Source organism: Pseudomonas sp. 05L36 (assembly GCF_056398125.1).
Window position 1 is genome coordinate 1 of sequence record NZ_JBFTOU010000033.1, and the last position, 56,790, is coordinate 56,790.

Genomic DNA, 56,790 nt, shown 5'->3' on the forward strand with positions numbered 1-56,790 from the left:
TGTTCACCTTGAATGAAGCGTTTCATGGGCAGCCCTTGCGATGAAATCCGGGGCAATCATAGCAAGGGTTGGCTTTGGCGTTTTGACACACTCTGGGCCGTGCGCGGCTAACCCGGCATCCATGCCGGGTTGCCCACTGCGCAGAACCTCCACTCGGCCTCACGAGGGGGCGTGTACCGCAACAGCGTCCGAGGCGGCCTACCGGCCGGCCTGGTTCTGATGCGTGCGTGTTTCCCTGTAGGAGCTGTCGAGTGCAACGAGGCTGCGATCTTTTGATTTTTGACAATGTCGAAGGGTGCGGAAGATCAAGATCAAAAGATCGCAGCCTGCGGCAGCTCCTACAGGGGGAATGCATTTAGCCGAAAGAGATTGGTCGGCCATAAGGCCGCCTTCGCGAGCAAGCTCGCTCCCACAATGGGTCGGCCTACACCAACTGCTCTTCACCACTCAACAGGCCGAGCGTTAGCTCGCCTGCAGCTCTTGATCTTGATCCAACCGCCCCCTCGGAAGGCTGAGCGGAGGTGTTCATCCGGGGATTGGCGCGCAGCGCCGTTCGACGCAGTCGAACTCATTGCATGTAGGTCGAAGCGAAGCCGACCGGAGGGCAATGCCCCCGGATGAATACCGGAGCGAAGGAACCCCGAGCCTAGGCGAGGGGCCGTACGTTCGGGGCGAGCGTTTTTTGCTTACTTTTTTAGGCGCTTGTAAAAAAGTGAGTCGCCGTAAGGGCGAAACCGCCAGCCGTCGTTACCGCAGAAACGGATATGTACTCAATCAACCCATGACCCTGGTCGGCCCAAAGGCCGCCAAGGTCAACAACAGACTCAAGCCAAACTCTTGCTGACCACTTCAAACACATCACTGGACAACTGCCCCGAAGCCCGAATCCGCTCCAGCTCCCCCTTCATCAAAACCTGACGAGCACTGTCGTACTTGCGCCAGCGAGTCAAAGGCGCCAACTGGCGAGAAGCAATCTGCGGATTGAAGCCATTCAACTCGATCACCAGATCCGCCAGGAAGCGATACCCGGAACCGTCAGCGGCGTGGAAGTTGATCAGGTTCTGCCCGGCAAACGCACCGACCAGCGCCCGCACCTTGTTCGGGTTCTTGATGTTGAACGCCGGGTGCTGCATCAATGCCTTGGTCCGTGCCAGGCCACCAGGCAACACGCTGCCAGCCTGGACGCTGAACCACTGATCCATGACCAGCGGGTTGTCCTTGAAGTGTTCGGCGAAGCTGGCCAGTGCCTTGGCCTTCTCGGCTTCGAACGGTGAATTGACCAGCACAGCGAGTGCGGTCAGGCGCTCGGTCATGTTGTCGCACGCATCGAACTGCTCCAGCGTCGCCGCCAGAACTTCCGGCTTGCCGCTGAGCATCAGGTACGACAGCACGATGTTCTGCAAGGCACGACGGGCGAAATGCTCGGCTTCGGCCACATACGGAGTCTGCTTCGACAATTCGCGATTGGCCTGATAACGCTGCCACAGGCCTTCGAACAACGCACCGGCCAATTGCTTGCGAGCGAACTCACGGGCGGTGTGAATGGCTTCGACGTCCGCCACTTCGCTGATCTCGGTCAGGTACGCCTCGCTTGGCAGCGACAACATTTCGGCGACCATCGCCTGATCCAGCGACTCATCCGAGAGCACCGTGCGCAGCGCCGACACCATTCGCTGATCGAGCACAAGCGCTTCGCCCTTCTGCTGCTGGGCGATCAGCTCTTGCAACACCTGCACCGACAGTTGCTGGCCGGCATCCCAGCGGTTGAAGCCGTCGCTGTCGTGCTGCATCAGGAACATCAACTGGTCGCGGTTGTACGGGAAGCTCAGTTTCACCGGTGCCGAGAAGCCACGCAGCAACGACGGCAGCGTTTGTTCGGCGATGTCGACGAAGGTGAAGGTCTGTTCGGCTTCGGTCACGGAAATGACCCGCGAGGTGCCTTGCGCGGAGGCTTCCCCGGACAGACGCAGGGCAATCGCTGCCCCTTTGGAATCCAGCAGGCCCAGCTCGACCGGGATCACGAACGGCAGTTTTTCAACTTTGTCCGGGGTTTGCGGGCAGCTCTGGCGGAAGGTCAGGCTGTAGGTTTTCGCCGCCGCATCAAAGGACTCGCTCACCGCCAGACGTGGTGTACCGGCCTGGCTGTACCAACGCTTGAACTGGGTCAGGTCAACGCCATTGGCATCCTCCATGGCCTTGATGAAGTCATCGCAGGTCACGGCCTGGCCGTCGTGGCGTTCGAAGTACAGGTCGCTGCCTTTGCGGAAACCTTCGGCACCGAGCAAGGTGTGGATCATGCCGACCACTTCCGAGCCCTTCTCGTACACGGTCAGGGTGTAGAAGTTGGAAATCTCGATGAAGCTGTCCGGGCGCACGGCGTGGGCCATGGGGCCGGCGTCTTCGGCGAATTGGTGGGTGCGCAGGTAGGCCACGTCCTGGATGCGCTTGACCGTGGCCGAGTTCATGTCCGAGGAGAAACCGGCATCGCGGAACACGGTGAAGCCTTCCTTCAGCGAGAGCTGAAACCAGTCGCGGCAGGTCACGCGGTTGCCCGACCAGTTGTGGAAGTATTCGTGGGCGACAATCGCCTCGACCCGCTGGTGCGCGGCGTCGGTGGCGGTTTCGGCCTTGGCCAGCACGGCGCTGGAGTTGAAGATGTTGAGGCCCTTGTTTTCCATGGCGCCCATGTTGAAGTCATTCACGGCGACGATCATGAAGATGTCCAGGTCGTACTCGCGACCGTAGACCTCTTCGTCCCAGCGCATGGATTTCTTCAGGCTGTTCATGGCGTGCTGGCACTTGTCGATGTTTTCCGGCTCGACGTAAATGCGCAGCGCCACGTTGCGCTCGCTCAGGGTAGTGAAGCTGTCTTCGACGCACCACAGGTCACCGGCCACCAGCGCAAACAGGTACGCCGGTTTCTTGAACGGGTCTTCCCAGGTCGCCCAGTGCCGGCCGTCTTCACCGGGACCGGAGGCAATCGGGTTGCCGTTGGACAGCAGCACCGGATAGCTGTGTTGTTCGGCGACGACCGTGGTGGTGAAGGTGCTCATCACGTCCGGGCGGTCGAGGTAATAGGTGATCTTGCGAAAGCCTTCGGCCTCGCACTGGGTGCAGAACATCGTGCCGGACTTGTACAGGCCCTCCAGCGCGGTGTTGGTTTCCGGGTGGATCCTGACGCTGGTGTCGACCGTGAAGGTGGTGCTGGTCGGGTGCAGGGTCAGGTGATTCTCGGTCAGCTGATACTGCGCGGCAGAAAGCTCCTGGTCGGCCAGGGTGACCGCCAACAGCTCAAGCTGCTGGCCGTCGAGCACCAGCGGCGGCAGGCCCGGGCCACGCTCGGGGTTGCGGCGCATCACCAGTTGCGCATGGACCAGGCTGTGGTCCTCGTACAACTCGAAGGTCAGGTGCGTTTCGTCGATCAGGTACTCGGGCGCCTGATAGTCCTTGAGGTAGATCATCTTCGGTTGTTCGGTGCGCATGCTGGAGTCCTTACTGATGCACGGCGAGCTGGTAAGCCGTGTATTTACGAATATTGATCACGCCGGTGTCGAAGATCAGGTATTGACCCTTGACCCCCATCAGCGTGCCTTCGGCAATCGGGTTCTTGTCCAGGTTGAAGCTGACGATCTTCGCCGGGTACTGCTCGACCGGATAGCGAATTTCCAGCGGTTCGACATCGGTCACCGGCTGGATCGCCTGCAAGCCAAATCGCTGCTGCAACCCCAGCAAGCCTTCAGCGCAGCTGTCGAACAGCTGATCGCGGACTTCGGCCAGGTTCACCGCCGCCGCATCGCCCTTGAGCAAAGCACGCCAGTTGGTCTTGTCGGCCACCTGGCTGCGGAACAGATCCTCGACGAAACCGGACTGCTGACGGGTCGATACGCGCATGATCGGCAAGGCCTGGCTCGCACCCTGGTCGAGCCAGCGGGTCGGCAACTGGGTGGCACGGGTAATCCCGACTTTCACCCCCGACGAGTTGGCCAGATACACCACGTGATCAGTCATGCAAAACTTCTCGCCCCATTCCGGCTCGCGGCAGGTGCCGGCGTCGAAGTGGCAGCGTTCCGGGCTCATGATGCAGACGTCGCACTGGGCCAGTTTGGTCATGCACGGGTAGCAGTAGCCCTGGCTGAAACTGGTCTTGGTCTTGCGTCCGCAATGGATGCAGTGGATCGCACCCAGGTATTCCAGGCGAACCGTGGTGCCGATCAACGGATTGACCGGAACCTCGGTTTCGCCCAGACGAAATGCGTATTGCACGTTCGGCCCGTCCAGGCGCGCCGACATTTTGCTGATTGCACCGCGGCCAATCTCGATCAATGGATGGCATCCGACTTGAACAGGATGTTCGGCACTTCGATCGACTTCGAAGCGCATTCCTGCGGCCCCATGTAGCCGGTACGCTGGTCCTCTGGCAGGTTCTGGATTTCCCAGGCGATCATCGCCTGCAACGACAGCTCGCGTTGTTCGGCGGTGAGCTTGCCACCGTCGGACCATTTGCCGATTTCCACGGCCAGTTTCAGGCTCTCGTAGATATCGGAGGTGATGTTGTTGATCATTTCGTTAAAAGAGGACATTGAGTCTCCGTCTCTTCATTGCAGGTTCTGAATTAGGCGGCCAGTTTACGGCGGTTATACAAACCGCCCAACAAACCGCTGAAGCATCCGATGAGTAACCCGCTGACGTGGGCCGCGTTGGCGATTTCGCCGAAGCCGATCATCGACACCAGCCCGGACAGGCACAACAGCAACCACACCAGCATCATCACCAGCACACCTCGCGGCAGGCGATAAGCCCGGTTCGGCGCCAGCAACTGGAAGATCCAGCAATGCCCGAGCAGGCCGTACAGTACGCCGGACAAACCGCCGAACAAGGTCGGGCCGCTGAAGTGATACTGGGCGTAGTTGGACACCAGGCTGAACAGCAAGGTCAGGCCGATCAGGTTGATACTGCCCTGGCGCGACTCGATGCGCCGCCCCAGTTCCCAGTACCACATGCCGTTCATCGCCAGATGCAGGATGCCGAAGTGAATCAGCATCGGCGTGAACAGGCGCCACCACTGCCCCGCCGCCAGGCTGTCGGCCAGTGGCGTGAAGTGGAGGTACTCGCCGACCACGCGGAATTCGAGGAAGGTCAGCCAGCGCATCGTTTCAAGGTTGTCGCCGAGCAGGGTCACTGCACCGACAATCACGCTCAGCAACAGCACCAGCGCGGTGGCCCTGGCGTATTTCAATTGCTCGACGAACCCCGGGCGCTTGATGGTCTGCGCCAGCGGAATGTCCAATTGCTGATCGGGATCGCCCGCCGGAAACCGTTCGTACAACGCGCGCACGTCTTCACTGATGTTGTCTGGCACCCACAGCACTTGCTCGCCTGCCTCTTCACTGACCCGATGGGGCACTTGCATGCGCTTGAGCAAGGTGACGAACCCGCTCAAATCCACCGCCAAAGGCAGACGCAATACCGCTACAGCACTCATTGCAGCACCTCCGGCCGCTCGACATCGACCCAGACGAATTTATGCGGATCCAGGCGGGTTTCCTGATCCAGGCGATAGGCAACCAGCTTGCCGTACAGCACCGCGCTGTAATCCAGACAGGCCAGGTTCGGCCGAATCGGTGCCGGCTTGCCGCTGCGCCAGTAATGTCCGACGAACAACAACGGCTCATCGATGCCATAGCGCAGCAAACTGTTCTTTTCGGTGGACGTCAGCGGCGTCCGGGCCACGGGTTCCGGCAGTGCATCGGGCTGGAATACGATGTCGCCGTAGGTTTTCGGATCGTCTTCCCAGAACTTGGTGCGGAAGAACGAACGCACCAGCCCATCGCCGCTGGTCATGGTCAGGCCATGGGGCAAGCGCATGTCCGTGCCGCGCAGCAGCCGGTCGAACACGGTGCAGGCAAAAGATCCCGCCTGCGCCGAAGCCTGGAGAAAAGGCTCGTCGACGCAACCGTTGGGGAACAACGCCCGCAGCGGCTCGATCAGCCCGGCGTCCCAGCAGGCGTGGACCACGCGAAAACGCCCGGCATCGACGAACAATGGCAGCTTATAGAACCATTGCTGGAAGTCGTGCCAGTCACCCGGATGGTGTTCGAACTGGGTCAGGGTTTCATGCAGCAGGCGGGCATGGCGCGGCGTGTGCTCGCGCACGAATTGCTTGCCGCTGCCGGGTAGCGCCGGCGTGCTCCAGCCCAGCGCATTGAACTCGTGGTTGCCCATGATGCACAGCGCCTGACCGGCCTCGACCATGTCGTGGACGATATGCAGCGCCTCGCGAATCCGCGGGCCGCGATCGATGATATCGCCGACGAACACCGCCATGCGCGACGCGTGCCGCCAAACGCCACCTTGCTTGTGATAACCGAGTCGGTCGAGCAAGTGCTCCAGGGTCAGAGCGCAACCGTGCACGTCACCGATCAGGTCGTAGCTACGCGCGGGATCGAGCATCAGTCGCCTCCACCCCCCAACTTGCTGCCCCAGCCGAGCTTGGTCCGGCAAACTTCATAGTAGTTGTGGTCGAGCGGGTGAATCAGCCGCAGTTTCTGGGCTTTCTTGCTGACGGTAATGGTGTCGCCGGGCGCGCAGGTAAAGTGGTTCTGCCCGTCACACGAGACTTGCGGGTAAATCTGCATATCCTTGGACACGACGATTTTCAGCTCACTGTTGCCATCGACCACAATCGGTCTACCCGACAAGGTATGGGGGTACATCGGCACAATCACAATAGCGTCGAGCTTGGGATGCATGATCGGCCCGCCGGCAGACAATGCATACGCGGTGGAACCGGTCGGCGTGGCGACGATCAGGCCGTCGGCCTTCTGGCTGCAGACGAACTGGCCGTCGATGTACAGCTCGAATTCGATCATTCGCGTGGATTTGCCAGGGTGCAGCACCACATCGTTCAGTGCATCGCCCTGGCCGATGGCCTCGCCGTGGCGACGGACTTCGGCCTGCAACAGGAAGCGGTTTTCCACCAGATAGTGGCCATCCAGCACTTCGGCGACCTTGGTTTCCAGTTCATCGGGGCGAATGTCGGTCAGGAAACCCAGGCTGCCCCGGTTGATGCCGAGCACCGGAATATTGTGCCTGGCCAGCGCCCGGGCGGCACCGAGCAGACTGCCGTCACCACCGACCACAATGACCATGTCGCAGACTTCGCCGAGCATCTTGCGCGACGAGGTTTGCAAGCCGTGCCCTGGCAGCACTTCGGCGATGGTGTCTTCGAGGATCACGTGCAGGTGACGATCGAGCAGAAACCGTTTCAGTCGGCGGACGGTATCCAGCACCTGGGAACTGCCCAGGCGACCGATGATGCCGATATTGCGAAATTGCTCCATGGGGCTCCTGCGGGGATCTGCGTGGCGGCGAAAACCACGATTATGGGCGAAAGCCGCCCGTAGACAAAATCCTTTCAGCTTCAAGGGTGTGCCCCGGTTTCAGGCTATGCTCGCAAGATGATGCTATTTCCGGATTTGCTCCACCTGCCCCATCAGTTACGCCATCCCGAAGTGCGTGACCTGGCGTGGGTCATCCTCGCGCCGCCCATGCTGGACGATACCCCGTGGCCGCAACGCCACCCGCTGGCCGGCAGCGACTGGGTGCAGGCACCGCAACGGCTGGAGCATTGGCTGCTGCAACTGGACCGGGACAGTTATAGCTTGCTGCACTGGCTGGCCCAGGCCCGGACACGGCGTCTGGGCCTGTATTACGAACGCCTCTGGCAATTCGCCGTGCAGCATGCGCCCGGCATTGAACTGATTGCTGCCAATATGCCGATTCGCCGCGAGGGGCACACCCTGGGTGAACTGGACATGCTGCTGCGCGACCGAGACGGCGTGCATCACCTGGAACTGGCGATCAAGCTCTACCTCGGCCCGCAATCCGGCGACGGACACGACACCGCCCAGTGGCTGGGCCCGGGCTGCCACGACCGGCTCGACCGCAAACTGGCGCACCTGAGCCAGCATCAATTGCCGATTTCCGCGCGCCCCGAGAGCCGTGAGGTGCTGGCGGCGCTGGATATCCAGGCCTTCAGCGCGCATTTGTGGCTGGGGGGTTACCTGCTGTACCCGTGGCCCGGACAGGCCACCCCGCCGTCTGGCGCCCATCCGCAGCATTTGCGGGGTCGCTGGCTGCATCAAAAGGATTGGCCTGCATTGTTGGCCCAGAGCCCGCCCGGTCGCTGGCAACCCCTGCCCCGCCATGCCTGGCTGGCGCCGGCGCATTATTCGGCGGAGCACACCTGGAACCCCGGACAGATGCAGGCCTGGCTGGATGAACTGGACGCGTTGGCGCCGGCACAACTGCTGGTGCGTCTGACGGAAAATGCCAGCGGCGACTGGGAAGAGGCCGAACGGCTGTTTCTGGTGGCGGACCTTTGGCCGAACGTGCCGGGTAATGTCTGAGTATTATTGTGTCCGGGCTGGCCCCATCGCGAGCAAGCTCGCTCCCACATTGGATCTGAGCCGTATACACGTTGTGTAGCCAATGAAGATCCCTGTGGGAGCGAGCTTGCTCGCGATAGGGCCAGTCTGGTCTAAACGGACAACCTCGCCGAATCACATCACAAGCGAATCACATGCCCCTCCACAGGCGGGACCTGGCCATGGACCAAGCGGGAAATGACCCTTTGCGCCGCCTCGTAACCCTGACTTTCAATGACTTCCAGCAAAGGCTTTTCGCTCCCGGTCACTCGCTGGAAAAACCGCACCAACCCTTCGCCGATATGCTGGCTGACCCCTTCCGGCCCCCATTCGGCATTGCGCTTGCGGATCTGCACCGGGGCAAAGAAGAACACCGGTTGCGGCCCCTCGATGGCCGTCATCTGCGCTTCATCGGTACTGTGCGCAGAGCCAGCGAAGCAACTGTAGACCAGTTGCCCGGCAAAGTGCTGGTGGACCTGATCGCGTAGTCCCAGGTCGCCGGAAAAATCCACGTACAGCGTAGGACGGTCACCGGCGAGGTTGGCCAACTCGGCATAAGACACCACGTATTCGTAACAGCCGAGGTTTTCGACAAATGCTTTGTTGCCGGCGGACGTCAGCGCCACACGCTCCAGTTGCGGATGATTTTGCAGACACACGGCCGTGCCGTAGGCGGTTTTGCTGGACGCGCTGGAGAACACCAGGCGGGTCGCATCGAAAAACCGGTTGTCTTGCAGGAAGTCCGCCAGCATCGATGAAGTCAGAAATAGCGGCTTGAGCAGAATCTGCAGGTTTTCGGCTTCAGGGCTGTAGTACGCATCCCAACTGCAGCGCGTGTATTGGTTGTACGCCGAGGTCAGCCACGACCGGTGTTCGGCCCCATCGTAAAAGCCGCGCTCGGTGACCCGTTCCGGGCGCACCCACAGGTGGCTGGCCAGCGGAAAGTATCCGTAGAAACGTTCGCCCACCTCGATGCCATCCACCGTTGATGCAATGACGTCGGCAAACCCCCAAGCCGGAACGTGGCCCCAATCCACCAGGCCTGTAGGAAAGAAACCCCAGTAGTTCATTGAATCGCCATAAGCCGCGTACGTAATGTTGTTGGTGGTCAATGCGCAACGATCAATCTTCAAGATCACCTCGCCGGCTGCCGGGGTCAGGCTACGTTGCACCCGCTCTATCCGGCTCTGGTCCAGGGCATTTTTACGGGTAATCAGCCGTGTTACCGTGGTGGAATCTTGCATGTTCGATCTCCTGCTACGGCACAGTGGCGGGTCACTCAAGAGTAATCAAAGCCGATGAAGAGTGGGTTCGGAAATACCAAGGGCAGCTCGTCCACCCTCAATTCCCGCGCCAAGCCGCTGAAACGGCCGAGTCAGGCCCGGGCGATTTTCACCGTTGAGGCCATTTACGAGGCTTTTGTTCGGATTTGGCAGCGTGACGGCTGGTCAGGGCTGACCACCCGTGAAGTGGCATTGGAAGCCGGCGTGGCGATTGGCACGCTGTATGACTATTTCCCGAGCAAGAAAGCCCTGCTGTCGGGTTACATCCGGCGTCGCCTGGATGTATTGCTGGCGCAAATGGATCAAAACGTCATCCAGCCAACCGACCTGGACTGGCAAACTCGCATCAAGCGTCTTGTGTGCCTGACCTGCGACCCTGACGATGCCCGACAACCCCTGTTCAACCATGCCGTGTCGCTCATCGAGCATCAGATCGCCGAACCCAAGCATCATCGAAGGGTGTACGAGGAACTGTCGCAAAAATGGCGTGAAGCCTTTGCTGCTTGCTGCGATTTGCCGATGCAGCCATCAGCGCCGACTATTGAAGCCTGGGTGATCATGGCCTGGGGCGGTCGCCGCTATTGCGTCACGGCGCAACCGGCGGCGGAGCAAACTGCCGCCTGGCTGTCGGAAATTGAAACAATGATTTGTAGCCGGTTATCCAGCGCTTCGTAGGACAAAGCGCTGGCCAATGAATATCAAACCTTCTTGTGCTGCTCGACCCATTGCCCATAGGCATTGATGAAATTTTGCAGGAACGGCTTGACCGACTCGGACAACTTGCCCGCCTCGTCGAATGCCGAACCGGCGTTCCCCAGATAGGCCTCCGGCTGCTGCATCATCGGCACATTCAGAAACACCATGGATTGACGCAGGTTGTGATTGGCACCAAACCCGCCGACGGCCCCCGGCGAAGCACTGATAACGGCGCCGGGCTTGCCACTCCACGAACTCTTGCCATAAGGGCGAGAACCCACGTCAATCGCATTTTTCAGCGGCGCCGGCACCGATCGATTGTATTCCGGAGTCACGAACAGCACCGCGTCGGAAGAACTCACCTGTTGCCGGAAAGTGCTGTAGGCTGCCGGCGGTGAAGCGCCATCGATGTCTTCGTTATAGAGCGGCAGATCGCCAATTTCGACGATGTTGAGCTTGAGATTGGCCGGCGCCAGCTCTATCAGGGCCCGTGCGACCTTGCGGTTGATCGATTCCTTTCTCAAGCTGCCGACCAAGACGGCGATCGTATAGACGTTGCTCATGGGAGATTCTCGACTGTCCGATAGGAAGAGCTTGTAGTTATAGATGACGATTCAAGCAGTGGGCGACTGAAAACGCCGTCCCTGACTATTTTTTTCCTGTAGGAAAACTTACCTCGCTCAAGCACGGTCTACAGTGCCGCAAATTGAGTGATTTATCTCCAGAGGTTCTAAGCAGATGGCAGCAGTACTCGTCGGTCAGTTCCATGCAAGAGACGCGGAAGGCCGTATATATTCGGTGCACGAGTTCCAGGACTCCACCCCGGCGGTAGACGGTTCAGGCCCCGTCACCACCTACAAGCTGGCCATTGGCGACCGTGTCAACAAGGTCGACGACAATGATTTCATGCTGGTGCAAACCGGCGTAACCATTACCCGCGAACCGCAAACCGCCAGCGCTTCATAACCCGTCGTTATGAGCAGAAGTCATATGCGCGGACTTGGGGTAGGATTCAGCCACTGACTCCTCCACCTGCTGAACATGGACTTCACGCATGCGCTTACGCCATATCGAAGTGATCCAGGCGCTCTTGCAGACCGGTCACCTGGGCACCGCCGCCGAATGGCTGCAGTTGCCGGTGACCGAAGTCGAGCGCTTGCTGCGCGACGCCGAGGATCAGTTGGGTTTCATGCTGTTCGCCAGCGTTCGCGGACGATTGCAGGCCACCCGCGAAGCGCGGGAATTGCAGGCGGAAATTGCCCGGGTCTACGACGCGCTCGAACCGGTGCAGCGCCTGGCCAACAGCCTCAGGCAATACCTGGCGCCGCCGCTGCGCATCGTCTGCACCCCGCCTCTGGCTAACCAATTGTTACCACACAGCATCGCCGCCCTGCGCCGACGCCTGCCCGACGCACCTTGCACACTGCTGAGCCAGCCCACCCGCGACATCGTCAGAAGCCTGCTGCTGCGTGAAAGCGATCTGGGGCTGAGCCTGCACGACCCTGATCACGCCGACCTCGATTGCCAGGCGATTGCCCAGGGCAAACTTCAGTTGCTCGCACCCCATGGCTGGCTGCAACCGAAACAGAAATACATTTCACTGCAGGATCTGGCCGGTCAATCGATGATCGGACTGGAGGGGCACGACCCGCTGAGCCCGGCACTGGAAAACAAACTGCACGGTTTGCGCCCTGCCCCGGTGATTCAAACCCGGGTCCAGACGCATCAGATGATGCGCAGCATGGTCGAGGCCGGCGAGGGTCTGGCCATCGTCGACCCCTTCACCGCCCTCGGCGCCAAAGCCTCGGGGCTGGACGCCTGCCCGCTCGCGCCAGCCGTGCCGATCAGTCTCTACGCCTTGTCGCTGAAAAACGTCGAACCGTCTCCGGCGGTTCAGGCATTGTTGGCCATCGTCACGGAACAAGCCGCGGCGATGCTGACGAACTGAGCAGATTTTCCAACGGATTTTCGAACATTCGATACCAGAACAGCGCCACTTCGGCGGTGTTCGGATCGATGCCGCGATAGCGCAGATGGTCGATCCCGCCCATCACGTAACCGCAACGCTCATAGAGCCTGCAGGCCCCCAGGTTGTTGTTCTGGGTTTCGAGCATGATGCCCGGGAGCTTTTTCTTGCGGCTCCAGAATTGCGCCACATCCAGCAAGGCCTTGGCCACACCGTGCCGTCGGGCCGGTGCATGCACCGCCAGTTCGTCGATATGGGCAAAGCCGTTCCAGTTGGTGCTGACCACCAGATGCCCCACGGGCTGGTCATCCAGATAGGCCATGAAAATCGCGCTGTCGGCGGCATCGCGAAAGCTGCTGAATTCCTCGGGGTCGATGCCGTAGCACTTGCGATAAGGCGTGATCGGGGTGACCGGCCACTGTGCCACCGGCTTGCCTATTTCGGCCGCACCGTAGGCCGCGACTTCAAAACTGAAATCACTGCCCCAGATATAGGCGGCAAAACCCTCGTCGGCAACCCGTACCGACAACCCTGGGAAATTCGGATTTATAACCGGCTGCATACTGGGAAAGGTCCTCATTCCTTGATGCAATCGACGGTGTAGCACCGTCCACTGCCCTGATCTTCGTGTTGCAATCCGTGCACATCAGCAACGAACCCCGGAAAACTGCTATCGAACGTGCGGGCAAACGCCAGGTAATCGATGATCGAGCGGGTCGACTCGGTAAAGCGCTCGCCCGGCATGATCAGCGGAATGCCAGGTGGATACGGCACCAGCATCACCGCCGCGATCCGCCCGGCCAGCGCATCGATCGACACGGCTTCGACTTCACCCCGCACCAATTGATCATAGGCGTCCGCCGGCTTCATCGCGACTTCCGGCAGTACGGTGTACATGCGCTTGAGGTGCCTGGCGGTGGCATTGCTGCGATAACAGGCATGCAACTGATCGCACAGATCACGCAAGCCCATGCCCTGATAGCGCGCGACATTCTCTTGCGCCACGCAAGGCAGGCAACTGGCCAGACTGACGTTGGCGTCATAGCTGCGCTTGAACTCCAGCAATTCGGTGAGCAGCGTGCTCCACTTGCCTTTGGTGATACCCATGGAAAACAACACCAGGAACGAATACAGCCCGGTCTTCTCGACAACCAGGCCGCGCTCCCAAAGGAACTTGCTGACCACCGCCGCCGGAATCCCGTGCTCGCTGAGGGCGCCACCGGCCGTCAGCCCCGGCATCACCAGCGTGACCTTGATCGGGTCGAGCAGCACATAATCTTCGGTCACGCCGCCAAAGCCATGCCAGTCGGCATCGGGTTGCAGCAACCAGTCCTCGGTGACGACCCGCTCGATGCCTTCCGCCGACGGCGGTTGCCAGATCGAAAACCACCAGTCATCCGCGGCAATGTGCTGTCGCAAGTTAGCCAGCGCCCGGCGAAAACTCAGGGCTTCGTCGAACATTTCCTGCAACAGCGAACGCCCGGCCGGCCCTTCCATCATCGCCGAAGCCACATCCAGCGAGGCGATGATGCCGTACTGCGGCGAGGTCGAGATGTGCATCATGAACGCTTCGTTGAAGCGATCCCGGTCCAGTTGCCGAGCGCCGCCATCGCGCACGTGAATCATCGACGCCTGACTGAAAGCCGCCAGCAACTTGTGGGTGGAATGGGTGGTAAACACCAACGGGCTGTCTTCATCACGGGACGTGCCCATGCCGTAGCGCCCGGCAAAAAACTCATGAAACGCCGCATAGGCGTACCAGGCCTCGTCGAAGTGCAGCACCTCGACGCTATTGCCCAGTTGCTGCCTGATCAGCTCGGCGTTGTAGCAGAGGCCGTCATAGGTCGAATTGGTCACCACCGCGAGCTTGACCTTCGGTGCACGGCCCTTGGTCAGCGGACTGGCGTCGATCTTGGCCTGGATCGATTCGCGGCTGAACTCGCTCAGGGGAATCGGACCGATGATCCCCAGCTCATTACGCTCCGGACACAAGTACAGCGGGATCGCGCCGGTCATGATGATCGAGTGCAGCACCGACTTGTGGCAATTGCGATCCACCAGCACCAGGTCATCGCGGGCGACCACCGAGTGCCAGACAATCTTGTTGGCCGTGGAGGTGCCATTGATCACGAAAAAGGTGTGATCGGCGCCGAAATTTCGTGCTGCACGGGCCTCGGCTTCAGCCAGGGGACCGGTGTGGTCGAGTAAAGAACCGAGCTCCGGCACCGACACCGAAAGGTCCGAGCGCAGGGTGTTTTCCCCAAAAAACTGGTGAAACGCCTGCCCGACCGGACTCTTGTGATACGCCACGCCACCGCCGTGACCGGGGGTGTGCCAGGAATAGTTGGAATCCGCGGTGTGTTGCACCAAAGCCTTGAAAAATGGCGGCAACAGTCCATCGAGGTATTTGCGCGCGGCGCGGGCCACCTGTCGGGCGAGAAAGGGCACGGTGTCTTCAAACAGGTAAAGAATGCCGCGCAACTGATTGAGCTCGGCCATGGCATCGGCAGGCGCGTTTTCCAGGGTCACTGTTTCGCCCAGGGCGAAGATCGGCAGATCCGGTGCACGCACCCGCGCCAGACCAATCAGTTCGGCCATGTTTTGCAACAAATGGGAATGCGCGCTGGCGTCCTCAGAGGCAATCAACATGCAGGACAGGCCATGGTAAGTCGACGCCACCAGTCGTCCTTCGGTGTAGTCCACCGCCGAAACGACACTGAACCCTTCCTGCTCCAGCTCCCGGGCAATCCCCCGCACGCGGTCGCCGGCAACGCTGTCAGACTTGATGTCGCGATGGACAATCAGGACCGGGAATTTCAAATCTTTATACATGAGGCTCAGTGTCCTGAGGCGGCAGACCAGAGCCTGCCAATTACCTCAGGGTAGAGTGTTGCAGCGGATGTGGCGAGCGTCGCGCCCTGAAATGGGTCATCGGATGCATGCCAGCGGCGCGGCTATTCGAAGATCAAAAGATCGCAGCCTCGTTTCACTCGACAGCTCCTACAAGGGAATGTGTAACCCTGTAGGAGCTGTCGAGTGAAACGAGGCTGCGATCCTTTCGAAACATCTACGCCTGCGCCTCAGCCTCAGCCAACTGCACCCACAACGCCGGAGCGCCAGCGGATTTGCCGATGATTTCCAGGCGCGCCGCGTGGCGGGCCAGGTCGTCTTCGCTGGCGCGGATGATGCGCGTCGGCTGGCGATCTGCTGGTAAACGGCGGATCTCGGTGGCCGAATTGTCCACCCCTTCACCGGAGCCATTGCCATCGGAGGCGTTACCGGCCAGGGAGAGACTGGTCTGCCCGCCGGTCATGGTCAGGTAGACGTCGGCGAGAATCTCGGAGTCGAGCAAGGCGCCGTGCAGTTCACGGCCGGAGTTGTCGACGCCATAGCGCTTGCACAATGCGTCGAGGCTGTTGCGCTGCCCCGGGTGACGCTCCCGGGCCATCATCAGGGTGTCGAGGATCGAGCAGTGCTGCGTGATGTCCGCGCGGTCCTGCTGCCCCATCAGGGCGAATTCGTTGTTGATGAAGCCAACGTCGAACGCCGCGTTATGGATGATCAGCTGCGCGCCCTTGATGAACTCGAAGAACTCTTCGGCCACTTCGGCAAAACGCGGCTTGCCCACGAGGAATTCGTTGGTGATGCCGTGGACGCCGATGGCGCCCTCGTCACTCTCGCGGTCCGGTTGCAGGTACACGTGAAAGTGCCGGCCCGTCAGGCGTCGGCCGATCAACTCGACACAACCGATTTCGATAATCCGGTGGCCGTCGGTCACCGGCATGCCGGTGGTTTCGGTGTCGAGTACAACGGATCTGGTGGCCATCAGTGCTCAGCTCTCAATCGGTATTCGGGCAAAAGCCGCGATATTAACACGGTCCCCGTAGGAGCTGCCGCAGGCTGCGATCTTTTGATCTGGCTTTTGATTTTCTGCGGCCTAAAAAAGATCAAGATCAAAAGATCGCAGCCTGCGGCAGCTCCTACACGGATCGTCATCAGGCTTGCTTGTACCCACGCACTTCATCGACGCCACGGTTGGCCAACTGGTCGGCCCGTTCGTTGCCGTGATGGCCAATGTGCCCGCGCACCCATTTCCAGGTGACCTTGTGGCGGTTGACCTGCTCGTCGAGCAACTTCCACAGGTCAGCGTTTTTCACCGGTTCCTTCGCCGCGGTTTTCCAGCCGCGCTTCTTCCAGTTGTCCATCCACTCGTTGATGCCTTTCATCACGTACTGGGAGTCGGTCACCAGCAGCACCTCGCAGGGACGCTTGAGTTCTTCCAGGCCACGGATTGCACCCATCAGTTCCATGCGGTTGTTGGTGGTATTGGCTTCGCCGCCCCAGAGTTCCTTTTCGACGCCCTTGCACACCAGCAGTGCGCCCCAGCCGCCAGGGCCAGGGTTGCCCTTGCAGGCGCCGTCGGTGAACAGTTCTACGCTATCGCTCATGCCAATCTATCCAGAAAATGCACTGGCCCGCCGATCGCTGATCGACGACGCCAGAAGCCGGGACAGGCCCGGCCGCAAATGAAAAGTGTGTATTACGGTTCGATGTTGCGACGGTTGACCTTGGCCATCGGCAAAGGAATCAACTTGCCCTTCGGCTCGCGCCGCTCCTGACGGACCGGTCGCAGGCCCACCACGATCTTGCGCGCCACCAATAAATAGAAGCCGCCGCCCGACAATTGCCAGTCACCGGCCTTGCGCTCCCAACCGGCCAGTCGGGTCTGCCACGCCGGTGACGCAAGCGGCGGACGATAGCACCCGAAGCGGCGTTTCTCCAGCGCGAAGCCCAGCAGGTTCAGCCAGTCCGCGACCCGTGACGGCGAAATGCAGCGTGCCTTGCGCAACGCATCCTGGGCAAACACATGCCGCAGACCCCAAGTGCTCCAGGGATTGATGCCGATGATCAGCAAATGCCCGCCGGGCCGTACGCTGCTGGCCGCCTCGCGAAGCAAACCATGGGGCGACAGGCAGAAATCCAGACCATGCTGCAGCACCACCACATCGGCAGCATGTTCGCTCAACGGCCAGGCCTGTTCCTCGCAGACGATCTCGACCCCCGGCAACGGCGCGCCAAGGCGCACATTGCGCTGCACCTGCGGCGCTGACGGCGGGGTCTGGGCCGAGGGGCCGTAATGCACCAGATAGCCACCAAAGAACCGCCCGAGCTCGTCTTCGAGCATGCGCCGCTCTTCGTCCAGCAGAAATTGCCCGATCGGACCTGCCAGCCACTCGCGGGCCGCGCTGATCAACGCGAGCCAGTCAGGATCAGCCTGTGCGAACGCTTTATCAGTCATTGCATTCTCCAACACGCCAGGAAGTTCTAAGATGCGCTATTGTTTTCCGCTTGGCGAATCCGACGATGATACAGATCACTGCCCTGCCCGCCTTTACCGACAACTACATCTGGTTGTTACAAGACCGCGACACCAAGCGCTGCGCGGTCGTCGATCCGGGTGATGCCGCCCCGGTACAAGCCTGGCTCGCGGCCAATCCAGGTTGGGTACTGAGTGATATTTTGATCACTCACCACCATCATGACCACGTCGGCGGCGTCGAATTGCTGAAGAAAGCGACAAGCGCGAAGGTCTCTGGCCCGGCCAGCGAAAAGATCCCGGCGCGGGACGTTGCGCTCAAAGACAACGACAAGGTCAGCGTGCTCGGCCTGGACTTCGATATCTTCGCGGTCCCCGGCCACACCCTGGGGCATATCGCCTATTACCATCACGGCTTGCTGTTCTGCGGCGACACACTGTTTGCCGCCGGCTGCGGACGCTTGTTCGAAGGCACTCCACAGCAAATGTACAGCTCGCTGACACGCCTCGCCGGGTTGCCGGACGATACGCTGGTCTACTGCACCCACGAATACACCCTCAGCAACCTGAAGTTTGCCGCGGCCGTCGAACCGAACAACCCGGACACCGCCGAACGCCTGGCCAAAGTCACCCGCCAACGGGAATCCGGGATCATGACGCTGCCGTCGACACTGGCACTGGAAAAGCTCACAAACCCGTTTTTGCGCTCCGGTGAAACATCCGTTAAAGAAAAAGCGGACGAACGGACCGGCACCGATAACTCGGTGCCCGATATGGTTTTTGCTGCTCTTCGAGCGTGGAAAGACACGTTCTAAAGGGATCTCACAAGGTTGCAACAATTCTGAAAGGTTGACCGCGCAGGGTGCGCTTTCTAGAATCGCCCGACATTTTTGCCCGGAACTTACTTCCAGCCAATGTCGTCACCTATTCGCAAAGCCATCAGTTCAGACGCATTGACCCGCTTGGCTCAAGCCATCGCGGTGGCTGTGTCCGCCACCCTGGCGGGCTGTTCCAGCCATGCGCCGCAGACCGATGCGGCGTACGCGCAGAACATCGCCGCGCGCGCCAAGCAGAAGCCGGTCTGGCTCAGCGAAAAACCCAGCCCGCAAATTCCCCAGGACGTCTGGGAGCGTATGCGCCAGGGCTTCCAGTTGCAGGACGGGCTGGGCGTCAACCCGCGCATCGAGCAACAACGCCTTTGGTTCGCCAGCAATCCATCTTTCCTCGAAAACGCCGGCGAACGTGGCAGCTTATACATTCATTACATCGTCGAACGCCTTGAAGAGCGCAACATGCCGCTGGAACTGGCACTGCTGCCAGTGATTGAAAGCGCCTACAACCCGATGGCCTATTCCCGGGCCGACGCGGTGGGTCTTTGGCAGTTCATCCCCTCCACCGGGCGTTACTTCAACCTGCGTCAAACCCGTTTCTATGATGGCCGTCGCGATATCACCGCGTCGACCACCGCCGCGCTGGATTACCTGACCCGCCTGCACGACATGTTCAACGGCGACTGGATGCTGGCCCTGGCGGCCTACAACGCCGGCGAAGGCACCGTCAGCCGGGCCATCGAGCGCAACGAACGCCTCGGCCTGCCGACCGACTACTGGAACCTGCCGCTGCCTTCCGAAACCCAGGCCTACGTGCCGAAGTTGCTGGCACTGTCGCAGGTGGTGATGGCGCCGGAAGCCTACGGCGTGAACCTCAACCCGATCGCCAACGAACCTTACTTCAAGGTCGTCGAAATCAACCAGCGCATGGACCTGTCCAAGGTTGCTGAAGTCGCCAACATCGACGAAGACGAACTGTTCCAGCTCAACCCGGCCTTCAAGCAGCGCACCACCATCGACGGTCCGCAGCACCTGTTGGTGCCGACTTCCAAGGCGCAACTGCTGACCAGCAGCCTGCAAACCATGCGCCCTGAAGAGTTGATCAGCAAGAAATCGCTCAAGCCGGTCTTCGAAGGTGCCGACGATACCCAGGTCGCCAGCGTCAAGCGTTCCTACCGGGTCAAACGGGGTGACAACCTCGGCTCCATCGCCAAGGCCAACAACGTTGACGTGCAGGACCTGCAACGCTGGAACAAACTGACCGGCAAGAACCTCAAGCCCGGCCAGACCCTCGTCATGCAGGACAACAGCAAACGCAGTTCCGGGCGCGTCAACACCGTGATTGCGGCGAATACCAGGAAGCAGCAGACCACGTACAAGGTCCAGCAAGGCGATTCGCTGTACATCGTGGCCAAGCGCTTCAACGTGGAGATGCAGCACCTCAAGCGCTGGAACCCGCGTGTCGGCCAGGCGCTGAAGCCTGGTCAGATGTTGACGGTGGCCAATCCGCACTAAAACTGTAGGAGCAGCCGGTCGACGCTCGATTGCTCGCGAAAGTCTCCAACGATAACGCGGGCATTCTGGATAAATGCCGCGCCCTCAGGTTCTTCGCGAGCAAGCTCGCTCCTACAGGATTGCAACCGCTCAAATCTCCCGTCTTTTTCCTGTCCATACAAGCTGTTACTGTACGGTCCACAAAGCCCAAGCCGCCTGGATCGGATCCCCTATTTGAAGCGTCCCCTGCCCCTGCTCCTGATCTGCCTGGCCTTGAGCTCCACCGCAAGCGCGACGATCAGCGAAAGCCATGGTTATGCGCAGTTCGGCACGCTCAAGTACCCGGCCCGATTTACCCACTTCGACTGGGTCAACCCGCAAGCGCCCAAGGGCGGTACGTTGCGGGTCATGGCGTTTGGCACGTTCGACACGCTCAACCCGTACACCTTCAAGGGCACCAGCCCGGTCACCACGCCGAATTTCCTGCAATACGGCATCAACGAGCTCAACGAGCCGCTGATGGTCGGTACCGGGCAGTACGCGCCTTCGGGTGACGAGCCCGCGTCCAGCTATGGCCTGATCGCCCAGTCGGTGGAGTACAGCGAGGACCGCAGCTGGGTGGTGTTCAACCTGCGTCCCGAAGCACGCTTCCATGACGGCACGCCGATCACCGCCTATGACGTCGCGTTCTCCTACCGCACGCTGCTCAAGGAAGGCCATCCGCTGTACCGCACCAGCCTTCAGGAAGTGTTGCGGGTCGACATCCTCAACCCGCAACGCATCCGCTTCGTGTTCAAGCGTGCCGGCAATCCGCTGCTGATCCTGCGCCTGGGCGAAATGCCGGTGCTGGCGCAGCACTACTGGAAAGGCCGCGACTTCAAGGCCACCACATTCGAGCCGCCGCTGGGCAGCGGACCGTATCGCATCACCTCGGTCACGCCGGGACGGCAGATCATCTTCGAACGGGTCAAGGATTACTGGGGCAAGGACCTGCCGGTCAATCGCGGCAAGTACAACTTCGACCGCATGGAGGTCGAGTTCTACCGCGACAGCGACGTGGCGTTCGAGGCGTTCAAGGCCGGTGAATTCGATATCTATATCGAGCATCAGGCGAAGAACTGGGACACTGGCTACAACTTCCCCGCCGTACGCCGCGGTGACGTGATCAAGACACAGATTCCCCACCAGATCCCGACCCAGACCCAGGGTCTGTTCATGAACAGCCGTCGCCCGGCATTCTCGGACGCCAAGGTCCGTGAAGCGCTGGGGCTGATGTTCAACTTTGAATGGACCAACCGCACGCTGTTCAGCGGCGCCTACCAACGCGCCATGAGCTACTACCCCAATAGTGAGTTCTCGGCCAGCGGTTTGCCGGTCGGGCACGAATGGCTGTTGCTCAAGTCCTATCGTGAACAGCTGCCGGCCAGGCTCTTTACCGAACCGTTCAGCCTGCCGCAGACCGACGGGCACGGCATCCCCCGGGAGACCTTGCGCAAAGCCCTTGGCCTGCTCGCCGATGCCGGCTGGAAGTTCAATGGCCAGCGCCTGCAAAACGCCGCCGGGCAGCCGTTGCGCCTGGAGTTACTGCTGGTCAACCCGAACCTGGAGCGCATCCTCCAGCCTTACCTCGAGAACCTGACCAGCATCGGCATCGACGCACGGCTGCGCACGGTCGATCGCGCACAATACAAGCAGCGCCTCGACCAGTTCGATTTCGACATGATTCTGATGACCCTCAACCAGACGCTCAGCCCGGGCCTGGAACAATGGCAGTACTTTCACTCCAGCCAGGCCGGGGTCAAGGGCAGCAAAAACTACGCCGGCATTGCCGACCCGGTAGTCGATCACTTGCTCGAGCAGTTACTGGCGGCCCAGACCCGCGATGAGCAAGTCGCCGCCGGCAAGGCCCTCGACCGCGTGCTGCTGTGGCAGCACTACATCGTGCCCAACTGGTACCTCAATTATCACCGTCTGGCGTACCGCAACCGGCTCGCCTTCGTCACCACGCCGCCCTACACCCTGGGCCTGAACGCGTGGTGGCTGAAATCTTCGGAGAAAGATCAATGAAACCCATCCGCACCCTGCTCCTGCAGGCCAGCGGCCTGTTGTTCGCCGGGCTGGCCTGCGCCGCCCCGCAACATGCCGTGACCCTGTATAACGAGCCGCCGAAATACCCGGCCGATTTCAAACACTTCGATTACGTCAATCCCGACGCGCCCAAGGGCGGAATCTTCCGTCAGGCCGGTTTCGGCGGTTTCGACAGCCTCAACCCGTTTATCAGCAAGGGTGTGCCGGCGGACGATATCGGCATGATCTACGACACCCTGGCCAAGCAAGGGCTGGACGAGCCGTTCACCGAGTACGGCTTGATCGCCCGGCTTATCGAGAAAGCCCCGGACAACGTTTGGGTGCGCTTCTACCTGCGCCCCGAAGCACGCTTCCATGATGGCCATCCGATTCGCGCCGAGGACGTGGTGTTCAGCTTCCAGATGCTGACCAAGGATGGCGCGCCGATGTACCGCGGCTACTACAACGACGTGGCCGAAGTGGTCGCCGAAGACCCGCTCACCGTATTGTTCAAGTTCAAGCACACCAACAACCGCGAACTGCCGCTGATCCTCGGCCAGTTGCCGGTGCTGCCCAAGCACTGGTGGGCCGACCGCGACTTCAACAAGGGCAACCTGGAAATCCCGCTGGGCAGCGGCCCGTACAAGGTCAGCGAAGTGAAGGCCGGACGCTCGGTGCGTTACGAGCGGGTCAAGGACTACTGGGGCAAGGACCTGCCGGTCAATCGCGGTTTCTACAACTTCGACGTGATGACCACCGATTACTACCGCGACAACACAGTGGCCCTGGAAGCGCTCAAGGCCGGGCAGTTCGACTACTGGCTGGAAATGACCGCGAAAAACTGGGCCAATGCCTACAACACTCCGGCAGTCACCGAAGGTCGACTGGTCAAGGAACAGATTCCCAACGGCAATCCGACCGGCATGCAAGGGTTCGTGTTCAACCTGCGCCGCCCGGTGTTCCAGGATGTGCGCGTGCGTCAGGCCTTGTCGCTGCTGCTGGACTTCGAATGGACCAACAAGCAACTGTTCAACGGTGCCTATGCGCGTACCCGCAGTTACTTCGAGAACTCGGAAATGGCCGCCATCGGCCTGCCTGATGCCGAACAGGTGGCAATCCTCGAACCGTTCCGCGGCAAGCTTTCACCGCAAGTGTTCAGCGAAGCGTTCCAGAACCCGACCACCGACGGCAGCGGCATGATCCGCACCCAGCAACGCCAAGCCTATCAACTGCTGCAAGAGGCCGGCTGGCGCATCGTCGATGACAAAATGGTCGACGCCACCGGCAAGCCGGTGGTCATCGAGTTCCTGTTGGCCCAGACCGAATTCGAACGGGTGCTGCTGCCGTTCAAGCGCAACCTGAGTGACCTGGGCATCGATCTGGTGATCCGCCGGGTCGACGTCTCGCAATACATCAACCGCGTGCGTTCCCGGGACTTCGACATGATTGTCGGCAGCTTCCCGCAATCCAATTCGCCGGGTAACGAACAACGGGAATTCTGGATGTCGGCCGCTGCCGACAAACCCGGCAGCCGCAACTCCATGGGCCTGAAAGATCCGGTGGTCGACCAACTGGTCGAGCAACTGATCAACGCCGATTCGCGCAACAGCCTGGTGGCCCACGCCCGGGCGCTGGACCGGGTGCTGCAATGGGGCTATTACGTAATACCCAACTGGCACATCAAGACCTGGCGCGTGGCCTACTGGAACCACATCGGCCATCCCAAGGTCTCGCCCAAGTACGACATCGGCACGGCCACCTGGTGGGTCAAGCCCGACATCAAGCCGGCGATAGAAGTCGAAACCACACTGCAGGCCGCTCCTGCGGGCACGGAGTAATCAGATGCTGGCGTACATTTTTCGGCGACTGTTGCTGATCATTCCGACCCTGTTCGGCATCCTGCTGATCAACTTCGTGATCATCCAGGCTGCCCCGGGCGGGCCGGTGGAACAGATGATCGCCAAGCTCGAAGGCTTCGAAGGCGCCACCAGCCGCATCGCCGGCGGCGGTGCCGAAGTCTCGGTGGCAGGCTCGGCCTATCGCGGCGCCCAGGGCCTGGACCCGGCACTGATCAAGGAAATCGAGCACATGTACGGCTTCGACAAATCGGCGCCGGAACGCTTGTGGATCATGGTCAAGAACTATGCGTCCCTGGATTTCGGCGACAGCTTCTTCCGCGACGCCAAGGTCATCGACCTGATCAAGGAAAAGATGCCGGTGTCGATCTCCCTCGGGCTGTGGAGCACCCTGATCATGTACCTGGTGTCGATCCCGCTGGGGATCGCCAAGGCCAAGCGGCACGGCAGCCACTTCGACGTCTGGACCAGTTCGGCGATCATTGTCGGCTACGCGATCCCGGCGTTCCTGTTCGCCATCCTGTTGATCGTGGTGTTCGCCGGCGGCAGTTACCTGGACTGGTTCCCGTTGCGTGGGCTGACCTCGAACAACTTCGATGAACTGAGCATGGGCGGCAAGATCCTCGACTACTTCTGGCACCTGGCGCTGCCGGTGACTGCACTGGTGATCGGCAACTTCGCGACCATGACCCTGCTGACCAAAAACAGCTTCCTCGACGAAATCAACAAGCAGTACGTGATCACCGCCAGGGCCAAGGGCCTGACCAACCACCGCGTGCTGTACGGCCACGTGTTCCGCAACGCCATGCTGCTGGTGATCGCCGGTTTCCCCTCGGCCCTCATCGGCATCTTCTTCACCGGCTCGTTGCTGGTGGAGGTGATCTTCTCCCTCGACGGCCTCGGCCTGATGAGCTTCGAAGCGGCGATCAACCGTGATTACCCGGTGGTGTTCGGCACGCTGTTCATCTTCACTTTGCTGGGGCTGGTGGTGAAACTGATCGGCGACCTCACCTACACCCTTGTCGATCCGCGCATCGACTTCGAAAGCCGGGAGCATTGAGATGAACCTGTCCCCTCTCAATCGCCGACGCTTCGAACTGTTCAAGGCCAACAAGCGTGGCTGGTGGTCGCTGTGGCTGTTCCTGATCCTGTTCGGCGCAAGCCTGGGCGCCGAGCTGATCGCCAACGACAAGCCGCTGGCGGTGCATTACGACAACAACTGGTACTTCCCGGCGCTCAAGCGTTACCCGGAAACCGCCTTCGGCGGCGAATTTCCACTGGAAGCCAATTACAAGAGTCCGTACATCCGCGAACTGCTCAAGGCCAAGGACGCCTGGGTGCTGTGGGCACCGATTCCCTACAGCTACCAGAGCATCAACTACGACCTGAAAGTCCCGGCCCCGGCCCCGCCCTCGACGGACAACCTGCTGGGCACCGACGATCAGGGCCGCGATGTGCTGGCCCGGGTGATCTACGGTTTCCGCATTTCGGTGCTGTTCGCCCTGACCCTGACCGTGCTCAGTTCGATCATCGGCGTGATCGCCGGGGCCTTGCAGGGTTTCTACGGTGGCTGGGTGGACCTGGCCGGGCAGCGCTTCCTGGAGATCTGGTCCGGGCTGCCGGTGTTGTACCTGCTGATCATCCTCGCCAGTTTCGTGCAACCCAATTTCTGGTGGCTGCTGGGGATCATGCTGCTGTTCTCGTGGATGAGCCTGGTGGACGTGGTGCGCGCCGAATTCCTGCGCGGGCGTAACCTGGAATACGTACGCGCCGCCCGCGCCCTGGGCATGCAGAACGGTGCGATCATGTTCCGCCACATTTTGCCCAACGCGATGGTCTCGACCATGACCTTCATGCCGTTCATCCTCACTGGCGCCATCGGCACATTGACCGCCTTGGACTTCCTCGGTTTCGGCCTGCCGGCGGGCAGTCCTTCGCTGGGTGAACTGGTGGCCCAGGGCAAATCCAACCTCCAGGCGCCGTGGCTGGGTATCAGCGCCTTTGCGGTGCTGGCCTTGATGTTGAGTTTGCTGGTGTTCATCGGCGAGTCCGCTCGCGATGCCTTCGACCCGAGGAAGTGAAATGAATCAGCACAATCTGATCGAAGTGCGCGACCTGTCCGTCGAGTTTGTCGTTGGCAATCGCTGTCAGTTGGCAGTCGAAGGCGTCAGCTTCGACATCAAGCGCGGCGAAACCCTGGCTTTGGTCGGCGAGAGCGGTTCCGGTAAATCGGTCACAGCACATTCGATCCTGCGCCTGCTGCCCTACCCGCTCGCCCGGCATCCGTCCGGCACCATCGAATACTCCGGGCAGAACCTGCTGAACCTGAAAGAAAAAACCATCCGCCACATTCGCGGCAACCGGATTGCGATGATCTTCCAGGAGCCGATGACCTCGCTCAATCCCCTGCACTCGATCGAGAAACAAATCAATGAGGTGCTGAATATCCACAAGGGGCTGACCGGCAAGGTCGCGACCAAACGCACGCTGGAGCTGCTGGAGATGGTCGGCATCCCCGAGCCGCACAAGCGCCTCAAGGCCCTGCCCCACGAATTGTCCGGCGGCCAGCGGCAGCGGGTGATGATCGCCATGGCCCTGGCCAACGAGCCGGAACTGCTGATCGCCGACGAGCCGACCACCGCGCTGGACGTGACCGTTCAGCTGAAAATCCTCGAATTGCTCAAGGAACTGCAGGCCCGATTGGGCATGGCGCTGCTGCTGATCAGCCATGATTTGAACCTTGTGCGAAGAATTGCGCATCGCGTATGTGTCATGCAGCAAGGATGCATCGTCGAACAGGCATCGTGCGAAGAACTGTTCCGCGCGCCGCAGCATCCGTACACTCGGGAACTGCTGGCAGCGGAGCCCGGCGGCAAGCCTGCAAGCAACGTGATCGGCCCGCCCTTGCTGGCGGTCGAGGACCTGAAAGTCTGGTTTCCGATCAAGAAAGGCTTGCTCAAGCGCACGGTGGATTACGTCAAGGCGGTCGACGGCATCAATTTCAACCTGCCCCAGGGCCAGACCCTGGGGATCGTGGGCGAAAGCGGTTCCGGCAAATCGACACTGGGTCTGGCGATTTTGCGCTTGATCGCCAGCAAAGGCGCGATTCGTTTTGAAGGCCAGCAGCTAGACTGCCTGACGCAGCAACAGGTCCGGCCGCTGCGGCGGGAGATGCAAGTGGTGTTTCAGGACCCGTTCGGCAGCCTGAGCCCACGGATGTGCGTGAATGACATCGTTGGCGAAGGCCTGCGGATCCACAAGATGGGCACCGCGGCGGAACAGGAACAAGCGATCATTGCAGCACTCAAGGAGGTAGGCCTGGATCCGGAAACCCGGCACCGCTACCCCCACGAATTTTCCGGAGGGCAACGGCAGAGAATCGCCATTGCCCGGGCATTGGTGTTAAAACCGGCGTTGATTTTGCTGGACGAGCCGACTTCGGCCCTCGACCGCACAGTACAACGCCAGGTAGTGGAGCTTTTGCGTTCACTGCAAACCAAGTACAACCTGACGTATCTGTTTATCAGCCATGACCTGGCTGTGGTGAAAGCGCTGAGCCACCAGTTGATGGTGGTCAAGCATGGCCAAGTGGTCGAACAGGGAGACGCGCAAAGCATTTTTGCCGCCCCCCAACATCCGTATACACAGCAGTTGCTGGAAGCCGCTTTTTTGGCTCCGGCCATTGCGCAATAACCTGAAAGAGGAGCAACACATGGGTTTTCTCGCCGGTAAGCGCGTACTGATCGTCGGTGTCGCCAGCAAGCTGTCCATCGCATCCGGCATCGCTGCCGCCATGCATCGCGAGGGCGCTGAGCTTGCCTTCACTTATCAGAACGACAAACTCAAGGGTCGTGTCGAAGAGTTCGCACAAGGCTGGGGCTCGAGCCCTGAGCTGTGCTTCCCGTGCGACGTGGCCAGCGATGAAGAAATCGCCAAGGTCTTCGAAGAACTGAGCAAGAAGTGGGACGGCCTGGACTGCATCGTGCACTCCGTAGGCTTCGCACCGGGCGACCAACTGGACGGCGACTTCACCGAAGCCACCACCCGTGAAGGTTTCCGCATCTCCCACGACATCAGCGCCTACAGCTTCGTGGCCCTGGCCAAGGCCGGCCGCGAAATGATGAAAGGCCGCAACGGCAGCCTGCTGACCCTGTCGTACCTGGGCGCCGAGCGCACCATGCCGAACTACAACGTCATGGGCATGGCCAAGGCTTCCCTGGAAGCTGGCGTGCGTTACCTGGCCGGCTCCCTGGGCCCGGACGGTACTCGCGTCAACTGTGTATCGGCTGGCCCGATCCGCACCCTCGCCGCTTCCGGCATCAAGAACTTCCGCAAGATGCTGGCCGCCAACGAAGCGCAAACCCCGCTGCGCCGCAACGTCACCATCGACGAAGTCGGCAACGCCGGCGCCTTCCTGTGCTCGGACCTGGCGTCCGGCATCAGCGGTGAAATCATGTACGTGGACGGTGGCTTCAACACCACGGCCATGGGCAGCATCGAAGAGTAATCTTCGGTCAGCCATTAAAAAACCCGCCTCTTCTGGCGGGTTTTTTATGCCTGCGATTTCCCCGGGCGATGCCGTCCTCCTGTAGGAGCGAGCTTGCTCCGGGCGGCGTTCCGACGAAAAACCCGGGCACGCCGCGTTCATCCAGACTGCGCACGTTATCGTTGACGACCTTCGCGAGCAAGCTCGCTCCTACAGTGGATCTCTGGCGTTCACAAAACCTGTGGGAGCGGGCCTGCCCGCGAAGAGGCCCGCCAATTCACCACTGTTCTAACGGCTCATCACACGCTCGGCCTCACCCAACAGTTCCTCGATCGAGTCATGAACAGTGGGGTCATATTCGACCTGGGTAACACTGAACCGAATGTCATAACTGCGATGCGCCGTGGCGTTGCGCTCATCGAGAATCTCATTGAGCCGGGCCTTGATCGCCTCAATCTCCACGACGCTGGAACCGGTCAGCAACGCCACGAACCGGTCGCCTTCGAGCCGGCCGACCACATCGCTTTCACGAAAACCGATACGCAGGACATCGGCGAATGTCTTCAGCGCATCGTCACCTTTGGCCCGGCCATACAGATAGCTCATGCGCTTGAATTCATCGAGGGTGAAGTACAGCAGCGTCGCCGGCGTCCCCAGCTCCCGACAGGCGTTCAGCCCGAGCCGGGCCAGTTCGCTGAAGCCATGGCGATTGGACAGCAGCGTCAGCTCGTCCATGCTCGCCATTTGCACGCCCGCCAACTCTTGTTCGGCCTGGCGCGCCAGATCCCGCAGCCGTTCACGTTCTTGCTGTGGCGTGAGCAACGGGTTTGCGGATCGACCCGATTTGCCTGTTTTGCCTGAGATCAACATCATTCACTCCCTTGGCAGGTATGCACGTTAGAGTCGCCCATACCCGTATTGACTCCCTATTAGCGTGCCGCTGGTCAGCTACCCGCCAGCGGGCACGGCCCTCCTGCATCGGCCCAGCGCTTGAACCGGGTGACGAAGATATCGTGCGGTACCGACACCGGCGCGCGATTGCCGCCCGGATTCCAGCCCCACAGCACCAGCTTGTCCTCGCTGACGTGTTTGATCAGTGCGGCGAAATCCCGGTCGCCATTGCTGGAGCGATCCTTGATCATCGCGCACAACCGGTCGGCCGGCAGGCCGATCCAGGCCATCCGCTGCGCTGCTGGCGGCAGGCTCCAGTGTGGCGCTCCGGGCGGCGCGTGCGGACCATAACTGGCCGGCGGATTACCTTGCGCATGGCACGTTGCACAGGGCAACCCGGCCGAGCCCTTGCCGTCGATGCCGCGCACGACATTCATCGCGTGGGGCACCCCGGCATCGAATTGCAGCGGCGAATCACCGGGAATGTGGCAGTTCTGGCAACGCGGGCTCTGGAAGACTTTCTGCACGGTGTCGAATGCCTGCAAGGCCTCGCGGTCTTCGGCGAACACGTGCGATGCGTAGGCGATGAGACAGATCAGGATCACCGTCCCAAGCAACCAATGATGTCGTTTCATCTCACACCCCCGACAGCTGCAACGGCAGCTCCCGCAGGCGCTGCCCGGTCAGGGCAAACACCGCGTTGGCCACCGCCGGCGCCGTGGGTGGCACACCGGCTTCGCCGATACCGCCGGGTTTGTCGCTGCTGGGCACGATATGCACTTCGACCACCGGCATTTCATTGAGCCGCAGCACCTGATAGTCGTGATAGTTGGACTGCACCACCTGCCCGTCCTTGAGCGTCAGCTTGCTGTGCAAGGCGAAGCTGAGACCAAAGGTGATGCACGACTCCATCTGCGCGGCGATGCTCTGTGGGTTGACCGCAATGCCGCAGTCCACCGCACACACCACACGGTGCACACGGATGGCGAGGTTGTCCTGGGACACCTCGACCACCTGGGCCACGTAACTGCCGAACGACTCGTGCACCGCCACGCCCAGTGCATGGCCGTCCGGCAGCGGTGCCTTCCAGTTGGCCTTCTCCACCGCGAGGTTCAGTACACCGAGGTGACGGGGATGGTCCTTGAGCAAGGTTCGCCGGTATTCCACCGGATCCTTGCCGGTCGCCGTGGCCAGTTCATCGATCAGCGATTCCATGACAAACGCAGTGTGGGTGTGCCCCACCGAACGCAACCACAAGACGCTGATGCCGGTTTTCGGTGAGTGCAGTTCGATCTGGTGATTGGCCAGTCCTTCGATGTAGGGGCTGTCGGCCACGCCTTCGACGGAGGTCTTGTCGATCCCGTCCTTGACCATGCTCGCTTCAAGCGAAGTCCCGGCCATGATCGACTGCCCGACCATCACATGTTTCCAGGCCAGCGGCAGACCGTCGGCGCCCAGCCCGATACGCGCATGGTGCAGGAACGCCGAGCGGTAATAGCCGCCGCGGATGTCGTCTTCCCGCGCCCACACGGTTTTCACCGGTGCACCGGCGGCCTTGGCGACATACACCGCTTCGCTGACGAAATCCGACGTCGGATTCGCCCGGCGCCCGAAGCCGCCGCCAAGAAACTCGGTATGGATCTCGACCTGTTCGGGTTTGAGCCCGGTGATTTTCCCGGCAACCATCTGGTCCAGGGTCTGGAACTGGGTGCCGGTCCAGATTTCGCATTTGTCCTTGGTGATGCTCACCGTGCAGTTCAGCGGTTCCATCGGCGCATGGGCCAGATAAGGTACGCTGTATTCAGCATCGATGGTCTTGGTCGCTTTCGCCAGCGCTGCCTGGGCATCACCGGCCTGACCGGCGCTCAGGCCGGGGGTGGTGGCGAGTTTACGGAAGTTTTCCAGCAACGCCCGGCTATTGAGCCCGGCGTTCGGCCCCGGATTCCACTCGATTTTCAGCGCATCGCGCCCCAGCTTCGCCGCCCAGAAATGATCGGCGATCACCGCGATGCCCGTCGGTACTTGCACCACTTTGTGCACGCCCGGAATCGCCAGCGCCTCGGCGCCTTCAAAGGATTTGACGCTGCCGCCGAAGGTGGGTGAACGGGCGACCATCGCGGTCATCAGCCCGTCGAACTGCACGTCCATGCCGAATTTCGCCCGGCCAGTGATTTTCTCCGGCGTGTCCAGACGCTTGGTGGGTTTGCCGATCAGCCGCCAGTCTTTGGCGTCCTTGAGCTTGATCGAGGCCGGGTCCGGCCGTGGCAATTGCCCGGCGTCATCGGCCAACTCGCCATAAGTTGCACGATGCTCACCGGCAATGACTACACCCGAGTCGGTATGAATCTCGGATGGAGCGACGTTGAAGCGCTTGGCGGCCGCGTCGATCAGCATCAAACGCGCCGCTGCGCCGGCCTGACGATAGCGGTCGAATTCCATCCAGGTCGAGGTCGAACCACCGGTGATCTGCATCCCGCCAAAGCCGGGCATGCCATAATCGGCGGCCGAAGCCGGGGAATGCTCGACGCGGATTTTCGACCAGTCGGCGTCGAGTTCTTCGGCGATCAGCATGGTCAGGCCGGTCCAGATGCCCTGGCCCATTTCCGAATGGCCGAGCAACACGGTGACGCTGTTGTCATTGCCAATGCGCAGGAAGGCGTTGGGCGCAAACACATTGCCCTGATTCTCTGCGCCCATGGCGAACCGGTGAGCGCCAGGAATGACAAAGGCGACTACCAGTCCACTACCCAGCAACGCACTGCCCTTGAGAAAACCACGGCGCGATAACGCGTTGATGCTGTTCATGGCCACCTCATCCCAGCTCGGCGGCGCGCTTGACCGCCGCGCGAATCCGCGGGTAAGTGCCGCAGCGGCAGATGTTGCCGGACAGCGCCTGATCGATGTCGCTGTCGGTCGGTTGCGGAATTTTCGCCAGCAACGCTGCCGCCGACATGATCTGCCCGGACTGGCAGTAACCACACTGGACCACGTCAAGTTCCGCCCAGGCCTGTTGCACCGGGTGCGAACCGTCCGCGGACAGGCCTTCGATGGTGAGAATCTTTTGCCCATCGGCCACCGCGGTGGCCGGTGTGATGCAGGCGCGTAGCGGCGCGCCGTCGACGTGAACGGTGCAGGCCCCGCATTGGGCTATGCCACAGCCGAATTTGGTGCCGGTGAGGTGGGCGACATCGCGCAAGACCCAGAGCAGCGGCATGTCAGCGGGGACATCCAGCTCCTGATCCTGGCCATTGATGTTCAGGGTCAGCATGGCGCATTTCCTCAGACTCACGGTGATCTGAAGGGGCGTCGCCGCGGCCTTGTACAGCCTGCGCGCGCCTCGGGTTCTCCCTTCAGCTAAGCGCAGATTTGCCGGCAGACCGTTGTGCATCGACCACCGGTCATGAAAAGGCCGCCTCGATGGGCGGCCATGGAACCGTTCGCTAGAGCCTTGGCCCTATTAAAATGCCGGTGTAGCGCCAGACAAAAACCGCAAAAGCGCTACACCACAGCAGCGCCGACAACGCCAACCCGTAACCGGAAAAAGGTACCAGCCACACCCGACACGCCCCCGCCAGCAACAACAGGATAAACCCCACAACGATCGCCTTTGACGGCTGCAACAAACGCCCGGTATGCCCCAGGCTGACCCGTGCAATCATCGCCAGAATCAACCCGCCGATGCCGCCGACGGCCAGCGAATGGGTGGCCAGGCTTTGCTGCGGCATCCAGCCCAGGTGCCACAGCGCCATGGCCAGCGCCGCTACCGCGAGCCAGGCGTAAGCCAGGTACAGCGACCACAGCAACGGCACGCGCCACAGGTCGCGGTCATGCCAGCGCCACAATCGCAGCAGATGCGAACCGCTGATCAACGCAAACAACAGCGCCAGCCACACGCGCGGGACGTCATTCAATCCGGCGGCAAAGGACACCGCCGCCAACATGGCGCTGATCAGCAACACCTTGCCCGGCAACGGATGGGCCGCAGGCGTTGCGGGCCGGTTCAGGCCGCGCTGGACAAAGAAGGGAATCACCCGCCCGCCGATCACGCTCATCAGCGCGCCCACCAGCCACAAGGCAGCCAGCACGCCATGGCGTTGCAGATTGGCGTCATCAACGGCGCCCCCCAACAACGTCAACGCCTGACATCCGGCCAGCAACGACACCATCAACAGAATCGGATAATTCTCGCGCTTGCCCGCGGCCAGCAGATCGCGCCCCAACACCCACACCAACAGCGGCAGAAACGGAACTTGCAAGGCCAGCAGCAAGGGCGTCGGCATCGGCAACCACCAGGCCAGCCGCGCCAGCAGCCACACCAGCACCAGGCCGATCAGCGGCCAGCCCTTGAGCCCCGGCCGGCCGGTCCAGTTGGGCACCGCGGTCAGGAGGAACCCGGCAATGATGGCCGAGGCAAATCCGAAAGGCATTTCATGTCGATGCCAGGCGAGCATGCCGCCCAGCGGTTGCGCACCGGGCAAGCGGCCGTACAACCACAAGGCCCAGATCGCCACGGCGATGGCGGCGAAACCGGCCCCGACCAGAAAGAACGGTCGAAAGCCCAGACTGAAAGCCGGTGCAACGGCAAGCCGGCGCATCAAGCCACCACCCGGGCCGGGACTTGGCTCGACAGATGTAGAACGTTCTGAGGGTTGCTGAAGAAGTTGAACATTTTGCGTACTCCTGAAGGCGTTCAGTTGTACGTTTATCTGTACAAGTCCCGTGCCAGCTCTTTACCCCTTCAGATCCAGGCACTTGCGCTCATACGAGTCATAAAGACTCGATACATAAATAGTCTGTTTGACTCAACACAAGTCATTTCGACTATATCTTCGCAACCCCGCGACAATTTTCTCGATCTACGGTACGGCCGAACGACCAGAGGCTGACTACGCTGAAAGTCCAGGACATGCGCAACCTGCAGAGGAGTTGGCACCATGCAACGCGTACAAAAACTCACGCCCTGCCTGTGGTTCGACGATCAGGCCGAAGAGGCAGCGAAATTCTATTGTTCGATCTTCGACCATTCGAAAATCACGGCCATCACCCATTACGGCCACGCCGGTTTCGAGTTCCACGGCCGGCCGGAAGGTTCGGTCATGACCGTCAGCTTCGAACTCGACGGGCAGAGTTTCACCGGCCTCAACGGCGGGCCGTTATTCAAGTTCAGTGAGGCGGTGTCGTTTCAGGTCAATTGCCTGACCCAGGAAGAAGTCGACCATTACTGGGGCAACCTGTCGGCCGGTGGCGTGCCCGAGGCCCAGCAATGCGGCTGGCTCAAGGACAAGTTCGGGCTGTCGTGGCAGATCGTCCCCGTGGCGATGATGGAGATGATCAAAGACCCCGACACGAAAAAATCCCAACGGGCCATGCAGGCGATGATGCAGATGAAAAAACTCGATATTGCGACGTTGCAGCGCGCCTTTGACGGCGAGAGCTAATACACTCGGGCGCTGACCTGCCGAGGAGTGAGCATGAAGCACGCCGTTGCCAAGAACGCCGACAAGGCCCCGCGCTTCTGGCGCGATGATGCCCTGCCCTTCATCGAAGCCCGCGCCATCGCCGACGGGCGCGAAGTCTGCTACACCCGGCACGCCCATGAGCACTTTTCCATCGGGGCGATCACCGCCGGGCGCAGCACCTATCTCCATGAGCAGTCGGCGTTCGAGGTCAGCGTGGGCACGGTGGTGCTGATGAACCCCGGCGACGTCCACGCCTGCAACCCGATCGAAGACCAACCCTGGTCGTACCTGATGCTGTACGTCGACACGCCGTGGCTGGCCGATTTGCAGCATCAGCTCGGCTTCAGCGATGACGCTGCGTTTCGCTGTTTCTCGGTGACCCATACGCGGGACACCAGCCTGTTTGCCGGCCTCGCGGGCCTGTATGAAGTGTTGGTCGATCCGCGGCACGATGTCCTGTGCAAGCACAGCGCGGCCGTGGAGTTTTTCACTGATGTGCAGCAGCGATTGAACCCGATCGACCCACCGCTGCGTGAACCCAATTTCAAGCTGGAGCGTGCTGCCGATTACATCCGCGACCACTGCACGCAAACCCTCAGGCTCGAAGACATCTGCGAGGCGGCGCAACTGTCACCGTCCTACCTGATCCGCGCCTTCAAACAGCATTACGGCATGACGCCCCACGCGTTCCTGGTGAACCGGCGCATCCAGTTCGCCCAGGACCAATTGCGCAGCGGCAAGCTGATTGCAGACGTGGCACTGGAAGCGGGGTTCGCCGATCAGGCGCATTTTCAACGGGCGTTTAAACAGCATCTGGCGGCGACGCCGGGGCAGTATCGGGGGTGAGGCACTGGCTGAGTCTGTGGCCTGACTGAATCTGTAGTGACTGCAGTTACGGCAAGATCAGATACACCGCACTCACCACCAGCAACAACGCCATCGCGCGATTGAACAGGCGCATACCCGCCGAATTATTCAGAAAGCCGCGCAAAAACGTCCCGGCATACGCCCAGCAACCGACCGACACATAGCAGATCACCAGATAAATCGCGGCGAACTGCCAGACCAGGCGCGCCTCGCCATCAGCGACAAACGCGCCCATGCCGGCGACACAGGCCAGCCAGGCCTTGGGGTTGAGCCATTGCATGATGGCGCCATACAGCATCGACGGCGCCTGGGCCGATTCACTGGCCTGCACGTGCCCATTGTCGGCCGCCAGCTTGAAGGCCATGTACAACAGAAACGCCACGCCCGCCCATTGCACCCCCTGGGTTAGCGCCGGCCAACGTTGCAACAACTCATGCAGGCCCAACCCCATCAGCACCAGCAGCAAGACAAACCCCAGCGTGGCCCCGGCCACGTGGCGCTGGCTGGCCCTGAAGCCAAACCGCGCCCCGGAGCTCAGCGCCACAATGTTGACCGGTCCCGGCGTGATCGAGGCGACCAGCGCAAACGCCGCCATGGACATCATCAGACTCATTGCACACCTTCTTCCATCGAGTTGAACAAGGCCCTCAAGGTAAAGAGCCGAGCGGCTCGCGTATTGAAGAAAACTGCCCTGCCTTACCCTGCCCTGCATTGCTATGAGAAATAACCCACGATGCTTTTCACTTTGGTCAATGCAACGCGTAGCGAGTCCATGTCCACGGAGCCCAATGCCAGGCGTATCGCGTGGGGCACATGGGTTGATATCGCAAAGGGCTCGGCCGGCGACACCGACACCTGCTCGCGCATCAGCGCCATCGCGATCTGGTCGGCCCGGGCGTCATCCGCCAACGGCAGCCAGATGAAGTAGGAATTCGGGTGACCGATGGTTCTGAGTCCCGCCAACACCTCGCGGGCCAGGGCTTGCCTGGCCTGGGCGTCCGCGCGTTTTTGTGATTCCAGTTGGCTGACGGTGCCATCGTCGAGCCAGGCCGTGGCGATGGCGGTCATCACGCCAGGGGTGTTCCAGGTGGTCGCCATGATGGTGCGCTCGAAGGCGTTGATCCATTGCGCGGGTGCGGCAATGAAACCGACGCGCAGCCCGGTGGCGACATTCTTCGACAGACCGGACACGTACACCGTCCGCTCAGGCGCCATCTCGGCCAGCGGTGGCGGTACGTTTTCGGCCAGGAATGCGTAGGCGGCGTCCTCGATGATCGTCAGGTCATGCCGGCGCGCAATCGCCACCAACTGCTCGCGCTGATCGAGGTCCATCACCCAGCCCAGAGGGTTATGCAAGGTCGGCATCGAGTACACGGCTCGCACCGATCGGCTGCGGCAGAGTTTTTCCAGGGCGGACAGATCAGGCCCGGTATCCGTGAACGGAATGGGCAAGACTTCCAGATGCAGGGTTTCGGCCAGCGTCTTGAAACCGGGATAGGTCAGCGCATCGGCGGCGATCACATCGCCGGGCTTGAGCAGCGTCATCATCGCCACCGCCAGGCCATGCTGGGCGCCGCTGACGATCAACACCTGCCCGGCCGGCACGCTCAGCCCGCGTTCAAGCAGATGACGCGCGACCGAAGCCCGCTCATGCAGGCGCCCCGCGTGAGGCTGATAGCGCAGGAGGGATTCCAGGTCACCGGACAACGCCAGTTGACGCAAGGCAGTGCGCAGCAGGTCGGCCTGACCGGGCAATGACGGATAATTGAAATTCAGGTCGATCATCCCCGCCGCCACCACGTGCTGTGAGATGCCCTGCCCCGGCGGCAACGAGGTTTCCCTGACAAAGGTCCCGCGTCCGGTTTCGCCGCTGACCAGGCCCATGCCCTCCAGCTCGGCATACACCCGGCTGGCGGTGACCAATGCCAGACCGTGCTCCGTGGCCAGTTGCCGGTGAGTCGGCAAGCGCGTGCCGGGCGGCAAATGCCCGGAACGGATGTCGGCGGCAAAGGCATCCACCAGGGTTTTGTAGCGGGATCGAGGCATGTCGAGATGTATCCATGACAATTTTTTGATTGTATCGATAGTCGCTCATACGATGAGTTTCGTGCAATCAGACAATGAGCGTGAGCCAAATGGAACGGACCTCGAACCTGCAACACCAGACGCTGGAAAACAGCACCGGCGGCTGGATCAACGGCCTGATCGGCGTGGTGATTTTCAGCGGCTCGCTGCCAGCGACACGGGTGGCGGTGCTGGAGTTCGATCCGCTGTTCCTGACGGGCGCGCGCGCGACCATCGCGGCGATCCTGGCGCTGTGCCTGCTGGGGTTATTCAAGGAAAAACGTCCGGCGCGCCAGCAACTGATACCACTGCTCATCGTTGCCATGGGCGTGGTCATCGGTTTCCCACTGCTGACAGCGCTGGCACTGCAATACGTGACGTCCGCGCACTCCATCGTCTTCGTCGGCCTGCTGCCCCTGGCGACGGCGGTGTTCGGCGTCCTGCGCGGCGGCGAGCGGCCACGGGCGGCGTTCTGGATTTTCTCGGTGCTGGGCAGTTTGCTGGTGGTCGGGTTTGCCCTGTCCCAAGGGCTGACCGCCTCCCCGCAAGGCGACATTCTGATGCTGCTGGCCATCCTCGCCTGCGGCCTGGGTTATGCCGAAGGCGCGAAACTGTCGCGCACGCTGGGAGGCTGGCAGGTGATTTGCTGGGCGCTGGTGCTGTCGCTGCCGGTCGTGGCGGCGCTGAGCTGGATGCGCATGCCGGCTTCGTTCACCGGCATCAGCACGCCGGCCTGGTTCAGCCTGGCTTACGTCGCGCTGTTCAGTATGCTGATCGGTTTCGTGTTCTGGTACCGCGGCCTGGCCCAAGGGGGCATCGCCGCCGTTGGGCAATTGCAGCTGCTTCAGCCGTTTTTCGGGCTTTCCCTGGCCGCCACCCTGCTGCATGAACAGGTCAGCCTCGGCATGCTGGGTGTCACCGTCGCCGTGATCCTCTGCGTCGCCGGGGCAAAAAAGTTCGCCAGATAGCCCGGTGTACGGTGGTTTACGCCCATGGCTGTACGGGTCTGACCGCCGCTGAACCGTGATCGTGTTGACCTGCCCGCATTGCAGTTTCGCCAAGCGCGAAGCCATGCCCACAGATGCCTGTCAGTTTTTCCATGAATGTGGCAATTGCAGGACTCTGCTACGCCCAAATCCGGTGACTGCTGTGTGTGCTGCTCGTTTGGCTCGATGAAGTGCCCACCGGTCCAGGAGCAGCGCGGATGCTGTGGCATCGGGACGGATGCTCCCCCACACGTGGGGAAGCCCATTTTGGGGGGGGAGATTTAGGGTCGGCTTTCGTCTGGAGGAAGTAGCCTGGAACGCAGCGCTAAAGGCCCAAGGCTTGCGGCCAAGCCGTCTTTCACTCAAATGGCCTGATTATTGCCTTATTGTTCATACGAGCTCCCAATTTACCAGGCATCCATGTAAAAACAGCGGTTATGGGAGGTGTGTCATGTGGAATCAGCCTCTGATGCTTGTGGTGATCTACCTTACTATCACCCTCAGCATCGGCTGGTTGTGGTCCATTGCTATCCTGTATTGGCTTTGACCCAGGGGAAAAGTGAATCACTACCTGATTTTATCAACACAAATGACCGGCAGCTTCACGCCCTGAGGAAGTCAGTCAACCAAAATCGAGGTTCTTGAGGGACCGTGATGTCGGCGCCATTGGCGACAATGCGAAACCTGGGGATCATGGAATTTTTCCAAAAAAAAAACCCGCACAAGGCGGGTATGAAAGTAAGGAGCTTGAGTTATCAAGCGACAGGAGTGTAGACCATCAATCCCATAGCGCGACCTGTTCCTGTGCTGCAGCGGCTTCGGTGCTGCTGATGGCTCGTCGTGGCTGAGGGATTTGTTGTTTTTGTGGTCGATTACTTTCCGGTCCGAAATTCGCTGTCGATTTTCCGGTGGAGGCCACCCGTGACGCGATCTATGCTGCGCCCATGAACCTACAAAAAACGCTGCTTCCGCCCCGGGCCGAAATGCTTCGCGCCATGCTCGAACGAGACACCTCCTACGAGGGGGTGTTCTTCACGGCGGTCAAGACCACAGGGATTTTCTGCCGCCCCGGTTGCACCGCCCGCAGCCCGAAACCTGCGAACGTCGAGTTCTTTGCCAGCGCCGAACAGTGCCTGGCGGCGGGCTACCGCGCCTGCCTGCGCTGCAAGCCGATGGACACCGCCGCCAGCGCGCCGGACTGGGTGCAGACACTGTTCAAATCGGTAGACGCCGACCCTGAGCAGCGCTGGACCGACGCCCAGCTACTGGCCGCAGGCATCGAACCGCTGAAACTGCGCCGCTGGTTCAAGCAGCACTTCGGCATGACCTTCCACGCGTGGCTGCGCGCCCGGCGCTTGGGCATGGCATTGGGCGGGATCAAACAGGGCGACTCCATCGATGACGTCGCCTTCGATTCCGGCTACGAGTCCCTGAGCGGTTTTCGCGATGCCTTCCAGAAATCGTTTCACATCACCCCGGGCCGCGCGGCCAACAGCGAACCGCTGCTGTTCACGCGCCTGACCACGCCGCTGGGGCCGATGATCGCCATGGCCGAACGGCGTGGGCTGGTGCTGCTGGAATTTCTCGATCAGGCATCGCTGAACCCGGCGGTCGAAGCGCTGCAAAACCGTTTTGGTTATGCCGTGGCGCCGGGGCACAACGCGCATTTGCAGCAGATCGAAGCGCAATTGTCCGCGTATTTCGCCGGCACACTCACTGAGTTCAGCGTTGCCCTGCACATGCCCGGTAGTGAGTTCTCCCGCCGGGTCTGGGCCGAACTGGCGAACATCCCTTACGGCCGGACCACCACCTACGGCGCCATTGCAGCGAGGCTGGGCAAACCCGGTGCCAGCCGGGCGGTGGGCCTGGCCAACGGGCATAACCGCTTATCGATTGTCGTGCCGTGCCACCGCGTGATCGGCGCCGACGGCTCGTTGACCGGCTACGCTGGAGGCCAGCCGCGCAAGGCGTTTTTGCTCAGGCTGGAGAACGCGGCGGTGCAGCTCACGGAGCAGCTGACGTTCTGATCCCCCACGTCTTTTTCAAAAGGAAGGAAGCTCGATGGACAGGCTCGACAATCAACTGCACCAACTGCATCACGAGGATTTGCTGATCCTCACCAACGTCGCCGATGCCGCCGGGGCGCGGCTGGTGGAGCAACTGGGCAACAAGGCCGTGGCTACCAGCAGCGCGGCGGTGGCCTGGGTGCATGGCTATCCGGACGGCAACACCCTGCCCCTTGAGCGCCTGGTCTCGACGGTCGAATCGATTGCCCGGGTCATTTCGGTGCCACTGACTGTGGACATCGAAGCCGGTTATTCCGATGACCTGGAACGGGTGGCGCAGGTGGTTGACGCCGTGATCGCCGCCGGCGCTGTCGGGATCAATATCGAAGACGGTTCCTCACCGCCGGAGTTGCTGGTACGCAAGATTGAGATCGCGCGCCAGGTGGCCGACCGACGCAATGTGAACCTGTTTATCAATGCGCGCACCGATGTCTACCTGCGGGGTCTGGTGCCTGCCGAAGATCGCGTCGCCGAAACCCTCAGGCGCGCCGCGCTGTATCAGGCGGCCGGGGCCAATGGCCTGTTTGCCGCCGGCGTTACTGCGGAGTACGAGATCAAGGCACTGTGCCAGGGTACCTCGCTGCCGCTGAATGTGCTGGGGTTCCCGGGCCTGCCGTCCCCCGAAGTGCTCGAGGCACTGGGCGTACGCCGCCTGACCGCAGGTTCGGGCATCGCCGAGTTCCTCTACGGCGCCATGGCCGGCATCGCCAAAAGTTTTCTGCAAACCGGCCGGTTCGATAGCCACGACCTGAAGGCGTTGACCTATGGCGAAGTGAACGCCCTGTTGAAACCGTCCGGGAAAGCCTGAGCCCATGTCTGACGGCTATCTGGCGGCCAGTGAGTTCCTGGCCGCCATCGATGACGACTGGCGCCGCCACATCGACGCCATCGGCCCGTGCCTGCACCAGCCGCATGCGGCGCGTGATCCCTATGAGTCGCTGGTGCGGGCGATTGCCTATCAGCAACTGCATGCCAAGGCCGGCGATGCGATTGTCGGCCGGCTGCTGGCGTTGTTCGGTTCGGGTTCGTTTCCCCGGCCTGAACAGATCGTCGCCAAAGATTTCGACCAACTGCGCAGTTGCGGCTTTTCCGCGAGCAAGATCGCGACCATTCAGGGCATCGCCCAGGCGTCGCTGGACGGCGTAGTGCCGGATTACGCCACGGCACTGGCCATGGACGATGAAGCGCTGATCGAACGCCTGACCACTCTGCGCGGTGTGGGCCGCTGGACCGTGGAGATGCTGCTGATCTACAGCCTGGAACGCCCGGATATCCTGCCGGCCGACGACTTTGGCGTGCGTGAGGGTTATCGACGGCTCAAGGGCCTGGAGGTGCAGCCGACGCGCAAGCAGATGATCGAGATCGGGTTGGGGTGGAGCCCTTACCGGACAGTGGCTGCGTGGTATTTGTGGCGGCTGCCCGGGCGGTAGACCGCGTTATCGTTCATCGCGAGCAAGCTCGCTCCCACATGGACTTCTGTGTACATAAAATTTTTGGCAGACACAAAACCTGTGGGAGCGAGCTTGCTCGCGATGACGTCAGTAGTGACACCACATCATCCAAAACCAGTCACAACCCCGACTTCAACCGACTGAACGCCCTGATCAACGCCCGGTTGAACACCTTGCCGTTGTCATTCTTGCTGTACAGCGAAGCCTTGACCGCGGCCGGCGGATACGTCCCCGGATCGTTGCGGATCGCCGGGTCGACCAAGCCGTCCGCCGCCGTGATCGCATTGGCGTAATGGATGCTGTCGGTGATCGGAGCTATCACCTCCGGGGTCATCAGGTAGTCCATCAATGCCAGGCCGGCCTTCGGATGCGGCGCGTCCTTGGGAATGACCATGGCATCGAACCAGATCAACGTGCCCTCCTGCGGAATCCGGTACTTCAGCGAATACGGCTTGCCCGCCGCCTCGGCCTGGCCCGCCGCGATGGCCACGTTGCCGTTCCACGACATCGCCACGCAGGTGTTGCCGTTGGCCAGGTCGCTGATGTTCAGGTCGTTGTCGAAGTAGCGAATGTAGGGCCGAATCTTCGCCAGCTGCTGTTCGGCGAGCTTCAGGTCATCGAGGTTCTGGCGATTGATGTCCAGGCCCATGTACTTCATGACCGCCGCAAACACTTCGTTGGGATCGTTGAGCAGGCTGACCCCGCAATCGGCGAATTTCGAGACCACGGCCGGGTCGAACAGCATCGCCCAACTGTCGGTCGGCGCGTCGGGCAGGCGCTGTTTCACGGCCTGTTCCTGATAACCCACGCCCGTGGTGCCCCAGGCGTAGATCCCGGCATAGCGGTTGCCCGGATCGAACACCGCCATGTGCTGGCGGAATTCCTCGCCGACGCCGGCGAAATGCGGCAGTTGCTGCTTGTCGACCGTCTGCACCGCGCCACTCTCGATGGCCCGGGACAGATGCTGCCCCGCCGTCAGCACCAGATCATAGCCACTGCGGCCAGTGAGCAGCCTGGTCTCGACGGTTTCCAGGGAATCGAAGTGGTCGGCCACCACATGGATGCCGGTTTTTTCCTCGAAATTCTTCAAGGTGTCCGGGGCCAGGTATTCACCCCAGATGTACAGGTTGACCACCGGCTTGGCAGTGTCGGCGGCCTGCACACACAAGGGTGCAAGCACCAGCAGTATTGCTTGAGTCAGTTTGTGCAGGCCCATGATCACACGCCTTTCTTGTTGGAGTGGGTGGCGGCGTACTGCGGCATGGTGATGCACGCGACGTTGCCGCCACCGAGGAGGATCTCCCGAGAGTTTTCGATGCCGACGATGCTGTGTTTCGGGAACAGCTCGGCCAGGGTCGCCAACGCCACCTTGTCGTTGCGATCACCGAACAGCGGCACCACGATCGAACTGTTACCGGCGTAGTAGTTGATGTACGACGCGCAGATTTTCGTCCCGGCCTGACGGGAGTGGGTGCTGTCCTGCTGGTCCAGGCCTTCGGCTTCTTCGGCGGTCCACTCCAGCACATCCGGCTGCGGCAGCTTGTGCACGATCAACTCGCGACCGCGACTGTCGCGGGTGCTGCGCAGAATGTCGTAGGCCTCCTGATAGATTTCCCACTGTGGGTCGTCGCGGTTGTCGGTCCATTGCAGCACCACTTCACCGGGGCGCACGAAACACGCGAGGTCGTCGACATGGCCGTCGGTTTCGTCGAACTTGCAGCCCCGGGGCAGCCAGATCACTTGCTCGGCGCCGAGGTAATCGGTCAGGCGGCGGGTGACTTCGTCCTTGCCCAGATGCTGGTTGCGGTTGCGGTTGAGCAGGCATTGCTCGGTAGTGAGGATGCTGCCCTGGCCGTCGCTCTGGATGCCACCCAGTTCGGCAATCAGCGGCGCGCGGTAGCGGTCGAAGCGTTCGATTTCGAGGATCTTGCTGGCGATCTGGTCGTCCTTGTCCCACGGGTAGTACAGGCCGCCGTCGAGCCCGCCATAGGCGTTGAACTCGAAGTCGACGCCGCGCACTTCGCCACTCTGATCGTTGACCACAAAGCACGGGCCGCTGTCGCGCAACCAGGTGTCGTTGCAGGTCATTTCCACCACGCGCACTTGCGGTGGCAACTGCCGGCGCGCGGTGGCGAACTGGGCCGCCGAGGCGCATACGGTGACTGGCTCGCTCATGGAAATGGCAGTAACGATCTGCACCCAGACTTTCTGCGCAGGCTTGGCACCGTTGCGCCAGACGTCGGTGCGCTCCGGCCAGCCGAGCCAGCAACCGGACTTGGCTTCGAATTCGCCGGGCAAACGGAAACCGTCCTGTTTGGGAGTGGTGTCGAGCAAACGGGCCATGGTCAAACCTCTTCAACGGGGATTGGAATGACCACAGGCTAAGGGCGTTGGTGACTGGCTCGCCAACGATGATTATTTCGGAATACTTGAATCTAACTCATCAATCGAGCAACTGATCGTTGAACCACTCCAGCATCTGCGCCACCGCCGGACGTTCCAGCCGCACCCGCTCGCACACCAGCGCGTATTGGCCCAGGGCGGTCATGCTCGACGTAAACGGGCGGACCAGCCGACCATTGAGCAAATCCTCCTGGGCCGTCAAGTTGTCGCCCATGGCCACGCCCTGCCCTTGCGCCGCGGCCTCCAGCGCAAGCCCCGCATGGGCGAAATACAACTGGCGGTCAGGGCGTTGGTCGCCGGCATGGCTGGTGAGCCACGCGGTCCAGGTCTTGCCGTCCTGGTCGTCGTGTAGCAGGCAATGGCGTGACAGGTCCTTCGGGGTTTTCAGCGTGCCCTGGTTGAACAGGCCGGGGCTGCACACCGGAAAGAACTGCAGCGCCGGCAGCGGCCGGACGAAATATGCAGTGCTGTCCACCGGGCCGGTGCCGTAGGTGATCGCCAGGTCGATGTCTTCCCCGGGCGCCGTGGCGTCGATCGGTTGTTCGTACAGATGCAAGGTGATGTGCGGGTAACGCGCGTAGAAATCCGTGAGACGACTCATCAGCCACTTTTGCGCCAACTCGGCGGTGACCGCCAGACGCAACACCGCCAGGGATGAGGGATCACGCAGCTCGTCGCAGGCATCGCCAATCAACTCGAAGGCCTGCTGCAAGCTCTGCATCAGGCGTCCGGCGGCCAGGGTCGGGCGAATCTGCCGGCCCTCGCGCACGAACAGCGATACACCGAGCTGCTCTTCGAGCTGACGAATCTGGTGGCTGACCGCGCTGTCGGTGACACACAACTCGGCCGCCGCCCGGCCGAAATGGGCATGGCGGGCGGCGCATTCGAAGGTTCGCAGGGCTGCCAGGGAAGGTAATCGTCGCATCAGGTCATGTCCCGGTTTCGAGGGGGACATGCTGACTTGGCCTTTGGTGGGCGTCCAGTGGGGACCGCGTTATCGTTCATCGCAGGCAAGCCTGCTCCCACAGGTTAGGGCTGTGTTCACCACGGGACTCTGTAGGAGCTGGCTTGCCAGCGAAGGGGCCTGACGGTCTAGGCTGTTCCGGGTACGTTCAAGACAACCGGAGGCTCTCATGCAACTCGAAGGTTCCTGCCATTGCGGCGCGGTGTCGTTCAGTTTGACCAGCGCCCACCCCTACCCTTACCAGCGTTGCTACTGCTCGATCTGCCGCAAGACCCAGGGCGGTGGCGGTTATGCGATCAACCTCGGGGGCGATGCCGCCAGCCTCAAAGTTCGCGGGCGCAAGCACATCGCGATCTACCATGCACGGATCAAGGAAGAAGGCGACAAACGCGCCCACAGCAGCACCGCCGAGCGGCATTTCTGCTCGGTTTGCGGCTCGGGTCTGTGGTTGTTCAGTCCGCAGTGGCCGGAGTTGATCCATCCGTTCGCCTCGGCCATCGACACCCCGCTGCCGGTACCGCCGGAGCACACGCATCTGATGCTGGGTTCAAAGGCATCATGGGTGGAGGCCGAGGTGCAACCTGGCGACAAACAGTTCGACGTCTACCCCGAAGAATCCATCGCCCGGTGGCATGAACGCCTCGGACTGGTCCGCTGAGATTCATTATCTATTTATTTCGGAACACAGTTCCCCTTGCACCTTTCGTTCAAATAACCCTCAGAAGCACTTCGACTGCTGATCGAATTGATGCAAAGGGATCTCCTTGGCTGTCGGGCTTGCGGCAGCCACGAGATGAAGTGGGTGAATCGCGGCCTTAATCTGACGCGAAACACGTCGAGAAACGTTCTGGTTTACGCCCATATGCCAGGTATTCGCCGACATTGCGATTCACGCATGCATTGTGGGCTGCGAAAGAAACGCCGTGCAGGTAGGCGTCCCTGACCAGCGTCATATGGGTGTTGGGCAAGCTGGCGAAAGCATTGAGGGCTCCCGCTCTCGGTGTTTGATCGTCGTACTGCGCCTGCACCATCACGATGCTGTGAACCTGCGCCAGCTTTGCCAGGGGCACACCGGCATATTGTTTCCCGCTCCAGCCAGCGCAGTGCCTCGTATAAAACAAGCTGCCGCCGACCGGATACTGGCCGGCGTACTGATTTTCTTTTTCGGTCCAGAATATGTCGTCCGAGGATGCCGTGTCGTTGCACAAGACGGTGCTGCGTACAGAGTCAGCCGGGGTCATTTTCAATGGACCGGGCACTAAGCCATTCCATGGGGCAGGCTGACGGACGACGGCCAGCAGCCTCGCAAACGCTTGCCTCGCGCCTTGATCAACCTCTGTGTCGGGGCTGAACCGATGGGTTTGCGCTCTCGCTAGCAGCACAGTGTCATCCAGGTCGGGCGAGTCATGTAGCCAGTCGCTGAGTGCCCGTGCAGCCATCAAGTGATGGGCAGAGCTGTAAAAATCGTTGTCAGAGCGCAGGGCCACTCGAACATGGGGCAACAGGCGCAGAAAAATCTCACGTATGGCCATCGGATCATTGCCCATCTGGTAAGTCTGCGGGTTGCTGGCGGCTAACTGTGCAACGAAGTCGGCAAAGATTCGCTCCTTCTCCGGCGCCACACTCAAACTGGCGTTCTGGAATGTTGATGTCCAGTCCACGTTCGAGTCCAGAACCATGCGACCGACGCGCTTCGGAAACAGGCCTGCGTACCAGGCGCCCAACCATGTGCCGTAAGAGTTGCCAAAATAGTTGAGCTTGTTTTCGTTGAGTAGAACGCGGACGAGCTCCATGTCTCGCGCCGTTTGATCGGTATTGATGAAAGGCGCCAACCGTTGGCTGGCACAACCCCGGGCCAGTACGCCAGCGTTATGCTCAATAGCCACGAGGTTGGCAGGGCTACGGTCTTCAGTAATGTCGTTTTGCGCGACAATCATTTCATCGGATTGGCATACCAGTTGTGAGTCGTCCGTACTGCCCTGTCCTCGTGGCGTGATGCCAATTACGTCATAAGCATCGGTCAGATGCCGATAAGGACCACCTTCGAGCCCATCACTGTAACCCTTCCATATTGAAGCCAGTAATACAGTGAACGTGCTGTTACCGCTCGAACCCGGCCCCCCGGGATTGGTAAATATAGCGCCCTCTCGCAGGTGTGGCTGCCTGGCTGCAACGCGAGTGATATCCAGACTGAGGGTGCCAACCCTCGGATTCAAGTGATCCAGTGGCACGGTGACGATGCCACACTGAGTCCTGGCGAATACTTCGGGGTCCAGTACATCACCTGGAATTCCTTCACACGCCGGCAACCACTTGATGCCCGATTCAGGATGCGGTTTCGTCGCGCATCCGCCGATTGCCAATAAGCTGGCCACACAAACGCTGCGCCACATGGCCCGTTGCGTTTTCAGTTTGCAGATCACCATTTTCGACTTCCAGAGACAGTCCTTTGAGGCTCCGGATTGTTGCAACAGCGCGTGGGCCGGGATGTAGGAAGCGTACGGTTTTTCACTCGACATTTCCGACGCTAAAGCGAGTCGACGAGGCAGGTCTTCGAGCCAGACAGCAAAAACCGGCCACTTGGGCCGGTTTTCGCTGCTGTTTCATACGCCTGAAACCGTGACAAAGCCAACCGATTGCCAGCGCGGCAGCGCTTGCGAGGATCACGCGGCCGTCGGGATACCACTATGAAAACGAAACTCCACGTCCGGCGATTCGATCAGTTCCTGCTCGGCGGCGCGGACCTTGTCGATCACCTGCGCAATGTCCTTGGCGTCGCCGTACTGACAAGCCAGTTTCAGGTAACCCTGGAAGTGCCGGGCCTCGCTCTTGAGCAGACCGAAATAGAACTTGCCCAGTTCTTCGTCCAGATGCGGCACCAGCGCTTCGAAACGCTCGCAACTGCGGGCCTCGATAAACGCCCCCACCACCAGGGTGTCCACCAGCTTCACCGGCTCGTGACTGCGTACCACTTTGCGCAGCCCCGACGCATAGCGCCCGGCGGACAGCTGGCGCAGTTCGATCTTGCGGCGTTTCATCAGGCGCATGACCTGTTCGTGGTGCACCAGCTCTTCCCGGGCCAGGCGCGACATCATGTTGATCAGATCGACGTGGGAGTGATACTTGGCGATCAGGCTCAACGCGGTGCTGGCGGCCTTGAATTCGCAGTTCTTGTGGTCGATCAGCAGGGTTTCCTGATCGGCCAGCGCGGCCTGGATCCAGCCGTCGGGGGTGCGGCAGCCAAGGAACTCGTGAATTTCGGGAAGGATCATGGGGCTCACGGACAAATAGGTTCAAACGAAGGGCGCCGATTATACCGGCCTGCCCGCAGACCACCAGTCGCCAACCGTTGATATGCATCAAGTCGCCGAATCACAGACAGCAACTATAGTTGTGCAACGCCGTGCTTTTTCATTTTCAGGAGATCGTGCTCATGCAAGCCGTACGCAGCATTCTGGTGGTCATCGACCCCGAACACTCCGAAAGCCTGGCGCTCAAACGGGCGAAGTTGATCGCCGGTGTCACCCAGGCGCAGTTGCATCTGCTGGTGTGCGACCCCAAGCATGATCACAGTGGCATGTTGGGTGTGCTCAAGGCCGCTTTACTGGAAGACGGTTACAACATCACCACTGAGCAGGCCTGGAACCAGAGCCTGCATCAAACCATCATCGATGTGCAGCAAGCCGAAGGCTGCGGCCTTGTGGTGAAGCAACACTTTCCCGACAGCGCGCTGAAAAAGGCCCTGCTGACACCCGAGGACTGGAAATTGCTGCGCCAATGCCCTTCCCCGGTACTGCTGGTGAAAACCGCTGGCTCATGGAAAGACAAAGTGATCCTGGCAGCCGTCGACGTCGGCAACAGCGACCTCGAACACCGCCACCTGCACGACACCATCATTGATCATGGCTATGACATCGCAACCCTGGCCAAGGCTCACTTGCACGTGATCAGCGCCCACCCGTCGCCGATGCTGTCGTCGGCCGACCCGACGTTTCAACTCAGCGAAACCATCCAGGCGCGCTACCGCGAGCAATGCAAGTCGTTCCAGGCGGAATTCGACATCGACGATGAGCATCTGCACATCGAGGAAGGCCCGGCGGATGTGTTGATTCCGTTCATGGTGCACAAGCTGCAGGCGGCGGTGACGGTGATCGGTACCGTGGCCCGTAGCGGATTGTCCGGGACCTTGATCGGTAATACGGCGGAAGTGGTGCTCGATGCGGTGGAGAGCGATGTGCTGGTGCTCAAGCCGATGGAAGTGGCGGATCATCTTGAGGAGATTGCCGACAAGCATTGAGGACAGATCAAAAGATCGCAGCCTGCGGCAGCTCCTACAGGGAAACACGACCAATGTAGGAGCTGCCGCAGGCTGCGATCTTTTCAGCCGCCAAAGGCATCTTTCAGGAACCCCGGCGCAATGTAGCGCTGGTAATGGGCCTCGGAGAGCAGGAAAAATTCCCGATCAATGGCATCGCGCAATTCCGGCAGGTTCCACTCGCGAAACTCCGGCAGCAATACCATCCCGTAGGCTTCCAGGTTGTTGATCACCCGCGCCCCACGGGCGATCAATTGGTAGGCCCAGCAATATTCCGACTGATGGGGCACGAAGCGGATCTTGCGTTGCTCCAGCTGCATCCGCAGCAGCGCCGGATCGAAAATTTCCACCTTGGCGGCCATCACCTGGGACAGCAACTGCTCAAGGCGCAGCCATACCGCGCGCTTTTCTTCCTCGTTGTAACCGTTCCAGCGGATCACTTCGTGGTGGAAACGCTTGCAGCCACGGCACACCAGGTCACCGTAAACAGTGGAGCAGAGGCCGACGCAGGGTGTCTTGATGGTCTGATTGGGCATAGATAGGCAAAACGCGAAAAAGCAGAACAGGCCGGCATGTTAGCCCTTTGTCCGATATTCATCACCCCTCAAAGTTAAAGGGTTAGGGTCAACGGACCTCTGTTGGGCGCCACCACCAAAGTCCAATAAACACTGACTTACCTTTAATTTTTTTTTGCCGTAGAATCAGCCTGCCTTTTTAGGCGCCAATGTCCGTTAGAAGCTGTTTTCAAAGCGTCACGAGCACAGTCGTTCCTTCAGAGCGGTGTTGGCGAGGGGTTTTTCCAGCGGGGAAAAGCCCAACGCCAACCCTCATCAGCTCCCGTTCTGCAGGCGTAAAACTTTGAAAGCAGCTTCTGTAAGGAATTGTCGGTAATTCTGGCTAAGTGGCTCACAACGCCATGCTGCGCATGAGTACGGCAATTTCGGGATGAGCGTCCCGGACACCCATTTGGGACCACTGATGAGGGTAATAACTGTGCTTGAAGCCTACCGCAAACATATCGAAGAGCGCGCAGCACTGGGTATCGTTCCCCAGCCGCTAAACGCCGAACAAACTGCAGGCCTGGTCGAGCTGCTGAAAAATCCCCCGGCTGGCGAAGAAGCGTTCCTCGTTGACCTGATCACCAATCGCGTTCCGCCAGGCGTGGACGAAGCTGCCTATGTCAAGGCCGGCTTCCTGTCCGCCATCGCCAAAGGCGAAGCCAAATCCCCCCTGATCGACAAGAAGCGCGCTGTTGAACTGCTCGGCACCATGCAGGGCGGCTACAACATCGTGACCCTGGTAAACCTGCTGGACGACGCCGAACTGGCGCCAGTAGCTGCCAAAGAACTCAAGCACACCCTGCTGATGTTCGACGCCTTCCACGACGTCGCTGAAAAAGCCAAGAACGGTAACGTTCACGCCCAAGGCGTGCTGCAATCCTGGGCTGACGGCGAGTGGTTCGTGAAGCGCCCGACCCTGGCCGACAAGATCAGCCTGCGCGTGTTCAAGGTCACCGGCGAAACCAACACCGACGACCTGTCCCCTGCGCCTGATGCCTGGTCCCGTCCAGACATCCCGCTGCACGCCCTGGCCATGCTGAAAATGGCTCGCGACGGCATCGTGCCTGACGCACAAGGCGCCACCGGCCCGATGAAGCAGATCGAAGAAATGCGCAACGCCGGCTTCCCGATCGCCTACGTCGGTGACGTGGTCGGTACCGGTTCTTCGCGTAAATCGGCCACCAACTCGGTGCTGTGGTTCTTCGGCGACGACGTTCCTTACGTGCCGAACAAGCGTGCAGGCGGCTTCTGCTTCGGCAGCAAGATCGCTCCGATCTTCTACAACACCATGGAAGATGCCGGCGCACTGCCAATCGAATTCGACGTTTCCAACATGCACATGGGCGACGTGATCGACCTGTACCCGCATGCTGGCAAAGTCTGCAAGCACGGCACCGACGAAGTCCTGACCACCTTCGAAATGAAGACCCCGGTCCTGTTGGACGAAGTGCGTGCTGGCGGCCGTATTCCGCTGATCATCGGCCGTGGCCTGACCGAAAAGGCTCGCACCGAGCTGGGTCTGCCACCTTCGACCCTGTTCAAGAAGCCTGAAGCACCGGCTGAAAGCACCAAGGGTTTCACCCTGGCGCAGAAAATGGTCGGCAAGGCTTGCGGCGTGACCGGCGTTCGTCCGGGCACCTACTGCGAACCGAAGATGACCACCGTGGGTTCCCAGGACACCACCGGTCCCATGACCCGTGACGAACTGAAAGACCTGGCGTGCCTGGGCTTCTCGACCGATCTGGTGATGCAGTCCTTCTGCCACACCGCGGCTTACCCCAAGCCGATCGACGTGACCACCCACCACACCCTGCCTGACTTCATCATGACCCGCGGCGGCGTTTCCCTGCGTCCGGGCGACGGCATCATCCACTCGTGGCTGAACCGCATGCTGCTGCCAGACACCGTCGGTACCGGTGGTGACTCCCACACCCGTTTCCCGATCGGCATCTCGTTCCCGGCCGGTTCCGGTCTGGTTGCGTTCGCCGCAGCCACCGGCGTCATGCCGCTGGACATGCCAGAGTCGATCCTGGTTCGCTTCAAAGGCGAACTGCAGCCAGGCGTCACCCTGCGTGACCTGGTTCACGCCATTCCTTACTACGCGATCCAGGCTGGCCTGTTGACCGTAGAGAAGAAAGGCAAGAAGAACGCCTTCTCCGGTCGCATCCTGGAGATCGAAGGTCTGCCTAAACTGACCGTCGAGCAAGCGTTCGAACTGTCTGACGCCTCGGCTGAACGTTCGGCTGCCGGTTGCACCATCCAGCTGTCCAAAGAGTCGATTGCCGAATACCTGCAGTCCAACATCACCCTGCTGCGCTGGATGATCGGCGAAGGCTACGGCGATGCACGTACTCTGGAACGTCGCGCTCAAGCGATGGAAGCCTGGCTGGCCAACCCTGAGCTGCTGCAAGCGGACAAAGACGCTGAGTACGCTGAAATCATCGAGATCGACCTGGCCGACATCAAGGAGCCTGTGCTCTGCGCGCCGAACGACCCGGACGACGCTCGCCTGCTCTCCAGTGTTGCTGGCGAGAAGATCGACGAAGTGTTCATCGGTTCCTGCATGACCAACATCGGCCACTTCCGCGCTGCCGGCAAGTTGCTGGAACAGGTCAAGGGTCAGCTGCCAACCCGTCTGTGGCTGTCGCCGCCGACCAAGATGGACGCTCACCAGCTGACCGAAGAAGGCTACTACGGCATCTACGGCAAGGCTGGCGCGCGCATGGAAATGCCGGGTTGCTCGCTGTGCATGGGTAACCAGGCACGTGTAGAGCCGAACTCGACTGTCGTGTCGACTTCGACCCGTAACTTCCCGAACCGTCTGGGTGACGGCGCGAACGTCTACCTGGCTTCGGCTGAGCTGGCGTCCGTGGCTTCCATCCTGGGTCGCCTGCCGACCGTCGAGGAGTACATGGAATACGCTGGCAAGATCGACAGCATGGCGGCCGATGTCTACCGCTACCTGTCCTTCGACCAGATCGCCGAGTTCCGTGAAGCTGCTGCGAACGCCAACATCCCGGTCGTTCAAGCCTAACGTTGCAACGCAATGAAAAACGCCGCCCATCGTGAGATGAGCGGCGTTTTTTTATGCCGATGAACAGTCACTGGCTGTTCCGGCCAAATCGCGGGCAAGCCCGCTCCCACAGGGTTTTGGGTGTTCACACGGTTTCTGTATTACCGCGCAGCCCAGGCATTGAAGCGCTGTTCAAGCTCCTCGCCATGGTCGACCCAGAACTCCGCGTCCACGGCCCGCGCGCCGGCCAGGTTGGCCTCGGCGGTCGGCAGTTGCTCCTGCACGTCCTTGGGCAGCAATGACAGAGTCTGGCGATGCACCGGCCCGTACGGGATGGTTTCCGAGAAGACTTTTTGCGTCTGCGGCTGACTGGCAAATGCAATGAAGTTTTCCGCCAATGCCTTGTTCGGCGTGCCTTTGACCACCGCCCAGTATTCCGGGTCGTACAGGCTCTGCGGCCAGACGATGCTCAGTTTCATGCCTTCCTTCTGCGCCGAGGCGATCCGGCCGTTGTAGGCGGCGCTCATCACCACGTCGCCGGCCACCAGCCATTGCGCCGGTTGCGCGCCCGCCTCCCACCACTGGATGTTCGGCTTGATCTGGTCGAGCTTGGCAAAGGCCCGCGTCACGCCTTGCGGAGTATTCAAGACCTTGTACACGTCGTCCGCCTTGACGCCGTCGGCCAGCAAGGCGATTTCCAGGGTGTACTTGGCGCTCTTGCGCAGGCCGCGCTTGCCCGGGAAGTCGGCGACATTCCAGAAGTCCGCCCAGGACTGCGGCGCCTTGGCCTGCTTGCTCTGGTCATAGGCCATGACCATCGACCAGACGTAAGTGGCAACCCCGCATTCGGTCAGCGCACCGGGCACAAAGTTTGCCGAATCACCGAAGCGTCCCGCATCGAGCTTCTCGAACAGGCCCTCCTCGCAACCACGCAACAGCTCGGGGCTTTCGACTTCGACCACGTCCCAACTGGTGTGACCGGCCGAGACCATGGCCTTGATCTTTGACAGTTCGCCGTTGTACTCACCGGCAATGATGTTGCCCGCGCCGCTGGCGTTGAAGGGCTTGAAGTAGGCTTTATCCTGAGCCTGTTTGGTAGCACCACCGAAGGAAATCACGGTGAGGTCCTGGGGGGCCGCCCACACACTGGCACTCAACACCGCCAGGGCAAACGGAACACTGCAACGCAAGGATCTGGACATGGATCGCTTCCTCGGGTCTTGTCGACCCATTGTTGTTATCGGTGTTCGGATTCACTCAAGTAAGCCGCCAGGCGATCCATCAGGCGGTCACAGGCCGCCATCTGTTCGACGCTGACAAATTCATCAGGCTTGTGCCCCTGGTCCATGCTGCCGGGACCGCAGACCACCGAAGGAATGCCGGCCTGATCGAACAGCCCGCCTTCGGTGCCAAAGGCCACGGTGCTGAAATCGTCACTGCCGCATAGCCGGGCAATCAGCCGGGCCGCCGCGCTGTCGGCGGGTGTCGCCAGGCCGGGATAGGCCGAGATTTTTTCAAAGCGGATACCGGTATCGGTGTCCACGGCCTGCATGGCCGGCAGCAACGTCTGCTCGGCGTAGTCCTGCAGTTCATCGACGACCACTTGCGGGGCGAAGTCCGGCAAGGCGCGGATCTCGAAATCGAAACGGCAATCCGCTGGCACGATGTTCAGCGCCGTCCCGCCCTGGATCACTCCGACCTGCACGGTCGAGAACGCCGGATCGAAGCGTTTGTCGTGCAATGGCGGCCGGGCCAGGGTGGCGCCGATGTCGCCCAGCCGACCGATCAGGCGCGCGGCCTGCTCGATGGCATTGACCCCATAAGGTGCGTAGGCCGAATGACAGGCGGCGCCGCGCACATGGCAACGCATCGCCAGTTTGCCCTTGTGGCCAAGCACCGGCTTGAGTTCGGTCGGCTCGCCGATCAAACACAACGCCGGTGCCGGGATGCGTTGGGGCAACACTTCCAGCAAGCCGCGCACGCCGAGGCAACCGACCTCTTCGTCATAGGAAAACGCCAAATGCACCGGGCGCTTCAAAGGGCTCGAGAGAAACATCGGCACCGCCGCCAGCACAGAAGCCAGATAGCCTTTCATGTCCGCGGTGCCGCGGCCGTAAAGCTTGCCGCCCGCCTCGCTCAGCCGGAACGGCTCGACCGTCCAGGCCTGGCCGTCCACCGGCACCACGTCGGTGTGCCCGGACAGCACGATGCCGCCGGCCACACGCGGGCCGACCGTGGCCAACAGATTGGCCTTGGTCCGCTCGGCGTTGTAGATCAATTCGCAATCCACGCCCAGGTCGCGCAGGTAGTCGCGCACGAACTCGATCAGCGCAAGATTCGAATCGCGGCTGACCGTGGCGAACCCGATCAATCGCGCGAGCATGGCGCGGCTGCGCAACTCACTCATCGCCGGGCACTCCATACGCGGGGGCCAGGGTCGGATTGAGGGCGCGGGTCAGGTAGTCCTGCAATTGCGGCTCGTAGGCCGCCCACAGTTTGCCAAGCTCGCCGATCGGGTTTTGATCGGCCCAATCCACCCGCAGGTCAACAATCGGCCAGGTCAGGTCACCGACCACCGACAGCGCCGCCGAGTGCACCGTGCCGGCTTCACCACCGGCATCCTGCCCGGCCTGCAAGGCGTTCATCAGCCGGGTGGCGAGGCAGCCTTCGCTGTTTTCAAAGGCCGCGACCATCGCCTCGATCACCCCACTGTTGGCCAGCAGGTTGCCAGCCGCCACGCATTGCTCACCGGCCACAGCGTTGTTGATGCCCAGCGCATGGTTGCCGCTGAACACCGCCGTGCGCCCGTGGGCATCGACCACCGCCACCTGGCGGTATTGGCTGTAGCCATTGCGGGTCAATGAGTGATCCAGCGCCTGGGGTGGCGCCGAGCCGGCGGCCAGTTCATCGAGGATCTGCGGGCCGAGGGCCGGCAGCGTGATGTTCTGGCTCGACACCGCACCGACACCGGCACGCAGCCACGGGCAGCGCGCGCCGACGGCAATGCTCGAAGAGCTGATTGCAATGCCCAACTGACCGGTCTCGGCGCAGCGACCCACGATGGAAAAAGTCATGGCCAATTCCTTATTCAGGGATGACAGCGATCACATCGATTTCCATCAGCCACTGCGGCTGGCCGAGGGCGCTGACCACAAGGCCAGTGGAAATCGGGAACACGCCCTTGAGCCACTTGCCGACCTCCTGGTACACCGGCTCGCGATAGCGCGGGTCGATCAGGTAAGTGGTGGTCTTGACGATATGGCTCAGGTCGCTGCCCGCCTCTTCCAGCAATTGCTTGACGTTGCGCATGGCCTGCTCGGCCTGGGCGCG

52 protein-coding genes (1 of these 52 only partly in view) are annotated in these 56,790 nt (G+C 61.0%); 22 read left to right on the plus strand and 30 right to left on the minus strand.

Annotation, left to right across the window (positions count from 1 at the left end; translation table 11 throughout):
- Positions 1-824: 824 nt before the first annotated feature.
- The 6 genes from pepN to AC1DKH_RS26490 are packed head-to-tail and all read right to left on the minus strand — an operon-like array spanning position 825 to position 7,340.
- On the minus strand, positions 825-3,482 hold the full coding sequence (gene pepN / locus AC1DKH_RS26465) for an aminopeptidase N (protein WP_477799790.1): 2,658 nt from the start codon (positions 3,480-3,482) through the stop codon (positions 825-827).
- Between the two features lie 10 nt (positions 3,483-3,492).
- Positions 3,493-4,323: a DUF2797 domain-containing protein gene (locus AC1DKH_RS26470; protein WP_477799823.1), complete on the minus strand. Its 831-nt coding sequence runs from the start codon at positions 4,321-4,323 to the stop codon at positions 3,493-3,495.
- On the minus strand, positions 4,320-4,580 hold the full coding sequence (locus AC1DKH_RS26475; protein WP_477755643.1) for a YeaC family protein: 261 nt from the start codon (positions 4,578-4,580) through the stop codon (positions 4,320-4,322). The genes AC1DKH_RS26470 and AC1DKH_RS26475 overlap by 4 nt, the downstream gene beginning before the upstream one ends.
- A gap of 32 nt (positions 4,581-4,612) precedes the next feature.
- A complete protein-coding gene (locus AC1DKH_RS26480) occupies positions 4,613-5,482 on the minus strand; it encodes a rhomboid family intramembrane serine protease (RefSeq protein WP_477799791.1) in 870 nt (289 codons plus the stop codon).
- Entirely contained in the window at positions 5,479-6,450 is a 972-nt protein-coding gene (locus AC1DKH_RS26485) for a metallophosphoesterase (RefSeq protein WP_477799792.1), read from the minus strand. Before AC1DKH_RS26485 ends, AC1DKH_RS26480 begins: the two co-directional genes overlap by 4 nt.
- A complete protein-coding gene (locus AC1DKH_RS26490) occupies positions 6,450-7,340 on the minus strand; it encodes an NAD(+) kinase (protein ID WP_057398469.1) in 891 nt (296 codons plus the stop codon). The genes AC1DKH_RS26485 and AC1DKH_RS26490 overlap by 1 nt, the downstream gene beginning before the upstream one ends.
- Before the next feature lie 117 nt (positions 7,341-7,457).
- On the opposite strand from AC1DKH_RS26490, the gene AC1DKH_RS26495 reads away from it, so the two are divergent.
- Entirely contained in the window at positions 7,458-8,408 is a 951-nt protein-coding gene (locus AC1DKH_RS26495) for a DUF1853 family protein (RefSeq protein WP_477799793.1), read from the plus strand.
- A 158-nt stretch (positions 8,409-8,566) separates the two neighbouring features.
- On the opposite strand, the gene AC1DKH_RS26500 is transcribed toward AC1DKH_RS26495, so the two are convergent.
- The gene (locus tag AC1DKH_RS26500; protein WP_477799794.1) at positions 8,567-9,670 is read right to left on the minus strand and encodes a DUF2855 family protein; all 1,104 of its coding nucleotides are present in this window, start codon (positions 9,668-9,670) and stop codon (positions 8,567-8,569) included.
- A 54-nt stretch (positions 9,671-9,724) separates the two neighbouring features.
- Here AC1DKH_RS26500 and AC1DKH_RS26505 point away from each other — a divergent pair, with 54 nt between their 5' ends.
- Positions 9,725-10,384 carry a TetR/AcrR family transcriptional regulator gene (locus tag AC1DKH_RS26505; protein WP_477799795.1) on the plus strand — a complete coding sequence of 220 codons (660 nt, stop codon included), beginning with the start codon at positions 9,725-9,727 and terminating at the stop codon, positions 10,382-10,384.
- Positions 10,385-10,407: 23 nt separating this feature from the next.
- Here AC1DKH_RS26505 and AC1DKH_RS26510 read toward each other — a convergent pair whose 3' ends face one another.
- Positions 10,408-10,968 (minus strand): NADPH-dependent FMN reductase, encoded by a 561-nt coding sequence (locus tag AC1DKH_RS26510; RefSeq protein WP_477799796.1) that lies wholly within the window; start codon positions 10,966-10,968, stop codon positions 10,408-10,410.
- Positions 10,969-11,143: 175 nt separating this feature from the next.
- On the opposite strand from AC1DKH_RS26510, the gene AC1DKH_RS26515 reads away from it, so the two are divergent.
- Complete coding sequence (locus AC1DKH_RS26515; RefSeq protein ID WP_477799797.1) at positions 11,144-11,371, plus strand: hypothetical protein; 228 nt, start codon at positions 11,144-11,146, stop codon at positions 11,369-11,371.
- An 88-nt stretch (positions 11,372-11,459) separates the two neighbouring features.
- Positions 11,460-12,353: a LysR substrate-binding domain-containing protein gene (locus AC1DKH_RS26520; protein ID WP_477799798.1), complete on the plus strand. Its 894-nt coding sequence runs from the start codon at positions 11,460-11,462 to the stop codon at positions 12,351-12,353.
- Here AC1DKH_RS26520 and AC1DKH_RS26525 read toward each other — a convergent pair.
- The 5 genes from AC1DKH_RS26525 to AC1DKH_RS26545 all read right to left on the minus strand — a co-directional run bounded on the left by AC1DKH_RS26525 (position 12,319) and on the right by AC1DKH_RS26545 (position 17,670).
- On the minus strand, positions 12,319-12,933 hold the full coding sequence (locus AC1DKH_RS26525) for a GNAT family N-acetyltransferase (protein ID WP_477755456.1): 615 nt from the start codon (positions 12,931-12,933) through the stop codon (positions 12,319-12,321). The genes AC1DKH_RS26520 and AC1DKH_RS26525 overlap by 35 nt on opposite strands.
- Before the next feature lie 14 nt (positions 12,934-12,947).
- Positions 12,948-15,203: an Orn/Lys/Arg family decarboxylase gene (locus tag AC1DKH_RS26530; protein ID WP_477799799.1), complete on the minus strand. Its 2,256-nt coding sequence runs from the start codon at positions 15,201-15,203 to the stop codon at positions 12,948-12,950.
- A 235-nt stretch (positions 15,204-15,438) separates the two neighbouring features.
- The gene (gene dnaQ / locus AC1DKH_RS26535) at positions 15,439-16,197 is read right to left on the minus strand and encodes a DNA polymerase III subunit epsilon (protein ID WP_477799800.1); all 759 of its coding nucleotides are present in this window, start codon (positions 16,195-16,197) and stop codon (positions 15,439-15,441) included.
- A 169-nt stretch (positions 16,198-16,366) separates the two neighbouring features.
- Positions 16,367-16,819, minus strand: a complete 453-nt coding sequence (rnhA, locus tag AC1DKH_RS26540) for a ribonuclease HI (protein ID WP_060540496.1) — start codon at positions 16,817-16,819, stop codon at positions 16,367-16,369.
- A gap of 92 nt (positions 16,820-16,911) precedes the next feature.
- Complete coding sequence (locus tag AC1DKH_RS26545; protein WP_477755453.1) at positions 16,912-17,670, minus strand: class I SAM-dependent methyltransferase; 759 nt, start codon at positions 17,668-17,670, stop codon at positions 16,912-16,914.
- Positions 17,671-17,735: 65 nt separating this feature from the next.
- On the opposite strand from AC1DKH_RS26545, the gene gloB reads away from it, so the two are divergent.
- The 8 genes from gloB (at position 17,736) to fabI (ending at position 28,442) form a co-directional block, all read left to right on the plus strand.
- Positions 17,736-18,503: a hydroxyacylglutathione hydrolase gene (gene gloB, locus AC1DKH_RS26550; RefSeq protein ID WP_477760277.1), complete on the plus strand. Its 768-nt coding sequence runs from the start codon at positions 17,736-17,738 to the stop codon at positions 18,501-18,503.
- A gap of 99 nt (positions 18,504-18,602) precedes the next feature.
- Entirely contained in the window at positions 18,603-20,033 is a 1,431-nt protein-coding gene (locus tag AC1DKH_RS26555; RefSeq protein WP_477799801.1) for a transglycosylase SLT domain-containing protein, read from the plus strand.
- Between the two features lie 225 nt (positions 20,034-20,258).
- The gene (locus tag AC1DKH_RS26560; RefSeq protein WP_477765224.1) at positions 20,259-22,079 is read left to right on the plus strand and encodes an extracellular solute-binding protein; all 1,821 of its coding nucleotides are present in this window, start codon (positions 20,259-20,261) and stop codon (positions 22,077-22,079) included.
- Complete coding sequence (locus AC1DKH_RS26565; RefSeq protein ID WP_477799802.1) at positions 22,076-23,917, plus strand: extracellular solute-binding protein; 1,842 nt, start codon at positions 22,076-22,078, stop codon at positions 23,915-23,917. The genes AC1DKH_RS26560 and AC1DKH_RS26565 overlap by 4 nt, the downstream gene beginning before the upstream one ends.
- A gap of 4 nt (positions 23,918-23,921) precedes the next feature.
- Positions 23,922-24,995 carry a microcin C ABC transporter permease YejB gene (locus AC1DKH_RS26570; RefSeq protein WP_223547164.1) on the plus strand — a complete coding sequence of 358 codons (1,074 nt, stop codon included), beginning with the start codon at positions 23,922-23,924 and terminating at the stop codon, positions 24,993-24,995.
- Between the two features lies 1 nt (position 24,996).
- Positions 24,997-26,016, plus strand: coding sequence for an ABC transporter permease (locus tag AC1DKH_RS26575; protein ID WP_477799803.1), 1,020 nt, complete (start codon positions 24,997-24,999; stop codon positions 26,014-26,016).
- A 1-nt stretch (position 26,017) separates the two neighbouring features.
- Entirely contained in the window at positions 26,018-27,628 is a 1,611-nt protein-coding gene (locus AC1DKH_RS26580; RefSeq protein ID WP_477799804.1) for an ABC transporter ATP-binding protein, read from the plus strand.
- Positions 27,629-27,647: 19 nt separating this feature from the next.
- Positions 27,648-28,442, plus strand: a complete 795-nt coding sequence (gene fabI, locus AC1DKH_RS26585) for an enoyl-ACP reductase FabI (RefSeq protein WP_477799805.1) — start codon at positions 27,648-27,650, stop codon at positions 28,440-28,442.
- Positions 28,443-28,709: 267 nt separating this feature from the next.
- Here the strand turns inward: fabI and AC1DKH_RS26590 are convergent, their stop codons facing one another.
- The 5 genes from AC1DKH_RS26590 to AC1DKH_RS26610 form a co-directional block, all read right to left on the minus strand.
- Positions 28,710-29,291: a GGDEF domain-containing protein gene (locus AC1DKH_RS26590; protein ID WP_477760279.1), complete on the minus strand. Its 582-nt coding sequence runs from the start codon at positions 29,289-29,291 to the stop codon at positions 28,710-28,712.
- Between the two features lie 74 nt (positions 29,292-29,365).
- Positions 29,366-29,947 (minus strand): hypothetical protein, encoded by a 582-nt coding sequence (locus AC1DKH_RS26595; protein WP_477753585.1) that lies wholly within the window; start codon positions 29,945-29,947, stop codon positions 29,366-29,368.
- A 1-nt stretch (position 29,948) separates the two neighbouring features.
- Positions 29,949-32,117: a xanthine dehydrogenase family protein molybdopterin-binding subunit gene (locus AC1DKH_RS26600; RefSeq protein ID WP_477799806.1), complete on the minus strand. Its 2,169-nt coding sequence runs from the start codon at positions 32,115-32,117 to the stop codon at positions 29,949-29,951.
- 7 nt (positions 32,118-32,124) lie between these two features.
- Positions 32,125-32,580 (minus strand): (2Fe-2S)-binding protein, encoded by a 456-nt coding sequence (locus AC1DKH_RS26605; protein WP_477753587.1) that lies wholly within the window; start codon positions 32,578-32,580, stop codon positions 32,125-32,127.
- Positions 32,581-32,752: 172 nt separating this feature from the next.
- Positions 32,753-33,907, minus strand: coding sequence for an NnrS family protein (locus AC1DKH_RS26610; protein WP_477799807.1), 1,155 nt, complete (start codon positions 33,905-33,907; stop codon positions 32,753-32,755).
- Between the two features lie 339 nt (positions 33,908-34,246).
- Here AC1DKH_RS26610 and AC1DKH_RS26615 point away from each other — a divergent pair, with 339 nt between their 5' ends.
- Positions 34,247-34,750 (plus strand): VOC family protein, encoded by a 504-nt coding sequence (locus AC1DKH_RS26615; RefSeq protein ID WP_477753589.1) that lies wholly within the window; start codon positions 34,247-34,249, stop codon positions 34,748-34,750.
- Positions 34,751-34,783: 33 nt separating this feature from the next.
- Positions 34,784-35,617 (plus strand): AraC family ligand binding domain-containing protein, encoded by an 834-nt coding sequence (locus tag AC1DKH_RS26620; protein ID WP_477799808.1) that lies wholly within the window; start codon positions 34,784-34,786, stop codon positions 35,615-35,617.
- Positions 35,618-35,663: 46 nt separating this feature from the next.
- Here the strand turns inward: AC1DKH_RS26620 and AC1DKH_RS26625 are convergent, their stop codons facing one another.
- Both AC1DKH_RS26625 and AC1DKH_RS26630 read right to left on the minus strand, forming a co-directional pair.
- Complete coding sequence (locus AC1DKH_RS26625) at positions 35,664-36,251, minus strand: LysE family translocator (RefSeq protein WP_477799809.1); 588 nt, start codon at positions 36,249-36,251, stop codon at positions 35,664-35,666.
- Between the two features lie 101 nt (positions 36,252-36,352).
- On the minus strand, positions 36,353-37,684 hold the full coding sequence (locus AC1DKH_RS26630; protein ID WP_477799810.1) for an aminotransferase-like domain-containing protein: 1,332 nt from the start codon (positions 37,682-37,684) through the stop codon (positions 36,353-36,355).
- Positions 37,685-37,773: 89 nt separating this feature from the next.
- Between AC1DKH_RS26630 and AC1DKH_RS26635 the strand changes: the two genes are divergently transcribed.
- The 5 genes from AC1DKH_RS26635 (at position 37,774) to AC1DKH_RS26655 (ending at position 42,184) form a co-directional block, all read left to right on the plus strand.
- A complete protein-coding gene (locus tag AC1DKH_RS26635; protein ID WP_477799811.1) occupies positions 37,774-38,670 on the plus strand; it encodes a DMT family transporter in 897 nt (298 codons plus the stop codon).
- Positions 38,671-38,773: 103 nt separating this feature from the next.
- The gene (locus AC1DKH_RS26640) at positions 38,774-38,878 is read left to right on the plus strand and encodes a hypothetical protein (RefSeq protein ID WP_477799812.1); all 105 of its coding nucleotides are present in this window, start codon (positions 38,774-38,776) and stop codon (positions 38,876-38,878) included.
- Positions 38,879-39,632: 754 nt separating this feature from the next.
- Entirely contained in the window at positions 39,633-40,715 is a 1,083-nt protein-coding gene (locus tag AC1DKH_RS26645) for a bifunctional transcriptional activator/DNA repair enzyme AdaA (RefSeq protein ID WP_477753594.1), read from the plus strand.
- 34 nt (positions 40,716-40,749) lie between these two features.
- Positions 40,750-41,562: an isocitrate lyase/PEP mutase family protein gene (locus tag AC1DKH_RS26650; protein WP_477753595.1), complete on the plus strand. Its 813-nt coding sequence runs from the start codon at positions 40,750-40,752 to the stop codon at positions 41,560-41,562.
- A gap of 4 nt (positions 41,563-41,566) precedes the next feature.
- A complete protein-coding gene (locus AC1DKH_RS26655; protein ID WP_477799813.1) occupies positions 41,567-42,184 on the plus strand; it encodes a DNA-3-methyladenine glycosylase family protein in 618 nt (205 codons plus the stop codon).
- 139 nt (positions 42,185-42,323) lie between these two features.
- Here AC1DKH_RS26655 and AC1DKH_RS26660 read toward each other — a convergent pair whose 3' ends face one another.
- From AC1DKH_RS26660 to AC1DKH_RS26670, 3 genes are all read right to left on the minus strand, one after another.
- Complete coding sequence (locus AC1DKH_RS26660; protein ID WP_477799814.1) at positions 42,324-43,421, minus strand: extracellular solute-binding protein; 1,098 nt, start codon at positions 43,419-43,421, stop codon at positions 42,324-42,326.
- Positions 43,422-43,423: 2 nt separating this feature from the next.
- Positions 43,424-44,548 (minus strand): agmatine deiminase, encoded by a 1,125-nt coding sequence (gene aguA, locus AC1DKH_RS26665; protein WP_477753598.1) that lies wholly within the window; start codon positions 44,546-44,548, stop codon positions 43,424-43,426.
- Between the two features lie 100 nt (positions 44,549-44,648).
- Positions 44,649-45,533 carry a LysR substrate-binding domain-containing protein gene (locus AC1DKH_RS26670; protein ID WP_477765192.1) on the minus strand — a complete coding sequence of 295 codons (885 nt, stop codon included), beginning with the start codon at positions 45,531-45,533 and terminating at the stop codon, positions 44,649-44,651.
- A gap of 208 nt (positions 45,534-45,741) precedes the next feature.
- Here AC1DKH_RS26670 and AC1DKH_RS26675 point away from each other — a divergent pair, with 208 nt between their 5' ends.
- On the plus strand, positions 45,742-46,230 hold the full coding sequence (locus tag AC1DKH_RS26675) for a GFA family protein (protein WP_477799815.1): 489 nt from the start codon (positions 45,742-45,744) through the stop codon (positions 46,228-46,230).
- Between the two features lie 157 nt (positions 46,231-46,387).
- Here the strand turns inward: AC1DKH_RS26675 and AC1DKH_RS26680 are convergent, their stop codons facing one another.
- Both AC1DKH_RS26680 and AC1DKH_RS26685 read right to left on the minus strand, forming a co-directional pair.
- Complete coding sequence (locus AC1DKH_RS26680) at positions 46,388-48,091, minus strand: alpha/beta fold hydrolase (protein WP_477799816.1); 1,704 nt, start codon at positions 48,089-48,091, stop codon at positions 46,388-46,390.
- A 144-nt stretch (positions 48,092-48,235) separates the two neighbouring features.
- Entirely contained in the window at positions 48,236-48,844 is a 609-nt protein-coding gene (locus tag AC1DKH_RS26685; RefSeq protein ID WP_477799817.1) for a MiaE family protein, read from the minus strand.
- 161 nt (positions 48,845-49,005) lie between these two features.
- Here AC1DKH_RS26685 and AC1DKH_RS26690 point away from each other — a divergent pair, with 161 nt between their 5' ends.
- Positions 49,006-49,869 (plus strand): universal stress protein, encoded by an 864-nt coding sequence (locus tag AC1DKH_RS26690; protein WP_477753603.1) that lies wholly within the window; start codon positions 49,006-49,008, stop codon positions 49,867-49,869.
- Between the two features lie 83 nt (positions 49,870-49,952).
- On the opposite strand, the gene AC1DKH_RS26695 is transcribed toward AC1DKH_RS26690, so the two are convergent.
- Positions 49,953-50,423 carry a DUF1289 domain-containing protein gene (locus AC1DKH_RS26695; RefSeq protein WP_477799818.1) on the minus strand — a complete coding sequence of 157 codons (471 nt, stop codon included), beginning with the start codon at positions 50,421-50,423 and terminating at the stop codon, positions 49,953-49,955.
- Positions 50,424-50,880: 457 nt separating this feature from the next.
- On the opposite strand from AC1DKH_RS26695, the gene acnB reads away from it, so the two are divergent.
- The gene (acnB, locus tag AC1DKH_RS26700) at positions 50,881-53,481 is read left to right on the plus strand and encodes a bifunctional aconitate hydratase 2/2-methylisocitrate dehydratase (RefSeq protein WP_477753612.1); all 2,601 of its coding nucleotides are present in this window, start codon (positions 50,881-50,883) and stop codon (positions 53,479-53,481) included.
- Between the two features lie 140 nt (positions 53,482-53,621).
- Here acnB and AC1DKH_RS26705 read toward each other — a convergent pair whose 3' ends face one another.
- The 4 genes in view from AC1DKH_RS26705 to AC1DKH_RS26720 are tightly spaced (at most 35 nt apart) and all read right to left on the minus strand, a layout consistent with a single transcriptional unit that may run on beyond the window.
- A complete protein-coding gene (locus AC1DKH_RS26705; RefSeq protein WP_477753605.1) occupies positions 53,622-54,662 on the minus strand; it encodes an ABC transporter substrate-binding protein in 1,041 nt (346 codons plus the stop codon).
- Between the two features lie 35 nt (positions 54,663-54,697).
- Positions 54,698-55,867, minus strand: coding sequence for an acetylornithine deacetylase (argE, locus tag AC1DKH_RS26710; RefSeq protein WP_477799819.1), 1,170 nt, complete (start codon positions 55,865-55,867; stop codon positions 54,698-54,700).
- On the minus strand, positions 55,860-56,534 hold the full coding sequence (locus AC1DKH_RS26715) for a DUF1028 domain-containing protein (RefSeq protein ID WP_477799820.1): 675 nt from the start codon (positions 56,532-56,534) through the stop codon (positions 55,860-55,862). Before AC1DKH_RS26715 ends, argE begins: the two co-directional genes overlap by 8 nt.
- 10 nt (positions 56,535-56,544) lie before the next feature.
- Positions 56,545-56,790 carry the 3' portion of a RidA family protein gene (locus AC1DKH_RS26720; protein WP_003201555.1) on the minus strand. The gene runs 165 nt beyond the window's last position, so 246 of the gene's 411 nt are visible here — the last part of the coding sequence; its start codon lies beyond the right edge, outside the window; the stop codon is at positions 56,545-56,547.

Excerpts from the sequence above, each read along its gene's own strand:
- pepN (WP_477799790.1), bottom strand. The coding sequence starts at position 3,482 with ATGCGCACCGAACAACCGAAGATGATCTACCTCAAGGACTATCAGGCG.
- AC1DKH_RS26475 (WP_477755643.1), bottom strand. The coding sequence starts at position 4,580 with ATGTCCTCTTTTAACGAAATGATCAACAACATCACCTCCGATATCTAC.
- AC1DKH_RS26480 (WP_477799791.1), bottom strand. The coding sequence starts at position 5,482 with ATGAGTGCTGTAGCGGTATTGCGTCTGCCTTTGGCGGTGGATTTGAGC.
- AC1DKH_RS26485 (WP_477799792.1), bottom strand. The coding sequence starts at position 6,450 with ATGCTCGATCCCGCGCGTAGCTACGACCTGATCGGTGACGTGCACGGT.
- AC1DKH_RS26490 (WP_057398469.1), bottom strand. The coding sequence starts at position 7,340 with ATGGAGCAATTTCGCAATATCGGCATCATCGGTCGCCTGGGCAGTTCC.
- AC1DKH_RS26495 (WP_477799793.1), top strand. The coding sequence starts at position 7,458 with ATGATGCTATTTCCGGATTTGCTCCACCTGCCCCATCAGTTACGCCAT.
- AC1DKH_RS26500 (WP_477799794.1), bottom strand. The coding sequence starts at position 9,670 with ATGCAAGATTCCACCACGGTAACACGGCTGATTACCCGTAAAAATGCC.
- AC1DKH_RS26505 (WP_477799795.1), top strand. The coding sequence starts at position 9,725 with ATGAAGAGTGGGTTCGGAAATACCAAGGGCAGCTCGTCCACCCTCAAT.
- AC1DKH_RS26510 (WP_477799796.1), bottom strand. The coding sequence starts at position 10,968 with ATGAGCAACGTCTATACGATCGCCGTCTTGGTCGGCAGCTTGAGAAAG.
- AC1DKH_RS26515 (WP_477799797.1), top strand. The coding sequence starts at position 11,144 with ATGGCAGCAGTACTCGTCGGTCAGTTCCATGCAAGAGACGCGGAAGGC.
- AC1DKH_RS26520 (WP_477799798.1), top strand. The coding sequence starts at position 11,460 with ATGCGCTTACGCCATATCGAAGTGATCCAGGCGCTCTTGCAGACCGGT.
- AC1DKH_RS26525 (WP_477755456.1), bottom strand. The coding sequence starts at position 12,933 with ATGCAGCCGGTTATAAATCCGAATTTCCCAGGGTTGTCGGTACGGGTT.
- AC1DKH_RS26530 (WP_477799799.1), bottom strand. The coding sequence starts at position 15,203 with ATGTATAAAGATTTGAAATTCCCGGTCCTGATTGTCCATCGCGACATC.
- dnaQ (WP_477799800.1), bottom strand. The coding sequence starts at position 16,197 with ATGGCCACCAGATCCGTTGTACTCGACACCGAAACCACCGGCATGCCG.
- rnhA (WP_060540496.1), bottom strand. The coding sequence starts at position 16,819 with ATGAGCGATAGCGTAGAACTGTTCACCGACGGCGCCTGCAAGGGCAAC.
- AC1DKH_RS26545 (WP_477755453.1), bottom strand. The coding sequence starts at position 17,670 with ATGACTGATAAAGCGTTCGCACAGGCTGATCCTGACTGGCTCGCGTTG.
- gloB (WP_477760277.1), top strand. The coding sequence starts at position 17,736 with ATGATACAGATCACTGCCCTGCCCGCCTTTACCGACAACTACATCTGG.
- AC1DKH_RS26555 (WP_477799801.1), top strand. The coding sequence starts at position 18,603 with ATGTCGTCACCTATTCGCAAAGCCATCAGTTCAGACGCATTGACCCGC.
- AC1DKH_RS26565 (WP_477799802.1), top strand. The coding sequence starts at position 22,076 with ATGAAACCCATCCGCACCCTGCTCCTGCAGGCCAGCGGCCTGTTGTTC.
- AC1DKH_RS26570 (WP_223547164.1), top strand. The coding sequence starts at position 23,922 with ATGCTGGCGTACATTTTTCGGCGACTGTTGCTGATCATTCCGACCCTG.
- AC1DKH_RS26575 (WP_477799803.1), top strand. The coding sequence starts at position 24,997 with ATGAACCTGTCCCCTCTCAATCGCCGACGCTTCGAACTGTTCAAGGCC.
- AC1DKH_RS26580 (WP_477799804.1), top strand. The coding sequence starts at position 26,018 with ATGAATCAGCACAATCTGATCGAAGTGCGCGACCTGTCCGTCGAGTTT.
- fabI (WP_477799805.1), top strand. The coding sequence starts at position 27,648 with ATGGGTTTTCTCGCCGGTAAGCGCGTACTGATCGTCGGTGTCGCCAGC.
- AC1DKH_RS26590 (WP_477760279.1), bottom strand. The coding sequence starts at position 29,291 with ATGTTGATCTCAGGCAAAACAGGCAAATCGGGTCGATCCGCAAACCCG.
- AC1DKH_RS26595 (WP_477753585.1), bottom strand. The coding sequence starts at position 29,947 with ATGAAACGACATCATTGGTTGCTTGGGACGGTGATCCTGATCTGTCTC.
- AC1DKH_RS26600 (WP_477799806.1), bottom strand. The coding sequence starts at position 32,117 with ATGAACAGCATCAACGCGTTATCGCGCCGTGGTTTTCTCAAGGGCAGT.
- AC1DKH_RS26605 (WP_477753587.1), bottom strand. The coding sequence starts at position 32,580 with ATGCTGACCCTGAACATCAATGGCCAGGATCAGGAGCTGGATGTCCCC.
- AC1DKH_RS26610 (WP_477799807.1), bottom strand. The coding sequence starts at position 33,907 with ATGCGCCGGCTTGCCGTTGCACCGGCTTTCAGTCTGGGCTTTCGACCG.
- AC1DKH_RS26615 (WP_477753589.1), top strand. The coding sequence starts at position 34,247 with ATGCAACGCGTACAAAAACTCACGCCCTGCCTGTGGTTCGACGATCAG.
- AC1DKH_RS26620 (WP_477799808.1), top strand. The coding sequence starts at position 34,784 with ATGAAGCACGCCGTTGCCAAGAACGCCGACAAGGCCCCGCGCTTCTGG.
- AC1DKH_RS26625 (WP_477799809.1), bottom strand. The coding sequence starts at position 36,251 with ATGAGTCTGATGATGTCCATGGCGGCGTTTGCGCTGGTCGCCTCGATC.
- AC1DKH_RS26630 (WP_477799810.1), bottom strand. The coding sequence starts at position 37,684 with ATGCCTCGATCCCGCTACAAAACCCTGGTGGATGCCTTTGCCGCCGAC.
- AC1DKH_RS26635 (WP_477799811.1), top strand. The coding sequence starts at position 37,774 with ATGGAACGGACCTCGAACCTGCAACACCAGACGCTGGAAAACAGCACC.
- AC1DKH_RS26640 (WP_477799812.1), top strand. The coding sequence starts at position 38,774 with ATGCCCACAGATGCCTGTCAGTTTTTCCATGAATGTGGCAATTGCAGG.
- AC1DKH_RS26645 (WP_477753594.1), top strand. The coding sequence starts at position 39,633 with ATGAACCTACAAAAAACGCTGCTTCCGCCCCGGGCCGAAATGCTTCGC.
- AC1DKH_RS26650 (WP_477753595.1), top strand. The coding sequence starts at position 40,750 with ATGGACAGGCTCGACAATCAACTGCACCAACTGCATCACGAGGATTTG.
- AC1DKH_RS26655 (WP_477799813.1), top strand. The coding sequence starts at position 41,567 with ATGTCTGACGGCTATCTGGCGGCCAGTGAGTTCCTGGCCGCCATCGAT.
- AC1DKH_RS26660 (WP_477799814.1), bottom strand. The coding sequence starts at position 43,421 with ATGGGCCTGCACAAACTGACTCAAGCAATACTGCTGGTGCTTGCACCC.
- aguA (WP_477753598.1), bottom strand. The coding sequence starts at position 44,548 with ATGGCCCGTTTGCTCGACACCACTCCCAAACAGGACGGTTTCCGTTTG.
- AC1DKH_RS26670 (WP_477765192.1), bottom strand. The coding sequence starts at position 45,533 with ATGCGACGATTACCTTCCCTGGCAGCCCTGCGAACCTTCGAATGCGCC.
- AC1DKH_RS26675 (WP_477799815.1), top strand. The coding sequence starts at position 45,742 with ATGCAACTCGAAGGTTCCTGCCATTGCGGCGCGGTGTCGTTCAGTTTG.
- AC1DKH_RS26680 (WP_477799816.1), bottom strand. The coding sequence starts at position 48,091 with ATGTCGAGTGAAAAACCGTACGCTTCCTACATCCCGGCCCACGCGCTG.
- AC1DKH_RS26685 (WP_477799817.1), bottom strand. The coding sequence starts at position 48,844 with ATGATCCTTCCCGAAATTCACGAGTTCCTTGGCTGCCGCACCCCCGAC.
- AC1DKH_RS26690 (WP_477753603.1), top strand. The coding sequence starts at position 49,006 with ATGCAAGCCGTACGCAGCATTCTGGTGGTCATCGACCCCGAACACTCC.
- AC1DKH_RS26695 (WP_477799818.1), bottom strand. The coding sequence starts at position 50,423 with ATGCCCAATCAGACCATCAAGACACCCTGCGTCGGCCTCTGCTCCACT.
- AC1DKH_RS26705 (WP_477753605.1), bottom strand. The coding sequence starts at position 54,662 with ATGTCCAGATCCTTGCGTTGCAGTGTTCCGTTTGCCCTGGCGGTGTTG.
- argE (WP_477799819.1), bottom strand. The coding sequence starts at position 55,867 with ATGAGTGAGTTGCGCAGCCGCGCCATGCTCGCGCGATTGATCGGGTTC.
- AC1DKH_RS26715 (WP_477799820.1), bottom strand. The coding sequence starts at position 56,534 with ATGACTTTTTCCATCGTGGGTCGCTGCGCCGAGACCGGTCAGTTGGGC.